Source organism: Haematospirillum sp. 15-248, assembly GCF_012102665.1.
GTDB lineage: Bacteria > Pseudomonadota > Alphaproteobacteria > Rhodospirillales > Rhodospirillaceae > Haematospirillum.
The window spans coordinates 57,547-109,253 of record NZ_JAAVTF010000008.1 but is presented as its reverse complement, the minus strand read 5'-3'; the positions used below and the strand labels follow the sequence as shown (position 1 = coordinate 109,253).

The 51,707-nt window shown below is 55.2% G+C and carries 56 protein-coding genes; 28 read left to right on the top strand and 28 right to left on the bottom strand.

Annotated elements, in window-relative coordinates; translation table 11 throughout:
- Positions 1–219: 219 nt before the first annotated feature.
- On the top strand, positions 220–1,404 hold the full coding sequence (nagA, locus tag HEQ72_RS08380) for an N-acetylglucosamine-6-phosphate deacetylase (protein WP_168023101.1): 1,185 nt from the start codon (positions 220–222) through the stop codon (positions 1,402–1,404).
- A 14-nt stretch (positions 1,405–1,418) separates the two neighbouring features.
- The gene (arsC, locus tag HEQ72_RS08375; RefSeq protein ID WP_168023100.1) at positions 1,419–1,766 is read left to right on the top strand and encodes an arsenate reductase (glutaredoxin); all 348 of its coding nucleotides are present in this window, start codon (positions 1,419–1,421) and stop codon (positions 1,764–1,766) included.
- A gap of 51 nt (positions 1,767–1,817) precedes the next feature.
- On the opposite strand, the gene rho is transcribed toward arsC, so the two are convergent.
- The 4 genes from rho to hemE all read right to left on the bottom strand — a co-directional run bounded on the left by rho (position 1,818) and on the right by hemE (position 5,941).
- Positions 1,818–3,074 (bottom strand): transcription termination factor Rho, encoded by a 1,257-nt coding sequence (gene rho / locus HEQ72_RS08370; protein ID WP_066133694.1) that lies wholly within the window; start codon positions 3,072–3,074, stop codon positions 1,818–1,820.
- 293 nt (positions 3,075–3,367) lie between these two features.
- Positions 3,368–3,820 (bottom strand): protoporphyrinogen oxidase HemJ, encoded by a 453-nt coding sequence (hemJ, locus tag HEQ72_RS08365; protein ID WP_245183215.1) that lies wholly within the window; start codon positions 3,818–3,820, stop codon positions 3,368–3,370.
- Positions 3,792–4,886 (bottom strand): ferrochelatase, encoded by a 1,095-nt coding sequence (hemH, locus tag HEQ72_RS08360; RefSeq protein ID WP_168020752.1) that lies wholly within the window; start codon positions 4,884–4,886, stop codon positions 3,792–3,794. The genes hemJ and hemH overlap by 29 nt, the downstream gene beginning before the upstream one ends.
- A complete protein-coding gene (gene hemE, locus HEQ72_RS08355; protein WP_209316222.1) occupies positions 4,883–5,941 on the bottom strand; it encodes a uroporphyrinogen decarboxylase in 1,059 nt (352 codons plus the stop codon). The genes hemH and hemE overlap by 4 nt, the downstream gene beginning before the upstream one ends.
- Before the next feature lie 421 nt (positions 5,942–6,362).
- Here hemE and HEQ72_RS08350 point away from each other — a divergent pair, with 421 nt between their 5' ends.
- The 5 genes from HEQ72_RS08350 to dnaQ are packed head-to-tail and all read left to right on the top strand — an operon-like array spanning position 6,363 to position 9,950.
- Positions 6,363–7,190 carry a pyruvate, water dikinase regulatory protein gene (locus tag HEQ72_RS08350; RefSeq protein WP_168023098.1) on the top strand — a complete coding sequence of 276 codons (828 nt, stop codon included), beginning with the start codon at positions 6,363–6,365 and terminating at the stop codon, positions 7,188–7,190.
- An 8-nt stretch (positions 7,191–7,198) separates the two neighbouring features.
- The gene (locus HEQ72_RS08345; protein WP_168023097.1) at positions 7,199–7,810 is read left to right on the top strand and encodes a Maf family protein; all 612 of its coding nucleotides are present in this window, start codon (positions 7,199–7,201) and stop codon (positions 7,808–7,810) included.
- Positions 7,807–8,655 carry a shikimate dehydrogenase gene (locus HEQ72_RS08340; RefSeq protein WP_168023096.1) on the top strand — a complete coding sequence of 283 codons (849 nt, stop codon included), beginning with the start codon at positions 7,807–7,809 and terminating at the stop codon, positions 8,653–8,655. The genes HEQ72_RS08345 and HEQ72_RS08340 overlap by 4 nt, the downstream gene beginning before the upstream one ends.
- Positions 8,652–9,251 (top strand): dephospho-CoA kinase, encoded by a 600-nt coding sequence (gene coaE / locus HEQ72_RS08335; RefSeq protein ID WP_168020757.1) that lies wholly within the window; start codon positions 8,652–8,654, stop codon positions 9,249–9,251. Before HEQ72_RS08340 ends, coaE begins: the two co-directional genes overlap by 4 nt.
- 6 nt (positions 9,252–9,257) lie before the next feature.
- Positions 9,258–9,950: a DNA polymerase III subunit epsilon gene (dnaQ, locus tag HEQ72_RS08330; RefSeq protein WP_168020759.1), complete on the top strand. Its 693-nt coding sequence runs from the start codon at positions 9,258–9,260 to the stop codon at positions 9,948–9,950.
- 33 nt (positions 9,951–9,983) lie between these two features.
- Here dnaQ and hslU read toward each other — a convergent pair whose 3' ends face one another.
- Entirely contained in the window at positions 9,984–11,294 is a 1,311-nt protein-coding gene (gene hslU, locus HEQ72_RS08325; RefSeq protein WP_168020761.1) for an ATP-dependent protease ATPase subunit HslU, read from the bottom strand.
- Positions 11,295–11,843, bottom strand: coding sequence for an ATP-dependent protease subunit HslV (gene hslV / locus HEQ72_RS08320; protein WP_168020763.1), 549 nt, complete (start codon positions 11,841–11,843; stop codon positions 11,295–11,297).
- A 226-nt stretch (positions 11,844–12,069) separates the two neighbouring features.
- On the opposite strand from hslV, the gene HEQ72_RS08315 reads away from it, so the two are divergent.
- Complete coding sequence (locus tag HEQ72_RS08315) at positions 12,070–12,282, top strand: hypothetical protein (RefSeq protein WP_168020765.1); 213 nt, start codon at positions 12,070–12,072, stop codon at positions 12,280–12,282.
- A gap of 37 nt (positions 12,283–12,319) precedes the next feature.
- Here HEQ72_RS08315 and HEQ72_RS08310 read toward each other — a convergent pair whose 3' ends face one another.
- Positions 12,320–12,838: a helix-turn-helix domain-containing protein gene (locus HEQ72_RS08310; protein WP_245184263.1), complete on the bottom strand. Its 519-nt coding sequence runs from the start codon at positions 12,836–12,838 to the stop codon at positions 12,320–12,322.
- A gap of 369 nt (positions 12,839–13,207) precedes the next feature.
- Here HEQ72_RS08310 and purH point away from each other — a divergent pair, with 369 nt between their 5' ends.
- Complete coding sequence (purH, locus tag HEQ72_RS08305) at positions 13,208–14,794, top strand: bifunctional phosphoribosylaminoimidazolecarboxamide formyltransferase/IMP cyclohydrolase (protein WP_168020766.1); 1,587 nt, start codon at positions 13,208–13,210, stop codon at positions 14,792–14,794.
- Between the two features lie 36 nt (positions 14,795–14,830).
- Here purH and HEQ72_RS08300 read toward each other — a convergent pair whose 3' ends face one another.
- Positions 14,831–16,234, bottom strand: coding sequence for a hypothetical protein (locus HEQ72_RS08300; RefSeq protein WP_168020767.1), 1,404 nt, complete (start codon positions 16,232–16,234; stop codon positions 14,831–14,833).
- Positions 16,235–16,362: 128 nt separating this feature from the next.
- Positions 16,363–16,536, bottom strand: coding sequence for a DUF1674 domain-containing protein (locus tag HEQ72_RS08295; RefSeq protein WP_168020768.1), 174 nt, complete (start codon positions 16,534–16,536; stop codon positions 16,363–16,365).
- 131 nt (positions 16,537–16,667) lie between these two features.
- Here HEQ72_RS08295 and htpX point away from each other — a divergent pair, with 131 nt between their 5' ends.
- Positions 16,668–17,627, top strand: coding sequence for a zinc metalloprotease HtpX (gene htpX, locus HEQ72_RS08290; protein WP_168023094.1), 960 nt, complete (start codon positions 16,668–16,670; stop codon positions 17,625–17,627).
- Positions 17,628–17,719: 92 nt separating this feature from the next.
- Here htpX and HEQ72_RS08285 read toward each other — a convergent pair whose 3' ends face one another.
- The 7 genes from HEQ72_RS08285 to HEQ72_RS08255 all read right to left on the bottom strand — a co-directional run bounded on the left by HEQ72_RS08285 (position 17,720) and on the right by HEQ72_RS08255 (position 24,413).
- Positions 17,720–18,853, bottom strand: coding sequence for a ParB/RepB/Spo0J family partition protein (locus tag HEQ72_RS08285; RefSeq protein ID WP_168023093.1), 1,134 nt, complete (start codon positions 18,851–18,853; stop codon positions 17,720–17,722).
- A complete protein-coding gene (locus HEQ72_RS08280) occupies positions 18,850–19,650 on the bottom strand; it encodes a ParA family protein (RefSeq protein ID WP_168020771.1) in 801 nt (266 codons plus the stop codon). Before HEQ72_RS08280 ends, HEQ72_RS08285 begins: the two co-directional genes overlap by 4 nt.
- On the bottom strand, positions 19,640–20,248 hold the full coding sequence (gene rsmG, locus HEQ72_RS08275; RefSeq protein ID WP_415877255.1) for a 16S rRNA (guanine(527)-N(7))-methyltransferase RsmG: 609 nt from the start codon (positions 20,246–20,248) through the stop codon (positions 19,640–19,642). The genes HEQ72_RS08280 and rsmG overlap by 11 nt, the downstream gene beginning before the upstream one ends.
- Positions 20,249–20,364: 116 nt before the next feature.
- Positions 20,365–22,239 (bottom strand): tRNA uridine-5-carboxymethylaminomethyl(34) synthesis enzyme MnmG, encoded by a 1,875-nt coding sequence (mnmG, locus tag HEQ72_RS08270; protein ID WP_168023092.1) that lies wholly within the window; start codon positions 22,237–22,239, stop codon positions 20,365–20,367.
- A gap of 162 nt (positions 22,240–22,401) precedes the next feature.
- A complete protein-coding gene (gene mnmE / locus HEQ72_RS08265) occupies positions 22,402–23,745 on the bottom strand; it encodes a tRNA uridine-5-carboxymethylaminomethyl(34) synthesis GTPase MnmE (RefSeq protein ID WP_168023108.1) in 1,344 nt (447 codons plus the stop codon).
- Positions 23,745–24,122 carry a (2Fe-2S) ferredoxin domain-containing protein gene (locus HEQ72_RS08260; protein ID WP_168020773.1) on the bottom strand — a complete coding sequence of 126 codons (378 nt, stop codon included), beginning with the start codon at positions 24,120–24,122 and terminating at the stop codon, positions 23,745–23,747. Before HEQ72_RS08260 ends, mnmE begins: the two co-directional genes overlap by 1 nt.
- A gap of 36 nt (positions 24,123–24,158) precedes the next feature.
- Complete coding sequence (locus HEQ72_RS08255; RefSeq protein WP_168020775.1) at positions 24,159–24,413, bottom strand: DUF6489 family protein; 255 nt, start codon at positions 24,411–24,413, stop codon at positions 24,159–24,161.
- A 181-nt stretch (positions 24,414–24,594) separates the two neighbouring features.
- Between HEQ72_RS08255 and HEQ72_RS08250 the strand changes: the two genes are divergently transcribed.
- Positions 24,595–25,059: a methylated-DNA--[protein]-cysteine S-methyltransferase gene (locus HEQ72_RS08250; protein WP_168020777.1), complete on the top strand. Its 465-nt coding sequence runs from the start codon at positions 24,595–24,597 to the stop codon at positions 25,057–25,059.
- Positions 25,060–25,097: 38 nt separating this feature from the next.
- Here HEQ72_RS08250 and HEQ72_RS08245 read toward each other — a convergent pair whose 3' ends face one another.
- The 3 genes from HEQ72_RS08245 to HEQ72_RS08235 all read right to left on the bottom strand — a co-directional run bounded on the left by HEQ72_RS08245 (position 25,098) and on the right by HEQ72_RS08235 (position 26,575).
- On the bottom strand, positions 25,098–25,487 hold the full coding sequence (locus HEQ72_RS08245) for a helix-turn-helix domain-containing protein (RefSeq protein WP_168020779.1): 390 nt from the start codon (positions 25,485–25,487) through the stop codon (positions 25,098–25,100).
- A gap of 13 nt (positions 25,488–25,500) precedes the next feature.
- Positions 25,501–26,013: a protein-export chaperone SecB gene (gene secB, locus HEQ72_RS08240; RefSeq protein ID WP_168020781.1), complete on the bottom strand. Its 513-nt coding sequence runs from the start codon at positions 26,011–26,013 to the stop codon at positions 25,501–25,503.
- An 85-nt stretch (positions 26,014–26,098) separates the two neighbouring features.
- Complete coding sequence (locus HEQ72_RS08235; protein WP_168023091.1) at positions 26,099–26,575, bottom strand: FxsA family protein; 477 nt, start codon at positions 26,573–26,575, stop codon at positions 26,099–26,101.
- Between the two features lie 126 nt (positions 26,576–26,701).
- On the opposite strand from HEQ72_RS08235, the gene HEQ72_RS08230 reads away from it, so the two are divergent.
- From HEQ72_RS08230 to hemW, 5 genes are read left to right on the top strand one after another with little or no spacing between them, the layout of a single operon-like run.
- Positions 26,702–27,361, top strand: a complete 660-nt coding sequence (locus HEQ72_RS08230; protein WP_066133626.1) for a Tim44/TimA family putative adaptor protein — start codon at positions 26,702–26,704, stop codon at positions 27,359–27,361.
- 14 nt (positions 27,362–27,375) lie between these two features.
- The gene (locus HEQ72_RS08225) at positions 27,376–28,527 is read left to right on the top strand and encodes a murein transglycosylase A (protein WP_168020785.1); all 1,152 of its coding nucleotides are present in this window, start codon (positions 27,376–27,378) and stop codon (positions 28,525–28,527) included.
- A 30-nt stretch (positions 28,528–28,557) separates the two neighbouring features.
- Complete coding sequence (rph, locus tag HEQ72_RS08220) at positions 28,558–29,280, top strand: ribonuclease PH (protein WP_168020788.1); 723 nt, start codon at positions 28,558–28,560, stop codon at positions 29,278–29,280.
- A gap of 3 nt (positions 29,281–29,283) precedes the next feature.
- Positions 29,284–29,880: an RdgB/HAM1 family non-canonical purine NTP pyrophosphatase gene (gene rdgB, locus HEQ72_RS08215; protein WP_168023090.1), complete on the top strand. Its 597-nt coding sequence runs from the start codon at positions 29,284–29,286 to the stop codon at positions 29,878–29,880.
- Positions 29,881–29,905: 25 nt separating this feature from the next.
- The gene (gene hemW / locus HEQ72_RS08210; RefSeq protein ID WP_322099236.1) at positions 29,906–31,042 is read left to right on the top strand and encodes a radical SAM family heme chaperone HemW; all 1,137 of its coding nucleotides are present in this window, start codon (positions 29,906–29,908) and stop codon (positions 31,040–31,042) included.
- 24 nt (positions 31,043–31,066) lie between these two features.
- Here hemW and HEQ72_RS08205 read toward each other — a convergent pair whose 3' ends face one another.
- On the bottom strand, positions 31,067–31,651 hold the full coding sequence (locus HEQ72_RS08205) for a Smr/MutS family protein (protein ID WP_168023089.1): 585 nt from the start codon (positions 31,649–31,651) through the stop codon (positions 31,067–31,069).
- A 71-nt stretch (positions 31,652–31,722) separates the two neighbouring features.
- The gene (locus tag HEQ72_RS08200) at positions 31,723–32,295 is read right to left on the bottom strand and encodes a hypothetical protein (protein ID WP_168023088.1); all 573 of its coding nucleotides are present in this window, start codon (positions 32,293–32,295) and stop codon (positions 31,723–31,725) included.
- 274 nt (positions 32,296–32,569) lie between these two features.
- Here HEQ72_RS08200 and hrcA point away from each other — a divergent pair, with 274 nt between their 5' ends.
- Together hrcA and grpE are read left to right on the top strand one after the other, a co-directional pair.
- Positions 32,570–33,610 (top strand): heat-inducible transcriptional repressor HrcA, encoded by a 1,041-nt coding sequence (hrcA, locus tag HEQ72_RS08195; RefSeq protein WP_168023107.1) that lies wholly within the window; start codon positions 32,570–32,572, stop codon positions 33,608–33,610.
- 54 nt (positions 33,611–33,664) lie between these two features.
- Positions 33,665–34,324, top strand: coding sequence for a nucleotide exchange factor GrpE (gene grpE / locus HEQ72_RS08190; RefSeq protein ID WP_168020796.1), 660 nt, complete (start codon positions 33,665–33,667; stop codon positions 34,322–34,324).
- Between the two features lie 59 nt (positions 34,325–34,383).
- On the opposite strand, the gene HEQ72_RS08185 is transcribed toward grpE, so the two are convergent.
- A complete protein-coding gene (locus tag HEQ72_RS08185; RefSeq protein WP_168023087.1) occupies positions 34,384–35,076 on the bottom strand; it encodes a YggS family pyridoxal phosphate-dependent enzyme in 693 nt (230 codons plus the stop codon).
- A 37-nt stretch (positions 35,077–35,113) separates the two neighbouring features.
- Here HEQ72_RS08185 and HEQ72_RS08180 point away from each other — a divergent pair, with 37 nt between their 5' ends.
- Complete coding sequence (locus HEQ72_RS08180) at positions 35,114–35,737, top strand: thiamine phosphate synthase (protein WP_168020800.1); 624 nt, start codon at positions 35,114–35,116, stop codon at positions 35,735–35,737.
- An 82-nt stretch (positions 35,738–35,819) separates the two neighbouring features.
- Here HEQ72_RS08180 and HEQ72_RS08175 read toward each other — a convergent pair whose 3' ends face one another.
- Both HEQ72_RS08175 and HEQ72_RS08170 read right to left on the bottom strand, forming a co-directional pair.
- On the bottom strand, positions 35,820–37,082 hold the full coding sequence (locus tag HEQ72_RS08175; protein WP_168023086.1) for a porin: 1,263 nt from the start codon (positions 37,080–37,082) through the stop codon (positions 35,820–35,822).
- 328 nt (positions 37,083–37,410) lie between these two features.
- Complete coding sequence (locus tag HEQ72_RS08170) at positions 37,411–38,670, bottom strand: porin (RefSeq protein ID WP_168023085.1); 1,260 nt, start codon at positions 38,668–38,670, stop codon at positions 37,411–37,413.
- Between the two features lie 416 nt (positions 38,671–39,086).
- On the opposite strand from HEQ72_RS08170, the gene HEQ72_RS08165 reads away from it, so the two are divergent.
- The 9 genes from HEQ72_RS08165 to ftsY all read left to right on the top strand — a co-directional run bounded on the left by HEQ72_RS08165 (position 39,087) and on the right by ftsY (position 48,690).
- Positions 39,087–39,680, top strand: coding sequence for a DUF3576 domain-containing protein (locus HEQ72_RS08165; protein WP_245184261.1), 594 nt, complete (start codon positions 39,087–39,089; stop codon positions 39,678–39,680).
- A gap of 153 nt (positions 39,681–39,833) precedes the next feature.
- Positions 39,834–42,413: a leucine--tRNA ligase gene (gene leuS / locus HEQ72_RS08160; RefSeq protein ID WP_168023084.1), complete on the top strand. Its 2,580-nt coding sequence runs from the start codon at positions 39,834–39,836 to the stop codon at positions 42,411–42,413.
- The gene (lptE, locus tag HEQ72_RS08155) at positions 42,400–42,987 is read left to right on the top strand and encodes an LPS assembly lipoprotein LptE (RefSeq protein WP_168020808.1); all 588 of its coding nucleotides are present in this window, start codon (positions 42,400–42,402) and stop codon (positions 42,985–42,987) included. Before leuS ends, lptE begins: the two co-directional genes overlap by 14 nt.
- Positions 42,984–44,018, top strand: a complete 1,035-nt coding sequence (holA, locus tag HEQ72_RS08150; protein WP_168023083.1) for a DNA polymerase III subunit delta — start codon at positions 42,984–42,986, stop codon at positions 44,016–44,018. The genes lptE and holA overlap by 4 nt, the downstream gene beginning before the upstream one ends.
- A gap of 62 nt (positions 44,019–44,080) precedes the next feature.
- Entirely contained in the window at positions 44,081–44,410 is a 330-nt protein-coding gene (gene fdxA, locus HEQ72_RS08145) for a ferredoxin FdxA (RefSeq protein WP_066136481.1), read from the top strand.
- Positions 44,411–44,824: 414 nt separating this feature from the next.
- The gene (locus HEQ72_RS08140) at positions 44,825–45,319 is read left to right on the top strand and encodes a CarD family transcriptional regulator (RefSeq protein ID WP_066133581.1); all 495 of its coding nucleotides are present in this window, start codon (positions 44,825–44,827) and stop codon (positions 45,317–45,319) included.
- Positions 45,320–45,437: 118 nt separating this feature from the next.
- The gene (dapF, locus tag HEQ72_RS08135; protein WP_168023082.1) at positions 45,438–46,283 is read left to right on the top strand and encodes a diaminopimelate epimerase; all 846 of its coding nucleotides are present in this window, start codon (positions 45,438–45,440) and stop codon (positions 46,281–46,283) included.
- Complete coding sequence (gene mtaB, locus HEQ72_RS08130; RefSeq protein WP_168020814.1) at positions 46,280–47,569, top strand: tRNA (N(6)-L-threonylcarbamoyladenosine(37)-C(2))-methylthiotransferase MtaB; 1,290 nt, start codon at positions 46,280–46,282, stop codon at positions 47,567–47,569. The genes dapF and mtaB overlap by 4 nt, the downstream gene beginning before the upstream one ends.
- Complete coding sequence (gene ftsY, locus HEQ72_RS08125; protein WP_168023081.1) at positions 47,569–48,690, top strand: signal recognition particle-docking protein FtsY; 1,122 nt, start codon at positions 47,569–47,571, stop codon at positions 48,688–48,690. The genes mtaB and ftsY overlap by 1 nt, the downstream gene beginning before the upstream one ends.
- A gap of 5 nt (positions 48,691–48,695) precedes the next feature.
- Here the strand turns inward: ftsY and HEQ72_RS08120 are convergent, their stop codons facing one another.
- From HEQ72_RS08120 to HEQ72_RS08105, 4 genes are read right to left on the bottom strand one after another with little or no spacing between them, the layout of a single operon-like run.
- Positions 48,696–49,391, bottom strand: coding sequence for a class I SAM-dependent methyltransferase (locus tag HEQ72_RS08120; RefSeq protein ID WP_168020816.1), 696 nt, complete (start codon positions 49,389–49,391; stop codon positions 48,696–48,698).
- Positions 49,388–49,966, bottom strand: coding sequence for a low molecular weight protein-tyrosine-phosphatase (locus tag HEQ72_RS08115; protein ID WP_322099231.1), 579 nt, complete (start codon positions 49,964–49,966; stop codon positions 49,388–49,390). Before HEQ72_RS08115 ends, HEQ72_RS08120 begins: the two co-directional genes overlap by 4 nt.
- A gap of 3 nt (positions 49,967–49,969) precedes the next feature.
- On the bottom strand, positions 49,970–50,734 hold the full coding sequence (locus HEQ72_RS08110; RefSeq protein ID WP_168023080.1) for a hypothetical protein: 765 nt from the start codon (positions 50,732–50,734) through the stop codon (positions 49,970–49,972).
- A 40-nt stretch (positions 50,735–50,774) separates the two neighbouring features.
- On the bottom strand, positions 50,775–51,704 hold the full coding sequence (locus tag HEQ72_RS08105) for an L-lactate dehydrogenase (RefSeq protein ID WP_168020818.1): 930 nt from the start codon (positions 51,702–51,704) through the stop codon (positions 50,775–50,777).
- Positions 51,705–51,707: the final 3 nt, after the last annotated feature.

The window sequence follows — 51,707 nt, the reverse complement described above, 5'->3', positions numbered from 1 at the left end:
CCTTCCGTCTCTTCACTCTGTAAAACAGCACCAGACACCAACAAAACCAGAAAAACCAGTCCCTCAGCGTCGGGACGCACCTTCTAAGCCCCAACGCAAAAATCGTCAACACAATTCCTTAAACAAATAACAAAAAAAATGCAGAATGCTCTCTCCGGGGCTGCCTGACGCATTCTTTTGATTTTAATTTTCAAGTAAATCTACTTTAAGGTGTGTTTCATGTTCCCTGATCAAACAACATTCCTTGCAGGACCGGCTATTTTTACCGGAATGGAGGTCCTGGTTGGTCATGGTATTCTGATACAGAATGGAATTGTCTCTGACGTACTGCCATCGGATAAAGCACCAAGGGGCACCTATCGCATTAACCTGCCTGATGACAGCTTCCTTGTTCCGGGCTTTTTTGATGCACAGGTCAATGGTGCCGGGGGCCTGCTTTTCAACGATGCGCCCAACGAAAAGACAGCCCGTCATATGGACCGTATCCTACGGACGTTTGGCGTAACGGGCTTTCTTCCAACCCTGATTACCGATAACCCTGAAAAAATGCGGCAAGCTGCCGACACTATTCTCCATTTGGTGGATGACAAAGAAAGCAGTATTTCAGGCCTTCATCTTGAGGGGCCTTTTATCAATCCGATAAAACGAGGATGCCACAACGACGACCTTGTTCGTTGTCCAGAGGAAGAAGACATCCGTTTTCTCGAAAGACTGGGCCTTGCTTTACAAGAAAAAGGCGCTCGTCTCTTGCTGACGGCTGCACCGGAGACAATGCCAGAGGTTTTTGCCCGGCATCTTGTCAGGTCAGGTGTTGTTCTGTCCATGGGGCATAGCGAGGCGACCTATGAACAAGCCTTGACCGCCTTACGGCATGGCTTTTCGGGTTTCACACACCTGGGCAATGCGATGAGCCCTGTCCGGGGGCAAGATCCCGGCCTTCTGGGGGCAGCTCTTTTATCAGCACCAAGGACTTGGGGTGGATTGATAGCTGATGGTATTCACGTCCATCCGGCTTTGGTTCGTCTTTTTTTGCGGGAGGCGCAAAACAAGGGGTGCAAGCCTTTCCTTGTCAGTGATGCTATGCCCCTGTTGGGAACCGGGGACAGTGTATTTTCACTGTATGGAACACCCGTGTTCAGACGGAACGGGCGGCTGGAAACAGAAAATGGAACGCTTGCCGGCGCTGATATCTCTATTCTCCATGGACTTAAATGGGTTCTGTCGATGACAGACATAAAGCGGGAAGAAGCATGGCGTATGGCATCCCTTTATCCATGTCAGTTTCTGGGACTGGACCAGAGCATGGGACATATAAGAAAGGGAATGCGCGCCAACCTTACCCTGCTAAGTCAGGATATGGATATATTGGCAACGTGGGTGAACGGTGTCAGCACCTCTCTATAACTAAAGGAAACTTTATGACCTTTACCATTTGGCATAATCCACACTGCTCAAAATCACGCCAGGCGCTTTCCCTTTTGCAAAGCAAAGGGGTAGAGCCTGATGTGGTTTTGTACCTGAAAACACCCCCAACGCCGGATGTCCTGAAATCTGTCCTCTCAAAACTTGGTATGAGACCCATCGAGCTGGTGCGACAGAAGGAAGCACGTGAGGAGGGAATGTCTCCGGAAACATTGTCAGACAATGATCTCATTGCCTTTATGTGCGCTCACCCCAAGGTGATTGAACGACCTGTCGTCATACATGAGGAAAAAGCCTGTCTCGCCCGTCCGCCAGAGAATGTTCTGGAACTTCTGCCCGCATGAAAAAAGGAGGGATTATCCCTCCTTTTTCGTCTTCAAGACCCCAAATAACAATCAGTTGTTCATGGCTTCAAAGAAGTCATTGTTATCTTTCGTTTCCTTCAACTTCCCAAGAAGGAAGTCCATACCATCCTGCGTACCCAGCGGGTTGAGAATACGGCGCAGAACCCACATTTTCTGTAAAGTCTGGCGATCAACCAAAAGCTCTTCCTTGCGGGTACCGGAACGATTGATGTCAATTGCCGGGAATGTCCGCCTGTCAGCAAGTTTACGGTCCAGAATCAGTTCGGAGTTACCGGTTCCCTTGAACTCTTCGAAGATCACTTCATCCATACGGGAACCCGTATCGATCAGGGCCGTTGCAATAATGGTCAGGGACCCGCCTTCTTCGATATTGCGTGCTGCACCGAAAAAGCGCTTGGGCCTTTGCAGGGCATTGGCGTCAACGCCACCGGTCAGAACTTTTCCTGAAGATGGAACAACCGTGTTGTAGGCCCGGGCAAGACGGGTAATGGAATCAAGGAGAATAATCACATCCCGTTTGTGCTCAACCAGCCGCTTGGCCTTCTCGATCACCATTTCCGCAACCTGAACATGGCGGTTGGCCGGTTCATCGAACGTTGAGGAAATCACCTCCCCCCGGACACTGCGGGCCATGTCGGTCACTTCTTCCGGGCGTTCGTCGATCAGAAGAACAATCAGATAGGCATCGGGATGATTGGCGGCAATTGAGGTCGCAATGTTCTGCAACATCACCGTTTTACCGGTTCGCGGTGGTGCGACAATCAGGCCACGTTGCCCGAAACCAAGCGGCGATACCATTTCAATAACACGGGGCATCATGTTCCGGTTGGTCGGATCATGCGTTTCCAGCTTGATCTTCCGCGAGGGATACAGAGGCGTCAGGTTATCAAAGTTAATGCGGTGCCGGACCGATTCCGGATCCTCGAAATTGATCGTGTCGATACGCAACAAGGCAAAGTACCGCTCCCCGTTATTGGGGGCACGGATCTGGCCTTCAACCGTGTCACCCGTCCTCAGGCCGAAATGACGAACCTGGGTCGGGCTGACATAGATATCATCCGGACCTGGAAGATAGTTGGCTTCGGGAGAGCGCAGAAAGCCGAAACCATCCTGCAAAACCTCCAGGACACCGGTTCCATAAATTGCCGTACCACGTCCGGCAAGCGACTTCAGAATCCCGAACAGGATATCCTGTTTCCGCAGACTGCTGGCATTCTCAACATCAAGTTCTTCGGCCAATTTCAGAAGATCGGCCGGTGTTTTCTTTTTCAGGTCCTTCAGATGCATACAGGTCTACCAGTCAGTATGCCCCGGTTCCGGTCTTCGCCTGTTCTGAACGATCAGGAGGCACGGTCGGAGACGATGGAGAAGCCGCCTGGACCTTTTCTGCACTGGATACAAAACCCCGTTCCGAACGGCATGAACCAATCTTGGGGAACAAGGACAGAAACGTGTCTGGAAAAGGTAGCGGATAAGGGAGGGAAGAAGCACGGACCAAATACATGACCGTAACTTCCATACCGGTACCGTTAAAATGAACCGTGTCCCGTGTCAACGTTTTCCGTATACGGCGCAATGTTTCAGAACGGTTTGATAATAACCAGAATAATAATTCCCAGCAGAAGAAGTGTGGGGATCTCGTTGGCAATGCGGTAAAAACGATGGGAACGCGTATTCTGCCCGGCTTCGAAATCCCTGCGCCAACGGGCATAAAAAGCGTGGCAAACCGCCATGCCAAGGGCCAGGACAATCTTCGCATGCAACCACCCCTGCCCTTTCAGCCAGTCTGGAGCCAAAAGAAGGCCGGTTGAGAATACAATCACCATTGAAGGATTCATGATTGCCCGCAACAAACGGCGTTCCATGACCTTGAAGGTTTCAGAAAGCGCTGAATTTCCTTCCCCTTCTGCGGCGTGATACACATAAAGCCGCGGCAGATAGAACAGGCCGGCCATCCAGGTGATAACCGCGGTCACATGCAGGGCCTTGATCCACAGGTATGGGTCAGACCCCACAGGCATCGATGCAAACATCCGCTTTATCCTTTGTCGTACGATCCGGTGCATGAGGGCACCGTGTTTTATCATCGCGGCACAGTTTCCGGTCATGGCAGGAACGAAGCTGACCGGGGACCAAGAGCGTTTTCCGGACCTGGTCAGCCAATCCCCTGATAAAATGCGGGTCACACTGGACCGTCATAATCCTGTTATAGGATGGCACGCCGCTTTCACGGGCAAGGGCCCCATATTCGATGTCCAGCTCCACCAAGGTCTCGGAATGTTCGGACACAAAAGCAACCGGCACCATCACAACCGCAACCCCGTCTTTTCCGGCCCGGATAATTTCATCATCCGTTGACGGGCCAATCCATTCCAGGGGACCAACACGGCTTTGATAGCAGACCGTCCAGTCCAGGTTTGTGGTATCCACCCCCAGAAACCCCAAACGACGGACCAAGGCATCACAGGTCTGCTCCACTTGATCCTGATAGGGATCTCCGGCTGCGATCACTTTTTTTGGCAAGCCGTGGGCCGAAAAAAGGACGCGTACCTTCGTAGGAAGGTTCGAAAGGGCATCTCGAATTTTCAGGGCCAGGGCATCGATCAAGCCAGGTTCATCGGGGTAACAACACAATGTGGACGTGGGCACATCAAGCTTCTGCTTCAAGGCTTCTTCGGCCCAGAGCTTGAGTGAGGATCCTGATGTTGTTGATGAATACTGCGGATAAAGGGGAAGAAGAACAATCCGGTCTGGGGAAAACTCTTTGACAGACTGGACCGTTTCCACCGTCATCGGATGCCAGTAGCGCATGGCAACAAAGACTTTTACCGTCTCGGCAACGCCAGACAGCTCCTTTTCCAAGCTTGTTGCCTGAGCTTTTGTTTGCTCAAGCAGTGGCGATTTTCCCCCCAGATGCTCGTAAATTTCACGGGCAACCGGCGCCCTCCGCGAGGAAATAAGCTTTGCCAGAAGCCAACGTACAGGCTTTGGTGCACCAATAATCGCCGGATCATTGAAAAGATTGAACAGAAAAGGTTTTACTGCTTCCGGGCGATCCGGTCCCCCCAGATTGAAGACGACAACAGCCAACCTTTTCACGCTACTCTCCCGGGGGTAAAAGAACGGACACGCTCGACAAGACGACTTACGTTTTCCGGTGGTGTTGCAGGCAAAATGCCGTGCCCCAGATTGAAGACAAAGGGACCATGCCCAAGGGAATGGAGAATGGCATCAACGGCTTGGTCAAGGTACTCTCCCCCTGCCAAAAGAGCAACCGGATCCAGGTTTCCTTGTACCGTCATGTGTGGCTGCAGTGTCCGGGCAGCCCATTCCAAGGGGACTGTGGTATCCAGACTGATCGCATGACAACCACTCTCGCGGACAAACTGCTCGTATAGAAGACCAGCCCCGCGCGGAAATCCTATAATCGGGATATCGGGATGACGATCCTTTATCGCACTGACAATGCGTTGCACAGGTTCCAAAGCCCATCGGTAAAATTCTTTTTCGGGCAGTACCCCCGCCCAACTGTCAAAAATTTGCAGCGCTTCAGCACCAGCTTCTATCTGCCCACACAGGTAGTCAACGGACGCATCTTCCAGAAGGGCAATCAATCGCGCGAAGTCTTTTGGCCTTGAATACGCCCAAGTTTTTGTTCTGGAAAAATCCTTTGAGGATTTTCCCTCTATCATGTACGTCGCAACAGTCCACGGTGCTCCACAAAAACCGATGAGGGTTGTGTGTTGTGGAAGTCGTGAAGCAAGACTGGATACCGTCCTGAACACCGGATCAAGGTGAGAACGAACTCTGTCGGAATTCAGGGCATCAAGGGACTGTGGTCCTTCCAGGGGTGGTAAGCATGGTCCCTCCCCTTCGCGGAAGGATACATTCTGCCCAAGTGCATCGGGAATAACCAGGATATCTGAAAACAGGATGGCTGCATCCATCCGGTAGCGGCTTATGGGTTGGAGTGTGACCTCTGTTGCCAGCTCTGGCGTATAACACAGGGACAGGAAGTCGCCTGCCTTTGCCCGTGTTTCCCTGTATTCCGGCAGGTAGCGTCCAGCCTGGCGCATCAGCCACAGGGGAATTTCTGCTGTTTTCTGTCCTGCAAGGGCTTTTAGCAAAGGTTTTGTAACAGGTGGCACGGTCAATCCTTTTCCTTGTTTTCCATCTGAATATAAAAGTTTCTTGTTAAAGGAAATGTAGTGACTTGTTGATCCCTGTGAATAAAGGGGATTACCGTTGTTCACGATCCTGTCCACATTATCACGGTGGATAATTATGTGGGCACTGATCCACGTGAAAAAACAGGGGAAAATGTGACGCTATGCCCCTGTGTAACAAGAGTCGCTCTTTTTGTCACAGGCTGTTGATGATGTGGGTTTCATCCGTTGTGGCAACTTGTACACGGTCTTCACATTCACTATCGGATTCTTATGAACAAGGGGATTGTCCCGTGACTGAAAGCAGGGAAAACAGGTATGAAAAATAACCTGTTTTTAGAATCTGGGTCTTATCCCCTGTTATCAACGGCGTTTGGGTTATCTTGTGGACAGAAGGGACAATGTGGTGATGGCGGATACACGGGTCCTGTCAATTCATCTGGTATCTGACTCCAGCGGAGAAACCATTTCCGGTATTGCCCGTGCCTGTCTGGCCCAGTTTGAACACCTTGCCTTGCGCCATCACGATTGGTTCCTGATTCGTACATCAGGGCAGACCCGCCGGTTGATACAAGGAATCAGGGATGATCCCGGACCTGTTTTGTATACAGTTGTTGATCCTGATATCCGTGCATCCCTGGAGCAGGAATTCATGGACCTGGATGTCCCGTGCATCCCGGTCCTGGACCCGGTTCTGAATGCCCTGTCCGCATATCTGGGAAGTCCGGTCTACGGCAAACCTGGACGGCAGCATGTCGTTGATGCCCATTATCTGCGCCGTATGGATGCGATCCAGTTCACGATTGACCATGATGACGGTCAGTTACTGGATGGTCTTTCCGAGGCGGATGTCATTGTGTTCGGGGTTTCAAGAACATCCAAGACACCGATGTGTATGTATCTTGCCAACCGTGGCCTGAAAGCGGCCAATATTCCTGTTGTTCCCGGTGTTATCCTGCCATCCGACTTATTTTCAATCCCCGGGCCGCTGATTGTGGGGTTGACCCGGGATCCCTCTGTTCTTGCCGATATCCGGCGTCATCGGCTCAAAATGATGGGGGGAGATATCGGTTCTGTGGATTATGCCGACGAAGATCGGGTTCGGGACGAAATGAACCAAGCCAGAAGGCTTTTTACCCGGCATGCCATTCCGGTTATTGATATGACCCGTAAATCAATTGAAGAAGCAGCTGTTACGGTTATGCAGCTTTATGCACAGAAACGGGGCAGTGTATAACAGGAGCTATGGAAACAGTGTCTCAACCCGGTGTTGTTCTTGCCTCTGGCAGTGTGACCCGTCGTCGTATCCTGAGTGATGCCGGTGTACCGTTCCATGTTGATATTCCACATGTTGGTGAAGGCGCCTTGAAACAGTCCTGCCGTGATAACGGCTTGACGGTGGAGCAGACTGCGCTGGAACTTGCTTGTGCCAAGGCGCTTCAGGTGTCAGAGCGTTATCCGGAAACCCTTGTCTTGGGGGCAGACCAAATTCTGGAGTGTGACGGGATATGGTTTGACAAACCCGGTGATTATGGACAGGCAAAAAAGCAGTTGATGATACTTTCCGGAAAAACGCATCGTTTGGTATCTGGCGTAGCCCTATGCATGAATGATCATGTTATGTGGAAAAAAACAGATAATGCTTTTATGACAATGCGTTCACTCTTTGAAAAACACATTGAAAAGTACCTTTATAAAGCTGGGGATAAAATCTTAGCATCCGTTGGATCTTATCAGGTGGAAGCTTTGGGTGTTCATCTTTTTGAACAGATGGAGGGGAGCTGGTTCACGATCCTTGGTCTCCCGCTTTTGCCGGTTCTGGATGTTTTGCGTCAGCATGGGATTGTGGATCCATGATAATAAGTGGACATGCAAAATTGGCGGGTATTCTGGGATGGCCGGTATCTCACTCAGCTAGTCCTTGTTTGCATGGGTTCTGGCTTGATGCCTATGGTGTTGATGGTGCCTTTGTTCCCTTGCCCGTTCACCCGGATGATCTTGAGTTGGTTGTGCGGGCCTTGCCGCGTATGGGGTTTTGTGGTGTCAACGTGACAATCCCGCACAAGGAGGCGGTATTGAACCTGTGTGACAGTCTTTCAGAAACAGCTCGTGCGGCAGGATCGGTCAATACCCTGACGTTTTCCACAGATGGATCAATATACGGCGATACGACGGATGGGGATGGCTTTATGCGCAATGTGCAGGACCAGGCTGGTCCTGTTGATTCTAAAGGTCCGGTATTGGTTCTTGGTGCGGGTGGTGCAGCCCGGTCAATCGTGCTCGCTCTGATCAGGGCCGGGTTTCAGGATGTTTTGATTGCCAACAGAACACCTGAAAAAGCAGAAGCCATTGCGCGTGACCTAGGGGCGGGAATTACAGTTGTTGAATGGGATAACCACAAGCGATTTTTTCCGTCACTTTCCCTTCTGGTCAATACAACAAGTCTGGGAATGACAGGTTGTCCGCCGTTATCGCTGTCCCTGGATACCCTGTCGAAACAGGCTGTTGTATGTGATATTGTGTATAAACCGCTGGAGACGACATTTCTCGCCACGGCACGCAGACGTGGCAACAGGGTGGTTGATGGCCTTGGAATGCTCTTGCACCAAGCATGCCCGGGGTTCCGGTCTTGGTTTGGTGTGATGCCAACTGTGGATAATGTGTTGCGTGATCACGTTATCAAGAGCCTGAATTTAGTATGAATATTCTGGGAATCACAGGTTCGGTCGGAATGGGGAAATCCACGGCCTGCCGTATGCTGCGTGTTCTTGGCGTTCCCGTTCATGATGCTGATGCGACGGTGCACGCCCTGCTTGGCCCGGCGGGTGCCGCTGTTCAGGCTGTTGCTGCGGCCTTTTCCGGTGTTGTCCGTAATGGCGTGATTGATCGGGCTGCCCTCGGTGCTTGTGTTTTTCAGGATCCGGAGGCCCTTTCCCGTCTGGAAAACATTGTTCATCCGTTGGTCCGTCAATCGGAGCAACGTTTCCTCAAACAGTATCAGCGTGCGGGCTTTCCCCTTGTTGCCCTGGATATCCCTCTGTTGTTTGAAACAGGGGGAGAGGATCGCTGTGATTATGTTGCCGTTGTCAGTGCACCGTTTTCCATCCAGAAAGCCCGGGTTTTGTCCCGTAAAGGAATGACGGAGGAGCGTCTGTGCGCTATTCTGGCACGGCAAATGCCGGATCATGAAAAACGCAGGCGTGCGGACTGGGTTGTGCCTACGGGGCTTGGGCGTGGGGTAACCTTTCGCAGCCTGCGCCGTATTGTCCGGTTGCTCTCTTCAAGATCAGCGAGTTGAAACAGGATGCGTGAGGTTGTCTTTGATACGGAAACAACGGGCTTTGATCCTGCAGAGGGTCACAGGCTTGTTGAAATCGGGTGTCTGGAATTGGTTCATCTTGTTCCGACAGGAAGAACCTTTCATACGTATCTGGACCCTCAACGGGATGTGCCGGCCGATGCGGCCCGTGTTCATGGGCTGACAACAGAGTTCCTGTCCGGGAAGCCGCTGTTTTCTGAGAAAGCACAGGACTTTCTTGATTTCATTGCGGACTCCCCGCTGGTTATCCACAATGCCGCTTTTGATATGAAGTTCATCAATGCGGAGCTGGTTGCCCATGGCTTTCCGCCCGTTCCGTTCGAGCGGGCTGTTGATACGCTCCTGATGGCACGCCGCCAGTTTCCCGGTGCACCAGCAAGCCTGGATGCCCTGTGCAAGCGATTCAATATTGATAACAGCCGCCGTGACAAGCACGGTGCTCTTCTGGACTCTGAACTTCTGGCTGAAGTTTATCTGGAATTACGTGGTGGCCGACAGCCCGGCTTGGTGCTGTCAAATGCCCCTTCTTCCGGCAAGGTTGGCGGGGAGAAAGCTTCCCCCCGTACCTACCGTGAACCCCGTCCGCATGCCCCCACCCCAGAAGAAGTGGAGGCACATCAGAACTTTGTTTGTAGCATGGTAAAAGAAGCGTTATGGCTTCAATACGATAAGAGCTGAGACAAAATTTTCTTGCCCGGCGCAAATCCTGATCTAAAGGATAAAGCGGGAAAGATCAGACTTGTTTGCCATGCCATCCAGCCTTTCGTGTACATCGTTTGCTGTCAGGGTAATGCTTTCGCCACTCCGATCGGTTGCCGAGAAGCTGATTTCCTCCAGAAGTTTTTCCAGAACGGTGTGTAAACGCCTAGCACCGATATTCTCGACAGCCGCATTGATCTCGGTCGCAAGTTTGGCCACAGCGTCAATGGCATCATCTGTAAAAGCCAGTGTCACGCCCTCGGTCCCGATCAGGGCCTTGTATTGTTCGATCAGGTTGGCTTCCGGCTCTGTCAGGATGCGGCGGAAATCATTCTGGCAAAGCGGCTGAAGCTCAACACGAATTGGAAGACGACCCTGCAATTCCGGAAGGAGATCGGATGGCTTGGCAACGTGGAATGCGCCGGATGCAATAAACAGGATATGGTCTGTCCGCACCGGGCCGTGCTTGGTCGTTACGATGGTTCCTTCGATCAGGGGCAGCAGATCTCTCTGAACTCCTTCCCGGGATACATCTGCCCCTCGGCTTTCTGACCGGACTGTGATTTTGTCCACTTCATCCAGAAAGACGATGCCATTGTTCTCAACAGAGAATATAGCCTCCTTGACGACCTGCTCTTCGTCCAGAAGCTTGTCGGCCTCCTCGCGCAGGAGAATATCGTAACTGTCCTGTACGGTCATCTTGCGTGTTTTGGTCATTCCGCCAAATGCCTTGCCGAACAGGTCATTCAGGTTAAGCATCCCCATCTGCGATCCGGGCATGCCGGGGATATCAATTGTTGGCATGGATGGATTGGCCGTATCGCGGAGCTGCAGTTCAATTTCCCGGTCGTTCAGGCTGCCCTCGCGCAACATCTTGCGGAATTTCTGACGTGTTTCCGTACTTGCCTTTTCCCCGACCAAGGCATCGAGAACCCGCTCTTCGGCGTTCACCTCTGCCTTGGCATTAACCTGTCGCCTCAGGCGGACACGTGTATCCTGAACAGCGGTTTCTGTCAGGTCGCGGATGATGCTTTCAACATCACGGCCGACATACCCCACTTCGGTGAATTTTGTTGCTTCAACCTTAATGAAAGGTGCTTCGGCCAGTTTTGCCAGACGGCGCGCAATCTCTGTCTTTCCGACCCCCGTTGGCCCGATCATAAGAATATTCTTGGGCAAGATTTCTTCACGCAAAGCTTCGGGCAATTGCTGGCGACGCCACCGGTTTCGCAGCGCTACGGCTACAGCCCGTTTGGCATCAGCCTGCCCGACAATATGGCGATCCAGTTCAGAGACAATTTCACGGGGGCTGAACGCTGTCATTTACAGGCTCTCCAGAACAATATTTCGGTTTGTGTATACGCAAATATCGGCAGCGATCTTCATGGAGCGTCGCGCGATCTCTTCTGCATCAAGGGCTTCGATATCAACCAGTGCCCGCGCGGCTGAAAGGGCAAAGCTTCCCCCAGAACCGATACCAATCAAGCCATCCTCGGGTTCAAGAACATCACCGGTTCCTGACAGAACAAGGGAAACATCGCGATCAACAACGGCCATCATGGCTTCAAGGCGGCGCAGATAACGATCGGTTCGCCAGTCCTTTGCCAGTTCAACACAGGCATGGGCCAACCTGCCGGGATGTTGACGGAGCTTTTCCTCAAGGCGTTCGAACAGAGTAAAGGCATCAGCAGTTGCCCCTGCAAATCCGACCAGCGCAGTGCCGTCACCAATGTAACGCACTTTTGTTGCATTGGATTTTATGACCGTGGAGCCGAGAGTGACCTGCCCGTCTCCAGCAACAACAACCCGACCGTTTTTTCGCACAGAAAGAATTGTAGTGCCGTGCCACACGGCAGGAGATGAATCAGACATGGGTCAGCGTTTCCAAAAAAGCACGTTGTACGGAAACACAGTGTTTCCGAAATCCCTAGATGGGCCATTGTAATAGACGGGTCAACACTCTATCGACAGCGAACAATCAAGAATTGTGTTTTTACGGAATAACCATTATAGTCCGTGCCTGTCAGGGTTTGGCTGTTTTGCGCAAGACTGTATAGGATCAACGGCTTGCGAGTTTCTGCCAAGAGAGGTATAGGGTGTGAATTCGGTTCTTCGCTCGGATTGTACAACTGATCAGTTTAGTACTCGTGAGGTGCTCCGTCTTTTGCGGGGCGTCCATGGTGCCTTGGAAGGTCTGAAGAAAGATCTTGAAGAAGGAAGGGTGATCGATCGCCGCTGTGGTGAAGTCATTCACTTCCTCGACGTTTCGCAGGCCATTGTAGAAGAAATTATGGCCGATCACGTGGTATGACCGGCCATGGCGCTGTGCTTTTTTTTGCGTTTCTGATTTAGTCGCGTCGGCTCATACTGTTCAGCAATTCCAGAATATTGCGACGCATTTCGGTGCTGGGGAGTTTCCAGAAAAGGCGGACCAGCTCCATGGTTTTGTTGCGCGAGAGAGGGTCTTGTTCATAGGCGGGCATGGGATTTTCGCCCAATCCTGCGTTTTGGAGCAAGTTCTGTGTTGGGCGATGTTCTGTGACGTCTTGTCCAATATCCTTGAAGAAAAAAGAAACATCGACGCCAAGGACACTTGCAATATCATACAGGCGGGATGCTGACACACGGTTATGCCCGCGCTCATATTTTTGTATTTGCTGGAATGTGACGCGGACAGCTTCTCCAAGTTGTTCTTGACTCAACTTCATGAGTCGCCTGCGCAGTTTCAGGCGTTTTCCAACGTGTATATCAACAGGGTCTGGTCCGTATTCTTTCGCCGTGATTGGTTGTCTGCTGCGGATCTTTATTCTGCTCTCACTATTCACCTTGGACACCATGATGTTTTCAGATTTTAGAAGTATCGTCATTCTTGATTGAACAATAGCGACCCTTTTTTCCTTATGCTAGTTGAAAGGCATGACAGGTAGCCCGTATTGAGTGCAATTGATATCTAAAATGTAGATCAAACACATATGGTTAAGGTGAGCGGGACACCTGCCTAAATTTCCCCTTAAGGTAATAAGTAAAATGTAATACAACCTTATTTTTTTAAGTATCACCATTGTTTATTTATAATAAATATTAATATACATGACCATTAAAGAAACAATATGTGCACTTTTTTGTGTGCAAGATGAAATGATGCGATGGTTCATGGCTCTCTGGGGATATACGCGGGTGACCGCTTTGTGCTATCAGCAGATCCAGCTCTCACAAGATTCAGGAAAGATCTGTCCATGTCTGCTTCTGGTGCTATTCTCCGTATTCGCAGGGCGCTGGTTTCCGTTTCTGACAAGAAAGGCCTTGTTGATTTCGCCCGCTTCCTTGTGGGTAAGGGTGTGGAAATCCTGTCTACTGGTGGGTCTGCCGCCCTTCTTGCCAAAAACGGGATCGCTGTGCGCGAGGTTTCTGACGTAACCGGTTTTCCTGAACTGCTGGATGGGCGTGTCAAAACCCTCCATCCCAAAATTCATGGTGGTCTCCTTGGTGTACGGGGTAACAGGCTTCATGAAGAACAAATGGAGCAATACGAGATCAAGCCAATAGATCTTGTGGTAGTCAACTTGTATCCGTTTGAGGAAACGGTTGCAGCGGGTTCAGATTTCCAGGACTGCGTAGAACAGATTGATATCGGTGGGCCGGCCATGATCCGCGCCGCGGCAAAGAACCATGATTCCGTGACGGTTGTTGTTGACCCATCTGACTATGCCCGTGTCATGGAAGATATGACCGTGCACGACGGGGCAACCAGCCATGATTTGCGTCGGCAATTGGCCGCTGCGGCTTATGGCCGGACGGCATGCTATGATGCCGCTATCTCAGATTGGTTCTCCCGGCAGGTTGGAAGCACCTTCCCGTCTTGTATGGTTCTTGCCGGTCGTTTGAAGCAAACCATGCGCTATGGTGAGAATCCTCACCAGAGCGGGGCTATTTATCTTACGGGAGAGCAGCGTCCCGGTGTTGCAACAGCAACGCAGATTCAAGGTAAGGAACTATCCTACAATAACTTTAACGATACCGATGCGGCTTTCGAGCTGGTTGCCGAGTTTCCTCAAACTGCCTGCGTTATTGTCAAGCATGCCAACCCGTGTGGGGTTGCTGTTGCCAATACAGTGCGCGAGGCATACCACAAGGCCCTCTCATGTGATAAAGAGAGCGCCTTCGGGGGTATTGTTGCTTTCAACCGCTCTCTGGATGCAGAGACAGCACGGGATCTCTGCGACCTGTTTCTTGAGGTTATTATTGCGCCTGGCATTGATCCTGAGGCCAGCCGTATTCTTTCTGCAAAAAAGAATGTCCGTGTTCTTGTAACGTCCTCTCTTCCGGATCCCCGTTCAGGTGGGCCGCAGGTCAAGGCGATTGCAGGCGGTCTTTTGATGCAGGATCGTGACACTTTGGTGGCAGGCGAGGATTTAAGGGTTGTCACCAAGCGTCAGCCATCGGAGCAGGAAATGCGAGATATGCTGTTTGCCTTTACGGTTGGCAAGCATGTCAAATCGAACGCGATTGTTTATGCACGGAATTTGATGACCGTTGGCATTGGTGCAGGGCAAATGAGTCGGGTTAATTCCTCCCGCATAGCTGCCTTCCGTGCGGCTCAGGCTGCAGAAGCCAACGGCGAGAGCCAGAGCTGGGCTGTGGGGTCCGTTGTATCCTCAGATGCATTTTTTCCCTTTGCAGATGGTCTCCTTGCTGCAGCAGAGGCCGGTGCAACAGCCGTGATACAGCCGGGTGGTTCCATTCGTGATGAAGAAGTGATCAAGGCCGCTGATGATGCAGGCCTTGCCATGGTCTTTACGGGCATGCGTCATTTCCGTCATTGAGATGGTGGAAGGGTGAGATGTTTCACGTGAAACATCTCACTCAGGCTTTTCTGCCTTCGGGGCAGAGGCCCCTGCTTCCTGTGATCCGATCACGCGTTCGACACGGGCTATGTTTTTCTGGGTGACGGTTACATTCTTGGTCATGCCTTCGGCGGCATAAACTTCCAGAGCCAGCGAGAAACGCTCCAGCGCTTCCCGCAATATAGCCATGTCATTGCTGCGCTTTCCTTCGGCAAAACGGCACGCGCCGATATTGTTTTGTATGTTGGCCCATTGTTTTGGCTTCTTTTCCCGGCTCCAGACTTCGGTGATGGACTCAAAAACGCGACTGGCACGTCCCAGTATTTCACTGTTTCCCGAGAATTCCCCTATCTGGGTCATGACGGACCCCATGTTGTTCTGAAGCTCTGCCCATGAATCCGGCCGCCATGCCTTGTTCCAGGATCGTGAGGCTTCAAAGTAGGCATCAACAGCAGAACGCATGAAAGGGATTTTACCCGTTGACTGTCCAAGGCGGGCCAGGACCCGGGCCATCTGGGTGTTCAGGAAGGCATTTTCATCCGGGAACAGTTCCAGTGGGTATGTTTCCGCCGCCATACGGAAGTGGCTGACAAACTCTTCTGTTTTCTGGAAGTCATCGTTGCGTAATGCCAGATCGGTGGATAAAACGGCAAAGCGCGCCCTAGCCGCACCAACCTGTGCTGCTGTCAGGCCTTCCTTGGCCTTGGCCAAGGCATCCTTGGTCAGGTCTAGAGCCTTTTCCAGCAATGCTTTCTGATCTGTACGAAAGCCAGAGGTTATCAGTGCCCCAGCATAGAAGAGTTGAATCGATGCTTCCCCTGCGGGGGACAGTCCACCCATGCTGCTAACAAGTTCGTCTATGCTTTGCGGAAGCTCTCTTAGCCGGTCTGAACGATTACGGCGTGTACCGTCTGTGTCACAGCATATGGTCGTCAGGGCCGCAACTCCTACAATCTCGTCTGTTCCATTCAGGGGGAGTGGAAATTCGACAAGATCACCGGAGAACAGAACGCAGCTTACAGCTTCCGTATCCAGCCTAGCGGGTATAAGGCGCAGGCGAAGGGTATTGTTGGCGGTTATATGTCCTCCCAGAATGCCGCCAACCTCTTCAGATGCCGCCATTATTCTGGCTTTTCTGACCATGGCCGCCAAAGAGCTTGGCAAAACCTCGTTGTCATCAACAGGCGCTGTGATTTCGGTGGTACGTACGATCGACAGGCCGGGTATCTTGGCCAAAGACTTTGCAATCGCCTCTGTTACCGAGCCGTTTGTGTCATTTTCGAATGTCAGTAGAAGAACGCGAAGCGCAGCTGACCCGCCAGAATCGTCTTCATCAACGTCCCCGGCCCCCCCTGGTTTTCCTGAAAGCGCTCCGAATATTGCCTTCAGGATATCCATCAAAACATCAAAAAACGACATGGATGTCCTGTAGCCTGGCTGATCTTTCCTGCAAGAACGGTACGGTTATCGCGCCTTTCCTTCAAGGCCGATGCCTCGATTCGTGCCGGGGATGCCACGAATCACGATCAGGAAATCGCTATGAATCCCTAGAAATCACTGCATCGACCGTTGCGTTCCCAGTCACCGAAGCGCGTTGGTTCCGCCCCTCTTGGGCCGCCAATTTCGGTCACAGAGGCTTCTTCTTGTTGTTTTTCTGGCTCTGGATCAGGGGACGGGGTTCCAGCAGGATTACCCGGGACAGGGTCTGGAGGAGCAGACATAATAAAATCCTTGCAGAACAGAATGTTAGTAATGAAGACTTGACGTATGGATATTGCGCCCCACGTCATAGCATAGACGGAACGCAGGCGTGTGTCTGCGTCAGAAGGTAACAGGCTAAGGATTTAAGGTTATGCATTTTGCCCGTACGGCTGTTCTTCTCGCTGCGATGACCGGGCTTTTTCTGGCCGTTGGCTATCTGGTTGGCGGAGCTGGTGGTGCGCTGATGGCCCTGTTTATGGCCGGGGCGATGAACATGTTTGCGTACTGGAACTCCGATCGTCTGGTTCTGTCCATGTATGGGGCCCGGCCCGTTGATCGTACGTCTGCACCCGGGCTTTATGGGGTTGTGGAGCATCTGGCACGCCGTGCTTCCATGCCGATGCCAAAGGTCTATGTCATAGACAACCCGCAACCCAATGCTTTTGCAACGGGCCGTAACCCCGAGAATGCAGCGGTTGCCGCAACAACAGGCCTGTTGGCTCTTCTGAATGAAGAAGAAATTGCCGGTGTGATGGCCCACGAACTGGCCCATGTGCGCAACCGCGATACCTTGACCATGACCATTACAGCGACATTGGCTGGTGCGATCTCCATGCTTGGTAACATGGTTCTTTTCATGGGAGCATCACGGGGTTCTGAAGAAAGCAACGGCAGCCCACTCGGGTTTGTTGGGTCCCTTCTGCTGATGATCTTGGCCCCCTTGGCGGCAATGTTGGTGCAGACCGGAATTTCCCGTAGCCGGGAGTATGAAGCTGATCGTATTGGTGCTGCCATTTGCGGCAACCCTCTGTGGCTTGCCAGTGCTCTTGCAAAGCTGGAACGCGGAGCTAGCCAGATTGACAATCATGCAGCAGAAGCCAACCCGGCAACGGCCCATATGTTCATCGTGAACCCCCTGCACGCACGGTCGATGGACAATCTTTTCTCAACACACCCCGCAACGGCTAACCGGATCAAGGCTCTTCAGAGTATGGCGCAGGAATACGGTATACATCCGCACGACCGTAAAATAAATTCATCTGAAAGAGACGGGCGGCAAACATCACCATGGGAAAAAGAGCCGGGGCACCGTACTGGCCCTTGGGGTTGAGAGCTGTTTGTCATAACCCAAAACGAAACGGGAGACTTTGTTTATAGTTTCCCGTTTTTTATATAAGTTCTGCGAAAATATTCCGGACGTATTTAGTCGAAAAGACCTGCCATTTCGTTTTCCTCGTTCTTCAGAGCATCGTCCCATGCGTCAATCAGCGCATCTTCAGGCAGAAGAAGGGATGGCTTCTTCACCTCTTCTTTTCGGGGAGGATGCTCCTGTTTCTTTGCAAAGCCCATGGCAAAGGCATAGTCGCCCTCTTCCTCGTTCCCTTCTGCGCGGCGTTGGTCCGAGCTTTTGTTTGTCGGGTTGTTCAGGCGGTAGAGGATATCATCAAGCTGCGCCAGACTTTCATAGTGAATAAGAATACGGCCGCCGCGCCCTTCAAACTCTATGTTGACTTTTAGGCCAAGGATACGGGCAAGATCTTTTTCCAGGGCCATGGTGTCAGAGTCTTTGCTTGCCCTGCCCTGTTCGGGCTTGGTTACCTTGTTTGCTGGGGCCTTGCGTTTGCGCACACCTCCCTTTTCTGTTGCCAAGCGTTCGGTTTGGCGAACATTCAGGCCTTTCTTGACCACAACATCTGCCAGTGAAACCGGGTCTTCCGCATTCAGCAGGGCGCGGGCATGTCCGGCAGAAAGGGACCCATTGCGCAGGAGAACTTTCACGGGATCGGGCAGCCCCAGAAGGCGCATCATGTTGGCAACATGACTGCGGCTTTTTCCCAGTGTTCGTGACAGGTCATCCTGATTGTGCTGGAACTCTTCCTGTAGACGGCGATATCCCTCTGCCTCCTCAAGGGCTGACAGGTCGCGACGCTGGAGGTTTTCGATCAGTGCAACCTCAGCGGCATCCCGATCGGAAAAATCACGAATGAGAACAGGGACTGTCTGTCTCCGGGCAATCTGTGCGGCCCGCCAGCGCCGCTCCCCGGCAATGATTTCGTAGCGCTTTGAATCCTCGGGAAGCCGGCGGACCAGAATAGGCTGGATGATGCCTTTTTCGCGTATGCTTTGGGCCAGGTCATCCAGGCCCTCTTCATCAAACTGTTGGCGCGGCTGGAACCGACCAGATTGCAGAAGTTCGACAGGAACATCAACGGAGGTTCGTGTTGTTGCGCGTGCGCTTCCGGCCTTCCCTGTTTCGGAGACAGCTTCATCGCTATCTTCCCCGAACAGGGCAGAGAGCCCTCTCCCCAGTCCCCGGCGTGGTTTTTCCTCGCTCATATCGCCATCTCCCGCTCGCGTTTGAACACTTCCCCGGCTAGGTGAACGTAAGCCTGTGCCCCGGAGCTGCGCAGGTCATACAGCAAAACAGGTTTTCCATGCGACGGTGCTTCGGATACCCGTACGTTACGCGGAATAACCGTATTGAAAACCTTGTCACCAAAATAGCCGCGTACGTCACTTTCGACCATACCCGACAGGTTATTGCGTTTGTCGAACATGGTCAGAACAATACCTTGAATACCAAGGTGTGGATTAAGGGTCCGTTTGACCCGGTCAATCGTCTTCATCAAATGGGAAATACCCTCCAGGGCAAAGAATTCACACTGAAGAGGAACCAGAACCTCATGCGCGGCAACAAGGGCATTCAAAGTCAGCAGACCCAGCGCAGGGGGACAGTCTATCAGGACGTAATCGTAGTCCTGTACCGCCGATGACAGGGCTTTCTTCAGTCGGAATTCCCGCTCTGTCATATCCACAAGTTCCAGCTCTGCCCCCGCAAGATCAACACCGGATGGGATAATGCTCAGTCCGGGGACGGATGTTCGGCACACAACTTCCGCCAGCGGGAGATCTTCGGTCAGAATTGCGTATGCATTGCGCTGACGTTGTGCGCGCTCGACACCAAGGCCGGTTGATGCATTCCCCTGTGGATCCATGTCGATGACAAGGACACGCTTCTTGACCGCAGCCATCGCGGTGCCAAGGTTTATGGTGGTTGTGGTTTTCCCTACCCCACCTTTTTGATTGGCCACGGCAATAATTTTTGGGCTTTTGGCCGGTAGATCATAGCTCACGGCGCACCTCGCTCAGTCGCAGAATGGTCGCGTTTGCATCGGTCAGGCTGGGGAACGTTTCGGTACGTAGTGTCCATGTTTGTTGGGCTCCGGTCAACTCGATATCGGCAGTCTGCCCTTTGGGGAACAGGCAAATTGTGTGCTCAGTCCTGAACCTGGATGAAAGATCCAGTAGCTTGTCCAGCGATGCCAATGCCCGCGATGTGACAACATCGGCCGGGCACACAGTGGCGGATTCAATACGGGTGGCATGAACGGTAACGGATGTACCTGTTTCCCTGGCGACCTCACGCAAGAATGCACACTTGCGTTGGTCTGATTCAATAAGATGAACGGTATCAAACCCCATTATCGCAAGGACCATGCCGGGAAACCCAGCACCGCTTCCCATATCTACCAAGGTCTTTGCCCCTTGTGGGAGCAGTGCCCACAGTTGTGCAGAGTCAAGGAAATGCCTGCGCCAGAGATCTTCCAGTGTAGATGAAGAAACAAGGTTGATGCTTTTCTGCCATTTGCAGAGCAGGTCTGCATAAAGGGAAAGACGCTCCATCGTTTCACGTGAAACGCGCGATGCGGCCTGAAATTCTTCGCATGTCAGCGGGACAGACAACGACGGGTGCTCCGTTATATCGGATAGGTGTTTCACGTGAAACAACGGGGAAGGGCTGAAAACCTTCCCTCTGTATACCCGGTCGTATCTTTATTGGAAAGCCTTCAGGCTGCAGTATCGCGTCGTTTCCGGACATGAACCAAGAGGGCTGTCAGGGCTGCAGGTGTGATACCCGGTATTCGCGCGGCAGCGCCCAGTGTTGTGGGCTTGGTCGCATCCAGCTTGAGTCGGACTTCAGCCGAAAGACTTCCAATGCTGTGGTAGTCGAGATCATCTGGCAGAAGAAGATCTTCATCACGCCGATAGGCCGCAATGTCGGCCATTTGACGTCCTATGTACCCGGCATAGCGCCCTTCGATTTCCAGCTGTGTTGCGATATCGGGAGCAATTACGCCAAGTTCTGGCCAGATCTGACGCAAGCGGTCAAACGTCACATTCGGATAGCTGAAAAGGGCGAGGGCGTTGCGACGAACCCCATCCTGGTTGATGCGGATGTCGTAAGGCTCCAGCTCTCTCGGGGTTGCGGAAAGACTTTCCATCAGCGCCCGACCTTCTGCCATGGCCTTTTCCTTTTTACGGAAAGCGACCGTGCGATCCGAACCCACGACACCGACAGCGATTCCCTTTCCGGTCAGGCGCAGGTCTGCGTTGTCAGCACGCAGTTGCAGCCGATATTCCGCGCGGCTTGTGAACATACGGTACGGTTCCTGTGTCCCCAGTGTGACCAGGTCGTCAATCATGACACCAAGATAGCCCTCGGCCCGATCGGGCACAAAAGCATCATCGGCGGCAGCACCACCCGCCAGAAGGGCTGCGTTGATCCCGGCGACAAGACCCTGTGCCCCTGCCTCTTCATAGCCCGTTGTTCCGTTGATCTGGCCGGCAAGAAACAGACCCTTTGCTTTCTTCAGTTCAAGCGATGGGCGCAATTCGCGTGGATCAACAAAATCATATTCTATGGCATAGCCCGGGCGCAGGATCGTGACAGCCTCCAGCCCCGGAATGGAGCGGATCAGAGCCGTCTGCACATCTTCCGGCAGGCTGGTTGATATGCCATTCGGGTAGACAGTCGGGTCGTTCAGGCCCTCTGGTTCCAGAAAGACTTGGTGGCGGTCCTTTTCCGAAAAGCGAACCACCTTGTCTTCAATGGAAGGGCAATAGCGTGGCCCCACACTCTGGATCTGGCCGGAGTACATCGGGGCACGATCAAGGTTGGCACGAATGATGGCGTGCGTTTCTTCGGTGGTCCAGGTCATGCCACAGGCGATTTGGGGCGTTGTAATATGCCCTGTCATGAAGGAGAAGGGTTCCGGCGGGTCGTCGCCGGGTTGCATCTCCAGCCCTTTCCAGTTGATTGTTCGCCCGTCAAGGCGTGCCGGAGTACCGGTTTTCAGGCGCCCGAGAACAAGCCCCAGGCGCTCCAGCGTATTGGACAAGCCGAGTGATGGCGGCTCATCAATCCGTCCGGCAGGCCATGTTTTTTCACCCAGGTGAATGACACCCCGCAGGAATGTGCCGGTCGTCAGAACAACAGCACCAGCCTTGTATGCACGCCCGCTTGCTGTCAGTACGCCCGACACACGTCCGGACCGGTCCAGGATCAGGTCTTCGGCCGATCCGGCTTCCATGGTCAGATTGGGGGTACCGGCCAAGATGTCCTGGACAGCCTTTCTGTACAGGGATCGGTCGGCCTGTGCTCTCGGTCCGCGTACCGCCGGGCCCTTGCTCCGGTTCAGCATGCGGAACTGGATACCGCCCTGGTCTATTGCCCGCCCCATGACGCCATCGAGCGCATCAATCTCGCGCACAAGGTGTCCCTTTGCCAAGCCGCCTATGGCGGGGTTGCAGGACATATCCCCTATGGTTTCTATGCGTTGGGTCAGCAGAAGTGTGCGAGCGCCCATACGGGCTGCTGCGGCTGCCGCTTCGGTGCCGGCGTGTCCGCCCCCGATTACGATAACGTCAAAGTGGCTTTTCATTGCATTAAACAATCAGTGGTGATCACTATCCTGTCGTGGCGACAAGCGGCCAAAACATGCACATGCATAGCATGAAACGCAAGCCGGTGGTATACGGCCAACCCTGTTGCAGGGGATAACACTACGACAGACTCATCAACTTCATGCTTTATCTTGATTTTTTTATTTACCAATACAGAAGTCGCTGAAAATAACATCCAGCAAATCATCAACCTCTACCCGGCCTGTAATACGGCCTAGGGCACGGGCTGCAAGACGAACGTCTTCCGCCATAAGCTCAAGCATTGGGGCGTGTATGGCGCGTAACAGGCTGTCGCGGCAATCCTCCAGGGCATCCCTGTGCCTTTGGCGTGTCAGCGCCGGGGGTGCACATGCCCCTGCGTTCAGACACTTCGCCACCATGGCTGTCAATGTTGACAGCAGTTCCGCCATGCCCTCCCCGCTGTGCGTTGACAGCAGCAAGGGGCGCGTGCCAGAAATTTTTATCATTCTGTCTGGATGCGTTGTTGCCACGTCGCTCTTGTTCAGTACCACCAGCGTGCTGGAGTCAACAAGAGACAGGGTTTCTTCATCCAGTTCAGGCCACTCTGTCAGGTCAAACACGGCAATCTTGAGATCAGCACTACTGGCACGTACCCGTGCCCGGCGTATCCCCTCTGCCTCTATGTCCTCATTGCTGCTGCGCAGGCCGGCTGTATCGGCAATGGTGACCGGGAATCCTCCCAGATCCAGATGGACTTCGATGATATCGCGTGTGGTGCCGGCCCGGTCGGAAACAATGGCGGCTTCCCGCTGTGCAAGCGCATTGACCAGGCTGGATTTTCCGGCATTGGGACGACCGAGGACAGCAATCTGGATGCCGTCACGGATGCGCTCACCGCGTCGGTTGTCCGAGAGATAGGTATCAATGGCTTGCACCAGTTCTTCCAGCCCGTTTCGTGCCGAACGATCCAGATCGGGCGGGATGTCTTCATCCGGAAAGTCTATGTGCGCTTCCATCCACGCCAGACGCCGAACCAGCTCCTCCCGCCAGATGTCATATAAGCGTGCCAAGGCACCGTCCATTTGCTGGAGTGCCTGGCGGCGTTGAGCATCCGTTTCGGCCTGTATCAGGTCTGCCAGGCCTTCGACCCGGGTCAGATCCAGTTTGCCATTCAGAAAGGCCCGGCGCGAGAACTCGCCGGGTTCGGCAATCCGCACCCCATCCAGACGACGAATGGCCTGCAGCAAGGCATCAGTTACGGCCTTTCCACCATGTCCCTGGAATTCAGCGGTATCTTCGCCCGTAAAGCTGGCCGGCCCCGGGAACCACAGGACAAGTCCGTCATCGATAACATCCCCTGTTCCGGGGTCACGAAACAGGAATCGTGTTGCCTTGCGTGCTTCTGGCAAGCGGCCACAGAGTGAGGTAATCACGTTGCGTGCCCGTGTGCCGGAAACGCGGGTTACGGCAACACCAGCCCGGCCCGGCGCTGTGGCTGTTGCAACAATGGTATCGTTGGTGATCATTGGGATGCCTGACGGGCTTCCAGGTCAGCGGGGATGCGATCCTGTGGATTCAGCATCAAGCGCTCCACACGTTTTCCGTCACGGATATGGTCAACCAGGATGGCATCAATATCCTCCCGTGTTCGTGGGGCGTACCACACACCTTCCGGGTAGATGACCAGCACTGGTCCCAGCTCGCACCGGTCCAGGCACCCTGCCTGCTGGGTGCGGATACGGTCTGTCAGCCCCAGCTCTTTTGCGCGTGCCTTCATGTAGTCACGTAGTTTTACGGCACCTGACCGGGCGCAGGAACCACGGCTGTGGCCTTCCGGGCGTTCGTTTGTGCAGATAAAAACATGGATGCGGTAATAAAGGTCGGGATCCGGGCAGGACACGGGGTATTCCTCGTACAGGATTCTCTGGCGCTCCTTTTATGGGCCCCTGTTGCCGCTTTTGTCATCCCCTGTGAAGTGCGACCAGAAAAATTTCTGCATCTGCTCCAGGCCCTGAACCTGGGCCGGTAACCAGCTTTTCATAAGGGTGTCCGGGTCAACTGCCTGCAACTGGTTCATCATTTGTTTATGTATTTCGGCCAGAAGCGCATCCTGCATGGGGCGGACGTCCGGTAATCCCAGAAAGGTGCGGGCTTCTTCAGGCGTACAGTCGATATCAATCTCGATTTTCATGCCAACCCTACGATCTGGTTGATACGGAAAGCGCTTTTCCGGAGAACCCCCCCGGTCTGCCGTGCCTGCACACTCTACCTGTGAATATCCCGGCTAAAATTTGTTTTGTGACAGACTTGCCTGCGTGGCAAGACCGCCGCTAATTTGGCTTTGGTTTTGTCTGTCTGGATGGATTTCTAGAGTGCCTCATGTTGTTTTGCACAGTCCCCTCGGGTGGATGACCCTGTTTGAGGCTGATAATTGCCTTGTTTCCCTGGATTGGGGGCGGGGTATGGAGGCGGGCTGTGAGGAGACCCCCCTTCTGAAAGAAGCCGGGAAGCAGCTGGAGGCATGGTTTGACCGTCGCCTGGAGCACTTTGACCTGCCCCTTGCCCCGGCCGGTACTACATTCTCTGCCCGTGTACGCGATGCCCTTTGCGCTATTCCTTTTGGCACAACACGAACCTATGGCGATCTGGCGCAGGCTGTATCATCGTCTCCACGTGCTGTGGGTATGGCGTGTGCGCGCAATCCCTTGCCTATACTTGTTCCCTGTCATCGGGTTTTAGCTTCGGGAGGGCGTCTTGGTGGGTATTCTGCGTTTGATGGCCTGCAGAGCAAGGCCTGGCTTTTGCGTTTTGAGCAAAGTGCGCCGGTTACATCCTGACAGGATGTTTCACGTGAAACATAAAGAGACGTAAGGTATCAGGAGCGTCTGCTGCGTTTTGCAGGCAGGGGGGGCTGTATGCGTACCAACAGGGCATCCAGAGTGGCAACAGCTTCATCGTCCAGGTATCGAATACAGGCCCCGAGGCGGTTGGCAAATGCTGTGGCCTGCGGCGACAGGCCAGAGGTATCAAGCGTTACTTTGGGTCTTGAAACCTCGGCCAGGTTTTTCAGGGCTTCGGCTTCATCCCAGATAAGTCCGAAATAACCGCATAACTCCAGAACAAGGCCGGGACCAGGTTTGCCCCGTTTGCCATGTTCCAGGGCAGACAGATAGGCTGCGGATACATTGAGATCAGCAGCCATCTGTTGCAGGGTTATGCCCCGCTGGCGTCTCAGGTCACGAATTCTGGCTCCAAACGGGGTCACGTGCTGTGTCCTGCTATACCTGCTCTGGAGTATTTTCCTGTTCAGGGCGCGCGGCTTCTGCCAGTCGATGCCGATAAAGAGCGGCAAAGTCGATCGGCTGCAGCATCAGCTGCGGGAAGCCGCCGTCGCGTGTCACATCGGCGATAATGTTCCGGACAAACGGGAACAGCATTCTTGGCGCCTCGATCAGCAGCAGGGGTTGCAGGTGATCTGCTTCAACCGGGTTTGCCTGAACAACGGCACCGTAGGCAAGCTCCAACATGAAGGCGGTCTCGGCCCCAACGTCAGCCTTGACTTCAACATGCAAAACAACTTCGAAGACATTGCCATCCAGGTGGCGTGCCTTGGCATCAGCCCCAAAGGATACGGCCGGAGCCTGTTCGCGCATTTTGTGGAAAATGACCGGCGTTTGCGGTGCTTCGAAAGACAGGTCCTTGATGTACTGGCTTTCAATGGCCAACATCAGTGGTGGCGTGTCTGACGTATTGTCTTCCGGTGTCGTTGTATGATTCTGTGCGTCGGTCATAAGGGGCTCCCCGTTTCAGATTGGTTGGCATACCCCTAGCATGGAATGCATAACCACGGAACCCTGCGTTATCCACCTTGTTCATTCAGCAGGATCGGGTCTGGCCATTCCGGTCATATCCGGCAGAAATATCGCGGTATTCACCGTCTATTTCAGGACCTGATGTTGCATGGCTTTCTCCTGCATCATCCGATGGGGTAGGTTGGTCTTCGTGTTTCTTGCGCCTTTGGGCCAGAAGGGCTGCCGTGGTGCGACGCATGGACGGGATCAGCAGGAAAAGCCCCAAGGCATCCGTGAGGAAACCCGGTGTGACCAGAAGCAACCCGGATACGACCATAAGGGTTGCCTCAACCATGTCTTGTAGAGAGATAGTATTCTTTGCCCAGGTCCGGCTGTCCAGAGGTGCTAGCCCGGCCCTGTTCAGGACAAGAATCCCGCTCACCCCCGTTACGACAACCAGAAAGACGGTTGGCCACAGGCCGATCGCAAGATCAACAAGGCGAAACATGGTTATCTCGGCCACGGGAAAGATAACAAATAAAATAAGAAGAACCTGTGTCATGCTTGCCCTATACTGCTACAACCCTTATCTAGACCTTCAGAGCTGGTCCGGGATTCCCGATGCCAGTGTGTGTGGTCTGTGGCGGTGGTGTTACAGACCCAGTGTTTACCGACAGTCAGGACTGCCATGAACCAGGGAATCGCGTTCATCGACATCATCTTTTTGGCCCTTGTCGCCGGGTTTCTGATCCTGCGGCTGCGCAGTGTTCTGGGCCAGAAAAACGGCAATGAGAGGCCGCGCGATCTGCACGGTCGTACGCTGGACCAGGATACCGGGGACAACGTGATCCCCCTGCCCGGTCGTTACGACAGCGACATCTCAGATGAAAGTCTGTCTGTTCCGGGGCTGGTGGATGTGATGAAGGCTGATCCTTCCTTTGTGCCCGAGGAGTTTCTTGGTGGCGCCCGGCGTGCCTTCGAAATGGTGATCGAAGCCTTTGCCCGCGGCGACAGGGAGACTCTGCGCTTCCTTCTGGCTGAGGACGTATACCGCAGCTTCGAGGGGGAAATCCAGACCCGGGAGAGCAAAAACCTGTTCCTGGAGACGGGACTTGAGTTTATCCGTTCAATTTCCTTCATAAAAGCTGAACTCGCCAAGGATGTTGTCTTGGTGTCTGTTCGCTTTGTAAGCGAGCAGATATCGGTTACCCGTGATTCGGAAGGCCGAATCGTCGAGGGGGATCCCAATGAGACGGTCGTGATTACCGATGATTGGACATTCATGAGGGATCCACGTTCTGATGACCCCAACTGGAAGCTGGTTTCAACAGCAGCTCCATCTGCCTGAATGGGTTTCTTTCTATGACTGTATCTGTTCGTACCGTTCTACCCCGGCTGTTGGCCGGGGTTTGTCTGTTGGCCTTGGCTTCCTGCGGTGGTCGTGGGCCGGGTGAACCGCCTCCCATTCCCTCTGAACAGCAGCTGAAGCCGGTGTCTTTTTCGGCTCTTCCCGGTTGGGATCAGGATATGCAGGTAGAGGCCCTGCCCGCTCTCAGGCGTTCCTGCGATTCCTTCCAGCGTCGTCCTGATGCAAGCCGATGGGTTGGCCCCGGTTCCTTGGGCGGGACCGTAGAGGATTGGCAGCGTTTCTGTTCCGACCTGCATCGTGAATTCCCGCCCTCACGCTCCGCGTCTTCTGCTTCTGTCAGGGAATTTCTTGAGGCGCGTATGCAGCCTTGGTCTGTCAGTTCTTCCGGTCGTCCTTCCGGCACATTTACCGGGTATTATGAGGCGGAGCTGAAAGGATGCCTGAAGAAAACGCCGCGCTGTCAGGTGCCTCTTTATGGGCCTCCGCCGGGTGTTGTCACGGATACCAGGAAGGTTCCTCCCCTGCCCTCGCGCGCGGCAATTGAAAATGGTGCCCTGAACGGGCGTGCGCCTGTCCTGATGTATGCCGAAGATCCCGTTGATGTGCATATCATGCAGATACAGGGGTCGGGTCGCGTTATTCTGCCTGATGGCAAGGTGCAGCGGCTTGGTTTTGCCGGCAGCAACGGCCATGCGTTCAAGGGACTGGGTCGCATCTTGCTGGATCATGGCATTCTGGGGCCCGGGCAAGCTACCATGCCGTTCATTCGTGCGTGGCTGAAGGAAAACCCGGATCGGGCGGGTGCCTTGATGCGTGAGAACCCGCGCTATACGTTCTTTCGCGTTATTCGCGGGGATGGGCCTGTAGGGGCTCTGTCGGTTCCCTTGACAGCCCGGCGTTCCATTGCAGTCGATCCGCGGTATGTTCCGCTTGGGGTGCCGCTGTGGCTCAATTCGGTAGATCCAGATCATAAACCCCTGCGCCGGCTTATGGTGGCACAGGACACGGGATCGGCCATCAAGGGCGTGGTTCGTGGTGATTTCTTCTGGGGTCCCGGTGAGCAGGCCCTAGCCAAGGCCGGGCGCATGAAAAGTGCGGGAACCTGGTATTTGCTTTTACCCCGGCACAGTGCGCCGACCCATTAATTTTTCCAGCCTGACAGAGAGATATATTCCATGAGACCTTCCGGCCGCCTTGCTGACCAACTTCGCCCAGTGACCCTTGAGACCGGCTTTATCAAGCATGCAGAGGGGTCGTGTCTGGTGAAGTTCGGAGATACCCACGTTATTTGCACGGCCTCTGTCGATACCCGTGTTCCCCCTTGGTTGCGGGGACAGGGCAAGGGATGGATTACGGCAGAATATGGTATGTTGCCCCGTTCAACAGGAACACGCACCGACCGGGAAGCCGCCCGGGGCAAGCAATCCGGGCGCACACAGGAAATACAACGTCTGATCGGACGATCCTTGAGGGCCGTAACAGACCTGTCAAAGATGGGTGAGATGCAGGTCCGGATCGACTGTGACGTACTTCAGGCGGATGGAGGAACCCGGACAGCCTCCATTACCGGGGCCTATGTGGCCCTGGCCCAAGCATTCCGTCATGCCTTGTCTGCCGGGCTTGTGTCTGCATTTCCCCTGACAGACAGTGTTGCAGCCGTATCGTGTGGTCTTGTGAATGGTGTGCCGGTTCTGGACCTGGACTATGAAGAGGATTCATCAGCCCAAGCCGATGCCAATTTTGTTCTGACCGGTACCGGGAAGGTGATTGAAGTGCAGGGAACAGCCGAAGAGGCGCCCTTTTCCCGTGCAGAACTGGATGCCCTCATGGATCTGGCGGAAAAAGGTGTGCGCGAGCTTGTTGCCTTGCAGAACCGGGCCTTGCTGGTGGAGGCATAAGGCATGGCACGCCGGTTTGATGGTTCCCGACTGGTTGTTGCCAGCCATAATGCGGGGAAGGTGCGGGAAATCCGTGACCTTTTTCGTGCATTTCAGGTTGATGTCGTGTCCTCTGCTGATCTGGATTTGCCGGAACCCGAAGAGACGGCAGCAACATTTTCGGGTAACGCAGCTATCAAAGCCCTTGCTGCTGCAAAGGCTTCCGGGCTTCCTGCCCTGTCCGATGATTCTGGTCTGTCAGTTTCTGCGCTTGGCGGCGAGCCGGGGATTTACTCGGCCCGCTGGGCTGGCCCGGAGAAAGATTTTGCCGGTGCCATGCGTACTGTTCATGACCGTCTGAGTGATCATCCCGACCGGTCGGCTTGCTTTGTGTGCGCATTGTGCCTGGCTTGGCCGGACGGGCACACGGAAACGTTTGTCGGACAGGTCGATGGGTCCATCTGCTGGCCACCGCGTGGTGATCGTGGTTTTGGCTATGACCCGTTTTTTGTTCCGGACGGGGACAGCCGTACCTTTGCCGAGTTTGTTCCGGAAGAGAAACATGCCATCAGCCACCGTGCCCGTGCATTCCAACAGCTTGTGAAGGCGTGTTTTGACTAACGTACCCTCGCTGTTTGGTTTGTATGTGCATTGGCCTTTTTGTGTGTCGAAGTGCCCGTACTGTGATTTCAACAGTCATGTTGCCAATCATGTTGACCATGATCGTTGGTGTCAGGCGCTGCTGCGTGAACTGGATTACTACGCGGCCCTTACTCCCGGGCGTGTGCTTGGCAGTATTTTCTTTGGCGGTGGTACGCCTTCGCTGATGGCGCCGCGTACGGTTGAGGCTGTTCTGGAGCGTGCTGCTGCCCACTGGACGTGGGCTGCGGACATTGAACTGACGCTGGAGGCGAATCCCGGTGCCATAGACCGCGAGCGTTTTCAGGCCTTTCGGTATGCCGGAATCAATCGTGTTTCGCTGGGAGTCCAGTCCCTCGTGCCTGAAAGTCTTGGCTTTCTGGAACGGCGGCATGGTGTCCGTGAGGCACTGGAGGCGATCGAGACCGCAGCCCGGCTGTTTCCCCGCTTCTCCTTTGACTTGATCTATGCCCGTCCCGGACAGACCCCCGCACAGTGGGAGGCAGAGCTGTCGCAGGCTCTTGATCTGGCGACGGGTGGTCATATTTCTCTGTATCAACTGACCATCGAGCAAGGAACCCGTTTCCAGCAGGATCTGGCCCGGGGTGTCTTTACCCTTCCCGAAGATGATCTTGCGCTGGAATTGTGGGCTGTTACCCATGCCCTGACCGCAGCCAGCGGTATGCCCTATTACGAGGTTTCAAACCATGCAGTTCCCGGGCAGGAAAGCCGCCATAATCTCCTGTATTGGCTTGGTGGTGAATATGTTGGCATTGGACCCGGCGCGCATGGCCGGATCTGTGTCGATGGGATGTTTCACGCAACACGCCAGCATCGTGCGCCAGATGTGTGGCTGAAAACGGTGCTGCGTGACGGTCATGCAACGCGGCAAAACGAACCGCTGACGGCACGCGCGCGGGCCGAAGAGAACATCATGATGGGGTTGAGGTTGCGTCGTGGTATTGACCCGGATGAGTTCCGCTTGGCCTGTCATGGCTTTGACCTGTCTGATCTTCTGGACTGGCCAATGCTGGCCATGTTGCGTGCCGAGGGACTTGTCGCAGAGGGCTGGCCACTGCGGGTCACGGATCGCGGCATGCCGGTGTTGAATGCGATTATCGGGGCCCTGGTGCAATCATCGTGATGTGCCGTCGTTTCACGTGAAACATCAGTCCCTGTTGCGGCGGAGAAGGATGTAAAAGGCCCCTTCTCCGCCATGTTCCGGCCTGGCGGCGCTGAATGACAGGATATGCGGCCGGATGCGGGCATCATTCAGCCAGCCGGGGAGAGCCCGTCGCAAAACCCCCTCGCCCCGCGTTCCCTTGCCGGTGATGACAAGAAGGCACCGGTAGCCGCTGCGTATTGCCCTGTTCATAAAATTCAGGAGATTGGCGTGGGCTGTATCCTTGCCCATACCATGCAGGTCGATACGGGCATCCACATGCATTTTGCCCCGTTTGAATTTCAGGGCTGTTCTATGGTCAACGCCCGGGCTTTTTCCGGGCTCCAGGGGTAGGAACGGTTTGTTCCTCGGCGTGGCTGTCCTCAACAAGGCAGGTGACTGGATCGGTTTGCCGGAAGGTGGTGTGTTTAAAGGTAATTCTGTTTCCGGAGTATCTGTTTCCGGGGCATCGGTCCTGACAAAGGGCAAGCGACCGGATATGGGATTGACCGTGCGGGCAATCTCCTCCCAAAGCCGGGCTTCGTCCTGTGTCAGGGTACGTCGGTAATGCCGCCGTTTATTCGTGTCCATTGCCTCGGGCCGCTCTCTTCCTGCGGCGAGCTGTAACACGCATCGTTCACCGGGTCTATGTGCCGGATGGATTATGTCGGTCTGATCCTGCGTCCGGGCGCGGGTTGCTCATCGCCTGTGACGGCCTGTGACCGGACCGGCGGCACAAAATCCCCACTTCCTGACAAGGATGCCCTGAACGGGGCCCCCACGTCTTCACCCGGTGCGGGTTTGGGAAGATTGCGACGGACAAAGGAGCGCCAGTCACCCTGTGGTGCCTCCACCATTGTTGTCGGGCGGTCCGTGATGTAGAGAGCGAACCCCCCGAATTCCCACAGAGTTTCAAATGCGCCGAAACTGTGCCCGATAACACGGCGGGCGCGATCGTGAATCTTGCGCTGGGTCCATGGGCGAAGCAGCACGCCGTAAAGCAGCATGGTAAACAGAAGTGCCATGGTTCCCGCAACAACACCCCCAAAGATGAGAACCAGAAGCGATACGATGACAGGAACCAAGAGTGGACCAATAGCCTCCCACGGATTGAAAATCGGGGAGGAAACGCCATTCAGCTTCCGGTAGTTGACCAGAAGCCCAATCATGTTGCGTTCGTGGGCGGCAACAATCCTGTTGTACAATTCTCTGTCTTCAGCGGTGTGGCGAACCATCTTTCCCCCGGCTTTTCCGGCATTCTGTCATGCAACGGATAAGAGCAATGTTTCACTGTTCACACCCCTACGCCAAGCTTTTTGTTTGTCGTGCAGCCGCTTCCCGGATCTGTTTATGTTACCTGAGTACTGCATGTTATATTGAAAGAGGGCGCATCTCCTGCCGGTACATTGACGTCGGGGGAGTGGCTGACTACATTCCAACACGTATGGGACCATTGTGTGGTACGGTTCCGGATTCGATGCAAAAGGTTCGGGCAAGGCCGTGAAAACCATGCTGCCAATAGCAGAGCTGAACGAGCGTAGCCGCGAGGTTTTGCGGCTGGTCGTTGAGTCGTGGGTCCATGATGGGGAGCCGGTTGGTTCCCGTACCGTGTCCCGTCGCCTGTCGGTTGGCTTGTCGCCGGCCAGCATTCGCTCTGTTATGGCTGACCTGGAAGATCTTGGGCTTCTGTATGCGCCTCATGTTTCGGCGGGTCGTCTGCCGACTGAACATGGTTTGCGTATGTTTGTCTCTGGCCTTCTGGAAGTTGGGCGCCTGAGTGATGACGAGCGCAGCCGTATTGACAGCCATTGTCAGTCAACAGGCCGCAGTATGGAGCAAATGCTGTCCGAGGCAACGACGGCTTTGTCCGGCTTGTCGCGTTGTGCCAGCTTGGTTCTGGCTCCCAAGACAGACAGCACGTTGCGTCATATCGAGTTTGTCAGCCTGGGCCCCGGGCGTGCCTTGGTGGTTATGGTGACCAGCGATGGTCTGGTCGAGAATCGCCTGATCGAGGTGCCGGCCGGTCTTCCTCCCAGTGTTTTGCAGCAGGCATCAAATTTCCTGTCGGTTCGTCTGGGCGGGCAGACCTTGGCTGATGTGCGCCGCCTTGTTTCTGCCGATCTTGACAGCCGGCGTGCCGAGCTTGACGAACTGACTGCCCGGGTTGTAGAGGCTGGTCTTGCGATATGGGGTGGTGACGAGGATCAGGGTGCGCTGATTATACGGGGGCAGTCCAACCTGTTGCAGGATGTGCATGCCATCGAAGATCTTGAACGTATCCGCTTCCTTTTTGAAACCCTGGAGGCGCGTCAGCAAATGTTGCGCCTCCTGGATCTTGTGCAAACGGGTGAAGGTGTCCAGATCTTTATTGGTTCGGACAATGACCTGTTCGGGGCTGCAGGATGTTCCCTGATCGTGGCCCCCTATCAGAACAGCCGCGAACAGATTGTCGGGGCGATTGGGGTGATTGGGCCGACACGGCTGAATTATGCCCGTATTATCCCGATGGTGGATTATACTGCGCGGGTTATCGGGCAGCTTATTGGATAAAAAAGGCTGTGGTCTGCTGTGCGTGGGCCTGCCGGAGTATTGTATGGAAGAGACATGACCGAAGAGACTGACAAGATCATTCCAACCCCGGACACGGCACCTGATGCAGTTGTTCAGGAGACTGAAGCCACAGAGCTTCCGGAAGTAGAGGGTGCCGCAGAAGCAACACCCGAGGCCCGCATTGCCGAACTGGAAGCCGAGGTGGAACGCCTGAGGACCGAATATCTGCGTGCCCTTGCGGATTCCCAGAATACGCGGCGTATGGCCCAGAAACAGATCGAGGACAACAATCGCTACGCGGTGACCAATTTTGCCCGTGATGTGCTGGCTGTTGCCGACAATCTTGGGCGTGCCCTTCTGGCTGCTCCGGCAGAGTCACGGCTGTCCAATGCAGAGCTTGGAACCTTGGCGGTAGGTGTCGAGATGACAGAGAAGGAACTGTTGTCCGTCTTGTCCCGTCATGGCGTAACCCGGATTGAAAGTCTGAATTGTCCCTTTGACCCGCATCACCATCAGGCCATGCAGGAGGTCGAACGTACAGACGTCCCGACAGGAACCGTTGTCCAGGTTTATCAGGATGCGTGGACCCTGCATGATCGTCTGTTGCGTCCGGCCATGGTTGTTGTTTCCAAGGGCGGGCCAAAGCGGGATGATGCACCTGCAGGCGGAGACGATGCGCCAGCGCCGGTTGGGCACATTGACCAGTCTGTCTGATCAAGGCTGAAAATCCCAAGATCCCCTGTTTGAAACCCCTGGCTTTGGTCAGGGGTTTTCTATGGAGTCCGGTACCCGAAGATCGCCGATCCAACCCGGACGTGGGTGGCCCCATACCGGATGGCTTCAGTGTAATCGGCGCTCATGCCCATGCTCAAGGTATGAAGCTGGTAACGTTGTGCCAAGGCCTGCATGGTTTCAAAGAAAGGTCCGGGCGGATGATTGACAGGGGGAATGCACATCAAACCAGCTATTGCCAAACCCTGCTCACGGCAATCCTGGATGAAGCCGTCGGCCTGATCAGGCGCTATGCCGGCTTTCTGTGGTTCATTCCCGATATTGACCTGTACCAGACAGGGAAGAAAACGGTTCTGGCGCTTCATTTCTGTGGCAAGCGCCGTGGCAATCTTCGGGCGGTCCACTGTTTCAATAACGTCGAACAGGGCAACCGCTTCCCGGACCTTGTTCGACTGCAGAGGGCCGATCAGGTGGAGTTCAATGTCAGGGAAGCGGTTTTTCAATGCCGGCCATTTTGAAGAAGCCTCCTGAACCCTGTTCTCACCGAAAAGGCGTTGTCCGGCATCAAGAACCGGGGTAATGGCCGACGCGGAAAATGTTTTGGACACGGCAATCAGGTTGACTGATGCAGGGTCCCGCCCCGCTTCCAGCGCTTTGTGCGCGATCTGTTCCCGTACGGTGTGCCAGTGCTGTACCGTGTCCGGATGTCCCGGTAAAAGATCAGGGGAAGCCATGCGTGTTCTATCCTGATTCAAAGGAGTGTGTCGGCAGATGTCCTTTCGGACCCTAGCGATACAGGCTGCGAAACTCAATGCTTCTGCACGTGGAAACTGGCCTGCGGCATGTCCCGTGCCATGGCTTGTCTTCATGACAGATCCACGTGTGGGGGATCCAGTCGCGATTGTACGCCGGCTTCCACCCGGCAGTGCGGTGATCCTGCGCCATTATGATGACCGGTTTCGCTCTGATCTGGCCTTGCGCCTGCGTGATGCTACCCAGAAGCGGGACATCCGTTTGCTGGTTGCAGCAGACCATGCCCTTGCCGTGGCCTGTGCTGCCGATGGTGTGCATCTGCCAGAGGGCCTTTTGCGTCGTGCCCTGTGTTCGGAGCTTGTTGATTGGCGTCGAGCTGGTGGGCTGGTGACAGCCGCTGTTCATTCGCACCAAGCCTTGGTTATGGCGGGCAGTTTTGGTGTGGATGCGGCGCTGGTTTCACCGGTTTTTCCGACAGTCAGCCATCCGGGTGCTGCTGCGCTGGGGGTTTTTCGCTTCCGGGCCTTGGTCCAGAGATCCCGGGTGCCGGTTCTTGCCCTAGGGGGGATTTCGGCATCCACCCTGCCCCGTTTGTACGGAAGCGGTGCCTGGGGTGTTGCTGCGGTGTCTGCGCTGGCCTGAGTCTGATACCCATAAGAAAAGGGCAGCCGAAGCTGCCCTTTCCCCGTACCTGAAACCGTTGCCGGCTATCAGGTGTCACGCATCAGAATGCCAGGGACAGACCGGTAACGGCCACCCAGCCCTTGTTGCGATCGCTGGCTTTCTTGGAGTCCTTGTCTTCGAACTTCGTGTAGCCAACGCCACCAACCAGCATGACGCCCGGGCCCATGGTGTATTCCGAGGTCAGCTGGACAGCGCGCGAACGACGGCCCTTCTGGCTTTTGTCCTTCAGGTCACCCTTCAGGCCAAGGTCAGCCTGCTTGAGGTCGAGGTAGGACACCGCAATACCAAACGGACCGGTCTTGTAGCCAATACCGGCTTCCCAAGCGGAATGGTCAAAGGATCCCTTGACTTCCTTGTTGGCACCTGTATCGACACCCAGCTTTTCCTTGATCATGTGGTAACCACCACCGACTGTTACGCCGGAGTAGGACAGGCTCAGGCCGGCCTGGTATTCGTTGCGGCCCTTGCTCTTTGCTGTGATAGCATTCATGGTCAGTTCTTCGGCTTTGAGCTTGCTGCCGCCATTCAGCCAGCCGATATCAGCCTGCACGCCGACGCCACCAAAGGTGTTGGCATAGCCAAGACCAACGCCATAGGCGCGGGCGATTTTTTTACCGGTTGGCTGCTTCTCGTCGTGCTTCTTCTGGTTGGTGTCCGGTATGTAGCTGGCACCAAGGGTGAAGCCGGCGATGGAAGGCGACAGGTAGCTGATGCTTTCTGTGCCATTGCCGGTGGTGATGTAGCTGGCGTCGATGAAGTCAGTCTGGCGCAGCAGCTGTTGGGTCTTCTCGTCGCTTGTTATGGCAGCAGTGTCAGCAATGGTGACATTGCTCTTCGGCTTCAGAACCCAGTCGCCGCCGATCAGGCTGCCTTCGGAAATGCCACCGCCGAACAGGCGGTTGCCCATGTGCGGGGAACGGGCAGCCAAGGCGGTCATGGCGTTGTCGTCCACGCCGGCGATCACGGTACCGAATGCACCACCCATGGAGATGGCGTACTTGGAGACATGGTCGTCGTTGGTGTTGTTGGTGCCACCGGCTTCCAGCTCGTACTTCACGGCAATGGTCAGGCCATTGTCCAGGGTGGTCTTGCCCTTGAAGTGGATTTCGTTGTCGCCCTTGACGTCAACCTTGCTGGCTTCTTTATCGACAGCCTTCAGGTAGGTGTTGCTCTGGGACGCATAGCCAACGAACACGGAGCCAAAGCCGCCAACGGACAGCTGGAGCGGTTCAGCAGCAATGGCGGAACCGGCAATGGCAGAAGCAGCGACAAGGGCGCTGGTGCCAACAAGAATTTTTTTCATAACAGTTCTGATCCCTGTCTATCTGGTGATGCATACACACCACACAACTGCCCTTCCAGACCGGAAAAGAGTGCATGCATGTAATGCAGTGACAGCTATCTAGGGGATCGGTGCGTGTACCGTCAATCGTGTAACAACGACATTACACACGTATTTTTATAAGTGTTGCAGATATAACACATGCAAAAAACCAGCGATATACACTCAAATGCATAATGCTGACGTCTGATTGTTTGTTGTGGCGAAAACAAGGCAACAAAAAGGGAGCTGACAAGCAGCCCCCTTTCTGTTTTTCAGCCCGGTCCCGCCGTGGCAGGGCCAGATTTTATCAGAACGCCAGCGACAGACCGGTCACCGCAACCCAGCCGCTGTTCTTGCCGAGTTTCCGCTGATCCGCCGTCAGGCCGGCGGCGTTACCGCTGATGGTCTTGTCATCGTACTTGGCATAGCCCAAGCCACCGACCAGCATGACGCCCGGACCCATGGTGTATTCCGAGGTCAACTGGACAATACGGGTCTTGTCCTTGCCCGAGGAGTTTGTTGATGCAATCACCGGAGCCGTAGCTGTAATGTTTCTGTTCTTGTCAATCGAGGTTTCTGTGTACCCAAGCGCGATCCCATATGGGCCGCTCTTGTAGCCAACGCCTACTTCCCAAGCGTCAGCGTCGCTTGTGACAACGCTGTTTGTGCTTGGCAGTTTCTTTGCGGTGCTATACTTTTGGTCAATCAGGCGATACCCACCGCCAATCATGAACCCGCCATAGGACAGGGCCAAGCCAGCCTGGTATTCATTGTGGCTGTCTGCATCGGGATGGTCACCGGTCAACCAGCCGATATCAGCATTCACGCCCAGATCACCGAACTTGCCGGCATAAGCCAAGCCAACGCCGTAGGCATCCAAGGTGTTTTTGCCAAAGGGTTGATCTGCTTTGTTGCGCCCTTGGGCGGCGTCCGGCACATAGGTGGCGCCAAGCGTGAACCCAGCGATGGCCGGGGTCAGGTAGCTGATCGATTCGCTGTCACCATTGGTGTCAACGTACGTGGCATATCCGCCTTTTGCACCGTCAATCGTTGTAGCAGTTGTGTTTGTTATAGAAAGTGACTTTGGCTTGACAATCCACAGACCTTCGACCATGTCACCGTCCGACAGGCCGGCGCCAAGCAGGCGGCCACCCATGTGCGGGGCGCGGTTGGCAATGGCTGCCAGGGCATTGTCGTCAGCCCCGGCGATGATGGTCCCGAAGGCCCCGCCCAGGCTGATGTGGTATTCATCCACAACCTTGCCGGAAGGATCCTTGCCGCCAGCTTCCATTTCCACCTTGAAGCCAACGGTCAGGCCGTTGTCGAGCGTGCTCTTGGCCTTGAAGTGTAGTTCGTTGTCGCCCTTGACATCGACAGCGGTTACTTCCGTGCTGCTGTCTCCGAAGGTGCGCAGGGCCTTCAGGTATTTGTCTTCCTGGGAGGCATAACCGACGAAGACAGAACCAAAGCCGCCGACAGACAGCTTCAACGGCTCTGCCGCATTGGCCACGCCGGCCAGGGCAGAGGCCGCAACAAGGGCACTGGTGCCGATAAGAAGTTTTTTCATTGTTTCAACATCCCTGAATCTGGTTGGCCGGAACCCCGGCATTGCGCACACGCGCGTCCCATACAGGAGAACATTTCAGGCCCTTTTTTCCGGGTGGCAGCCCAAACGAAAGCAGGGCGCAGGACGGAAACCTTCCCCCGAAGGTGGGATTATCAATACATCCATGCCGTGTTGCGTCAACATATTGCACGCGAAATTGTGCTTATTTACCCACACTGTGGCCTTTGTGCAACGCTTTCTGTCGCCCCCGCAATATGAACAGGATGGGCGCTGTGAAGCCTTGATCGTGAAGTTCTGTCCGTGCAGACAGTTTTTCCGTTCCCCCTTTCTTGCAAGGACTGGTATAAGGGCGGGTATCACCGTCTGCGGCCCTGTGGCCCGGGCCCTGACCCGACAGCAAGAGTTTACGGATCGCTATGAAACGTATCGATAACATCCTTACCGGTTCTTCCGTTCGCGCCTGCCGTGGCCGGCAGTCCATGGTCACGGTGCTCCGCGCCGGGCTGGTTGCGTTTGCTGCATTGACCTTGACCGCCTGTCAGGGAACCGATGTTGACAGCCGCCCCTATGAAAAGCGTGCCGATGGCAGCTGGGGCCGTGGCGAGGAAGAGCGCGACACCATCTTTGGCAAGGGTGGCATCAACTTGCTGGGCGGAAAGTCCAAGGATGAAGATGCCGGTGGTGCCGGTGTTGCCGTCAACGCATTCCTGTGGCGTGCGTCTCTGGACACGGTTTCATTCATGCCCCTGTCTTCGGCGGATCCGTTTGGTGGTGTCATCATCACAGACTGGTACACGCCTCCGGAAACGCCGAATGAGCGTTTCAAGGTCAATGTCTACATTCTTGGGCGTGCACTTCGCTCTGATGGCCTGAAGGTTTCGGTCTTCCGTCAGGAGCGTGGGCGTTCCGGGCAGTGGGTTGATGCCGCTGTTGCCCCCGCTGTGACGACCGAATTCGAGAATGCGGTCCTGACCCGGGCCCGCCAGCTGCGCAGCGCGGCTGGTTCCTGAGATCTTTTTGTTTTTGCCTGTTGAACGGGGGATGGGCCGGTCGTCGTGGTGCGGCGTTGCCCTCCCCGTTTTCCGTTTTTCCTGTTTCCCCGGCTGTAGTGTTCTGCTTTGCCCGGCGGTATGCAGGACAGAAATACTGCAAGGCTGATAGGTATGACACGTCCGGATCGCTATAATATCAAGGAAACGGAACAGAAGTGGCAGAAACGCTGGGAAGACCGGCGTTGTTTTGAAGCCCGCCCGGACCCGTCGCGCCCGAAGTACTACGTCCTGGAAATGTTTCCCTACCCTTCGGGGCGTATCCACATGGGGCACGTCCGGAATTATACCCTTGGCGATGTTGTCAGCCGCTTCAAGCGGGCGCGGGGATACAATGTGCTTCATCCCATGGGGTGGGATGCCTTTGGTTTGCCTGCAGAAAACGCGGCTATCGAGCGTGGTGCGCATCCCGGTGCCTGGACCATGCAGAACATTGACGCCATGCGCGCCCAGATGAAGCCAATGGGTCTTTCTGTGGACTGGCAGCGCGAATTCGCGACCTGCTCGCCGGATTACTACCGCCATGAACAGAAGATGTTCCTGGATTTCTTGAAGGCTGGTCTGGCCTATCGCAAGGAATCCTGGGTCAACTGGGATCCGGTGGATAATACGGTGTTGGCCAACGAGCAGGTGGTGGACGGTCGGGGCTGGCGTACCGGTGCCCTTGTGGAGCGGCGCAAGCTCAGCCAGTGGTTTCTGAAAATCACCCATTTTGCCGACGAACTTCTGGACAGCCTGAAAACGCTGGACCGCTGGCCGGACAAGGTCCGCACCATGCAGGCAAACTGGATCGGGCGGTCCGAGGGCGCGCGAGTGCGTTGGGCCGTACAGGGCCGGGATGATGTGATTGATGTTTTCACAACCCGTCCGGATACTCTGTTCGGGGCCTCTTTTGTCGCTCTTTCTGCGCATCATCCTTTCACGACATCTTTGGCTGAAAGCAATGCGGACCTGAAAGCATTCATTGCTGAATGTGATCGCTTGGGAACGTCGGAGGAAGCTGTTGAGACAGCCGAGAAGAAGGGCTTCGATACAGGGTTATGCGTTGTGCATCCCCTTGATCCGTCATTGAGCATCCCGTTGTATGTGGCCAACTTCGTGCTGATGGATTATGGCACTGGTGCTGTATTCGGCTGCCCGGCCCATGATCAGCGCGATATGGATTTTGCCCGCAAGTATGGCCTGTCGGTTCGGACTGTTGTAGCCCCCGCCGATGGTGATGCTGTTGCCTTTATCGCGCGTCAGGACCAAGTATCCGAGGCATGGACCGGTGACGGGGTTATGGTCAATTCATCGTTTCTGGATGGCCTGGATACAGCTGCTGCCCGCAGAGCTGTCATTGCGCGGCTTGAAGAATCGGGAGCCGGCGAAGGGACCATCCAGTATCGTCTTCGCGACTGGGGTGTCTCGCGTCAGCGGTACTGGGGCTGCCCGATACCGGTGATCCATTGTCCGGCGTGTGGTGCCGTACCGGTGCCTGATGCTGATCTTCCGGTGCGTTTGCCCGATGACGTTTCTTTTGACAAGCCCGGCAATCCACTGGAACATCACCCGACATGGAAGCATGTCGCCTGCCCTTCATGCGGAACGGCCGCGCAGAGGGAAACGGATACCTTCGATACGTTCTTCGAATCATCTTGGTATTTTGCCCGTTTCTGTGATCCCAAGAACAGCACGGAAGCCTTTGCCCGCGAGCTGGTCCGTTACTGGTTGCCGGTTGACCAGTATATCGGTGGTGTGGAGCATGCTGTGCTCCACCTTCTGTATGCCCGTTTCTTTACCCGGGCCCTTAAGGCTTGTGGGTATCTGGATCTTGATGAACCCTTTGACGGCTTGTTTACCCAAGGCATGGTTTGCATGGAGACCTACCGATCCTCTGATGGCCGTTGGCTTGAGAAGGGTGAGATAGACAAGGCGCCGGATGGGTCTTGGATGTGTGTGGCCGATGGCAAGCCCGTTGTGGTCGGTCGGTCCGAAAAGATGTCCAAGTCAAAGAAGAACGGTGTTGATCCGGACAGCATTCTTGAAGCTTATGGGGCGGATGCTGCCCGTTTGTTCATGCTCTCGGATTGTCCGCCAGAACGGGATTTTGACTGGAGTGATGCCGGTATCGAAGGAGCCTGGCGCTTTGTCAACCGGCTATGGCGCATGGCTGGAGAAGCTATGGCTGTGGACGCGGTCCCTGCCCTTCCCATTGATACATCCGCTGCCGGGGCTCTGGTACGTTTTACGCACAAGACGATAGCCCAAGTCACTGAAGATCTTGAACGGCTGCGCTTCAATACAGCGGTTGCTCGTGTCCGTGAGCTGGTCAATGCTGCTGCCGCTTTAGACAAGGCGGATGGCCAGGCCTGTGCCGCTTTCCGGTTTGCCGTGCAGACGGCTGTACGCTTGCTGGCGCCGATGACCCCTCATATTGCTGAGGAACTTTGGGAAGAGTTCGGGCATACTGCCATACTGGCTGAAACGTCATGGCCTGTTTTTGATCCAGCGCTCCTGGAAGATGAGACGGTAACCATGGCGGTGCAGGTTCGGGGCAAGTTGCGGGGCACGATTGAAGTTGCCCGTTCGGCCTCCGAGGAAGAAATCCAGTCTATAGCCCTGGCACTGGACACGGTTCAGGCCCAGATTGCCGGGCATCCTGTGCGGAGGGTTATCATTGTTCCGGGCAAGATTGTCAATGTGGTGGCCTGATCGAACCAAAGCGGTGCGGGCGGGTGTTCTGGCCTGTACGCTGTTGCTGGCTGGTTGTGGCTTTTCGCCCTTGTATTCGGCGGGTGAGACCCAGGATGCGGGAGTAGCCAGGCAGTTGGCCGCTGTGGATGTTGGTATTATCAATGACCGGAGCGGGCAGATTCTGCGCAATGCCTTGGAGCGGAAGCTGGAACGTGCGGGCGGTTCTGTTCGTAAGCGTTACAAGCTTGACGTCACGGTAACAGAAAGTCGTGCGGATCAGGCCTTCCAAAAGGGAGGATTTGGTACCCGGGCGTCTCTTCGTACTGTTGCGAAGGCTGTGCTGGTCGAGATTCCCGGGGTAGGCCAAGATCAGGCTGCCCCGGAAGACCGGACGGGAAAGTCAAAAGTTCTGTGGCGGGGCCATTCCCAGGCGCTGGTAGCCTGGAATCTGTTGCCCGAGAACTATGCTGCTGTGGTGTCCGAGCGCGATGCCAGGACACGGGCCATGGAGCAACTGGCCGATGATATTGCGCGGTCTTTGGCCGTGTACTTCTCTTCCGGGGTTTCCGGCGAGCGGGACCAGATGCCGTGAAAATCAGCGCAGAGCGTGCGGATGCCTTCTGCCAGCGGCCTGACTCGTGTGTCCGGATAGTCTTGCTCTATGGTCCGGATGAAGGGTTGGTGCGCGAGCGTGCCCAGACACTGGTGGCGTCTGTCGCTGGTGATCCGGGTGATCCCTTCCGGGTTTCCGAGTTATCCTGTTCGGGTGTTGCAAAAGACCTTGCCCGGTTGGGTGAGGAGATCTCTGCCCTTTCATTGACCGGGGGGCGGCGTGTTATCCGTATACGTGATGCCGGTGATTCACTGTCCAAGGGATTGGCTGATCTGGTAGAAGACTGGAGGGGAGATTCCCTTGTCGTTCTTCAGGCTGGTGTCTGCGATGCCAAGTCATCCCTGCGCCGCTTCTGCGAGTCCCATGCACTGGCTGCTGCCGTGCCTTGCTATCTGGATGAAGGAGTTGCACTGGAGGCTGTGATACGGTCGCATATTGTGCGTTCGGGTTTCGAGGTATCCCGCGATGCCATGGCCTGCCTTCTGGCTTGTTTGGGTGGCGATCGCTCGGTGACCCGGCAGGAGCTTGAGAAGCTGATCCTGTATGTTGGTGCCGGTGGTGGTACGATAATACAGGCAGATGATGTTCTGGCCTGCATTGGTGACGCTTCGGCCTTGGCCATTGATGATTTTCTGTTTGCTGTGGCCGATGGAGATATTGCAGGCTCGCAACGTCTCCTGGACCGGCTTTCGGGGGAGGGCGTTGTGGGAGTATCCTTGTTACGGGCTGCCGTGCGTCATTTCCAGCGCCTGCATCTGGTTGGTGGGGCTTTGGCTTCTGGATATGACCGCGACCGGGCTTTGGGCTTGTTGAAGCCACCTGTGTTCTGGAAGCTGAGGGCACGTTTTCTCGCCCAGCTCGCCCGGTGGTCGCCGACTCGAACTGTCCGTGCCTTGGACCTTTTGTTAGAGGCAGAGATGAACTGCAAAAGGACCGGCATGCCAGAGGTTGAAATTGTAGCGCGGGTTTTCCTGCAATTGTCCCGGGCCGCAAGGGTCAGGGGCGCGTAGTCTTCCCGGCCTGTTCTTGTAGCCGGGAGTTGATTGTCCACAAAGCGGAGATAAAGCCGCAGATGACGTACGTTGTTACTGAAAACTGTGTAAAGTGTAAGTACACCGACTGTGTGGAGGTGTGCCCTGTTGATTGTTTTTACGAGGGTGAGAATATTCTGGTTATCAATCCGGACGAATGCATAGACTGTGGCGTTTGCGAACCGGAATGTCCGGCTGAAGCTATTTTCCCTGATTCTGAACCAAGAGCAGCCGAGTGGGCTGAGTTCAACCGGGAGCAGTCCAAGCTCTGGCCTAACCTTACCCGAAAGAAAGATCCTCTGCCTGACGCGGATCAGTGGCAGAACAAGCCGGGAAAGAAAGATATGGTCAGCTTGAAGCCGGGGGGATGAATATCCCCCTCTTTCTTGCGCATCGGCCTGCCTCTGCGTTGGATGCATGCCACCTATGCATAATTGAAAGCCATTGATTTATATGGATTTATGTTGGGCCGTATTATTCCCCTACAGAATCTATTGTATTTTCGTCTGACGTTGCAGGGCCGTTCGTGGTATAAACGCTGTTGTTAGCCCGGGTTGTGGCCGGGTCTTTGTTTCTCGCCTTTGAATTTTACGTTCTTGGCCCGGAATGTTCCGGGTTCTTCTGGTTTTGGGCTTTTGACGGCCATGATTGACGGCTTTCTCCGCTTTTGGTGGAAGCCGGGTGGGTGTGGTTTTTCCGGGCCCCGTCTGTTTTTGGGAAGCGACTTCAAGCACTGGTCATGCGGCTGGTTTTGAACGTTTGTATTTGAGAAAGAGAGAACAAGAATGTCCAACCTGACCTTTGCTGCTGGTGATTACGTCGTGTACCCTGCCCATGGCGTGGGCAAGGTTCTGGAAATCGAGAAGCGGGTTATTGGTGGTCAAGAGCTGGAGCTGTTTGTCATCAGCTTCGAGCGTGACCGGATGATTCTTCGGGTTCCGCTTGCGAAAGCCAAGGCATCGGGTTTGCGGCGTCTTTCAACCCGTAAAACCATGGATACAGCTTTGACCACGTTGACCGGGCGTGCCCGGATTCGGCGTGCGATGTGGAGTCGTCGGGCTCAGGAGTACGAGCAGAAGATCAATTCGGGTGATCCGGTTGCGATTGCCGAGGTTGTGCGTGATCTGTACCGGAATGCCAACCAGCCGGAGCAGTCGTACTCCGAGCGCCAGATCTATGAACAGGCGCTGGAGCGGCTTTCCTGCGAACTTGCTGCTCTGGAACAGATTGAAACCGATGCAGCGGCGGCCAAGCTGGAAAAGCTTCTTTTGGCAGCCTGATTGGTTCTATCCTGCTGTTTTTTTGATCTGGTGCGCCCGCTGTATTCAAGCGGGCGCTTCCGTTTTTGGGGAAGGCGGGGCATAGTCCGCGAGCTTGGGCAAAGAGTGAGGGTACGCGATGACCGGGGCGATTCCGTTCCGAAAGATGCATGGTCTGGGGAATGACTTTGTTGTCATTGATGCCCGAAAGAATCTGGTGGCTCTTGCCCCTGGCATGATTGCCCGCCTTGGTGACCGTCGGTGTGGTGTGGGGTTTGACCAGCTTGTGGTTCTGGAGCCTCCGCAGCATCAGTCGGCGGCTGTTTTTATGCGTATTTTCAATCCGGATGGGTCCGAAGCCGGGGCTTGTGGTAATGCTACACGGTGTGTTGCAAGCCTGCTTCTGGGGGACAAGTCTGATTTATCCGCCATCCGGATCCAGACCCATGCCGGATTGCTGGAGGCTTTTCGTGACGTATCCATGGGCGGTGTTGTTGTCGATATGGGAGCCCCATCCCTGGACTGGCAGTCTATTCCTGTATCCGAGGCGGTTGACACGCTGGAGGTTGCCCTGTCCGTCGGCGATCTTTCCCGGCCATCCCTGGTGTCGATGGGAAATCCCCACGCTGTTTTCTTTGTCTCCCGTCTTGATGATGTGCCCCTTGCTGTTCTGGGGCCACGCATCGAGAGCTATCCGCTGTTCCCGGATCGTACCAATGTTGAAATTGTCGAGGTCTGCTCCCGTGATCATCTGAAGATGAGGGTTTGGGAACGTGGCGCCGGCCTGACGCCTGCATGTGGATCAGGGGCTTGTGCTGTGCTGGTGGCCGCTGTGCTGCGGGGGCTTGCCGACCGCCGGGCCCGTGTTGTTTGCGATGGGGGGGAATTAACCATTGAGTGGCGTGAATCCGATGGCCACGTTCTGATGGGCGGGCCGGTTGCTTCCGTGTATACCGGTCTTCTTGATGAGGCCTTTACAAGATGACAGAATCCCTTGCCGTTGATGTATCCCGTGCTGTTGATGTACAGGATGAGCCGCACCTTGTAACGTTCGGGTGCCGGATGAATACCTATGAGTCCGAGGTGATGCGCGAGCATGCGCGCGCTGCAGGGCTTGGCAATACCGTTATCGTCAATACCTGTGCCGTCACGCGGGAGGCGGAGCGCCAGGCCCGGCAGGCCATTCGCAGGCTGCGCCGGGAGAACCCCGGGGCCCGGATTGTGGTGACGGGTTGTGCCGCCCAGCTGGATCCCGACAGCTTTGCCAAGATGCCCGAGGTTGACCGCGTTCTGGGGAATGCAGAAAAATTGAAGGCGGAGAATTGGCGCTTTGGTGCTAACCAGCCGGTTCTGGTTGATGACATCATGACGGTGAGGGAAACCGCCGGTCATCTTCTGGGGGGATTTGAAGGGCGTGACCGTGCCTTCATCCAGGTTCAGCAGGGCTGTGATCATCGTTGTACGTTCTGCATTATCCCCTTTGCCCGTGGCCCCAATCGTTCGGTTGCCCTTGGCCCTATTGTCGAGCAGGTGCAGCAGCTTGTTGACAAGGGATACCGGGAGGTCGTGCTGACCGGTGTGGATATCACTGCCTATGGTCAGGATTTGCCGGGCAAGCCGCCCCTTGGGCAGATGGTGCGTCGCTTGCTTCAGCTGGTGCCGGATCTGCCGCGTCTGCGTCTGACATCCCTTGATCCTGTCGAGATCGATCCTGACCTGGTTGATCTCTTTGGCTCCGAGCCTCGCTTGCTGCCCCATGTTCATCTGTCAGTTCAGGCTGGTGATGACATGATCCTGAAGCGGATGAAGCGCCGGCATCTTCGTCAGGATGTGCTGGATGTATGCGCGCTGCTGCGTAGCCGGCGACCGGATGTCGTGTTCGGAGCTGATCTGATCGCGGGCTTCCCGACCGAAACAGAGCCCATGTTCGACAACACCCTGCGTTTGGTGGAAGAGGCAGGGCTGACCTATCTGCACGTTTTCCCCTATTCTGTTCGTCCGGGGACACCTGCTGCAAGGATGCCGGCTGTGCCCGGTGATGTGATCCGCGCCCGTGCATCCCGCCTTCGTGAAGTGGGAGCCTTTGCTCTGTCGTCCTTCCTGGAGAAGCAGGTGGGGCGCACCCTCTCGGTTCTTTTCGAAACCGAAACAAGTGGTCATTCGGCCGAGTATGCGCAGGTGCGTGTTGCAACGCCGGTCCAGCCCGGGGTTATCCATGCGGTCCGGATTATGTCTTCGTTCGGGGTTGGTCTTGAAGGAACGGTTGTCTGATGAGTGAACATGACGTGTCGGTGCAGCGCAAAGGCTGGTTTGGGCGGCTTTTGGGTCGCGGTGACAGCAAGGTGTCTTCCTCGGAGCTTGATCAGAGCGTCGAGGCTGATCAGGCGTCTGTCCAGCCCTCTCAGCCAACCGATACGGAAGCACCGGCTGTTCCTGCTGATGATCCTGTGTCTCCGGTTCCGTCCGGAAAGGGCTGGTTGCAGAGGCTGCGTGACGGGTTGTCCCGTTCTTCGGAGCGTCTTTCTTCTGGAATTGGGGATCTTTTCCTGCGCCGGCGTCTGGATGATCAGGCTCTGGAGGACTTGCAGGATTTGTTGATTACCTCTGATATCGGCGTTGCTACAGCGACCCGCCTGACTGAGGTTTTGGCACGGGAACGATTTGGCAAGGATGTGACATCGGAAGAGGTCCGTTCCGTTCTGGCCGGTGAAATGATCCGCATCCTTGAACCCGTTGCTGTTTCCTTGGTTCCGGATTCTGCGTGTCGGCCTTTTGTGATCTTGGTTGCCGGGGTCAACGGAGCCGGGAAGACGACCACAATTGGAAAGTTGGCCCGTCAGTTCCGGGATCAGGGTTTGTCTGTGACCCTGGCGGCAGGCGATACCTTCCGGGCTGCGGCCGTGGAACAGCTGAAGGTGTGGGGAGAGCGTACAGGCTGTCCTGTTGTGGCCCGCGATTCCGGTGCTGACGCTGCTGGTCTTGTTTTTGATGCCCTGCAGGAAGCGCGCGCTCGTCAGGATGACGTGCTTTTGGTTGATACGGCAGGCCGTTTGCATAACAAGGTTGGCTTGATGGAGGAGCTGGCAAAAATTCGCCGTGTCCTGTCCCGTATTGACTCACAGGCCCCACACAGCACGCTTCTGGTTCTGGATGCAACGGTTGGCCAGAATGCCCATCAGCAGGTTGAAGCGTTCCGCCGGATGGTGGATGTCAGCGGGCTTGTCCTGACCAAGCTGGACGGAACAGCCAAGGGCGGCGTTGTGGTGTCCTTGGCGGCAACATATGGGTTGCCGGTGCACTACATCGGGGTTGGAGAGACAGCAGAGGATCTGCGACCGTTTTCTGCGACTGATTTTGCCCGCAGCCTGATGGGGCTTCCAGATCACGGCTGAGACTTTTATACCTGAATATGTTCCGGATCTGTTTTGGTATCAAAATGAACCAGGATCGTGAAGTCATCGGGCAGGTAGTCTTCTTCCAGCCGTACTGATCCTTGTCCCCCTCTGTCCTTGATCCATGTGTGTGCTCTGTCCAACCATAGGGCTGGATCTGCGTAGAACATCGGGCGCTTTGTTCTTGCCCTGTGGTGCAGAAGATTGAAGGCAAGCCCTTTTTTGCATGTTTTAGAAAAGCGGTCCAGGGTGTTCCTTACATAGTCTTCCCAGACCTGGGGGGGCGTATTGTCATGAAAATTAAAGGTTCCGGACACAAATCCATAGTCAACGCTTTCTGTGTTTCCCCTCGCAAGAACAAAATGTGCCCGCGTATCGTGGCCCGTACGCTGCCGGGCGAGGGTTATCATTTCTGTTGAGATATCGTAGCCGACATAGCGGGCAACAGGTGGTGTCTTGTGATCCTTGATCCTGTCCCACAGGGCACCCCACCCGCACCCCAGATCGCTGACGGAGACGGGGATATCCGGGGCGGCGGGATCCAGAAGGGAGAGGAGGACATCAAACCGCCGGTGCTGAACCTCTTCGGTAGACCAGCCTACCCCAAGAGGCGTATCTCCCTGAACCCGTACAACCCGCCCGTACCGGGTGGCGATGGCACGTACAAAGGGGGGCAGGCTGGGGAATGCAGCCTCTGTCATGAGGTTGGAATGCCTGTTTTCGCAAGGCGTTGCCGGATGTACTCAAGCAACCCGCTGCAGCCGTCTTCTATCATCTCGAACACTTTTTCAAAACCGTCCGGCCCGCCGTAGTAGGGATCGGGAACATCATCAAGTGACCGATTGCGGGCAAATTCCAGAAGCCGCCGTATCTTATCCGGCCCCACGTCCCTGGGTCTGATCGTATGGAGCATTTTCTCGTGGCTGCGATCCATGGCAATGATCAGGTCAAAAGCCCGGAAATCGTCAGGCTTGACCTTGCGTGACCGTATTGTTGACAGATCAACGCCACGTTGAGCCGCTGTTTCGCGGGATCGTGCATCGGTATATTCACCGACATGGGCTGCTGTTGTTCCCGCTGAGTCTGTCCGGATATACTGGCTCAGCCCTTCTCGTTCCACCAGTGTGCGGAAAACCCCCTCGGCTGTTGGTGAACGGCAGATGTTCCCTGTGCATACAAACAGAACGCAAATATCTTTACTGGATGTTTCCTTGTCCTGAAGGGGCATTTGTGTTCGTCTCTCTTCTTGCGTTGCCTGCGCTATGGATCGCGCCACAGGTTAGGACCCATCTGTTTGCCCCTTCACAGGGCATACCCCGTCTGATGCTCCTTCCACCCATCGGGCGATAACGCTGCGCAGGGCACCATCATCCCATGGCATGGCTGTTTCCTGATTGTTCGGGAAACCCGGAACCGGATCTGCCGTCAGGCTGAGCACGGAGGCAAAGCGTTGTCCGTTGGTTTCGTTGACAAAGATTTCCAGACGGGGAAATGGATCGCCGCCGTTTGCAAACGTATTTGTCCCGTATGTGATGGCAAACCCGCGCGTGCCGAACAGGCTTGGAGCCCGGTGAGCAATGCGACCCTTGCGGCAGAATGTTGATTTCTCGAGAAGGGATACCGCTACCTCTGATTCTGTTGGCAGACCAACAGCATCGTCCAGTCCCGCAACACCGGATATCACATCAGGAACGGGCGCTGTTCCTTGATGTGCATCTGCCGGCTGGGGCGGGGCTGACATGGTTGCCGTGCCGTGTGCCGCCTTGGCATCTTTTGGCGGTGAGGCTTTCTCCGACTTGGCCGGTTTTTGGTCCTTCATCTCGGCGGGTTGTTCTGCGGCCTGTGTTTCAGGTTCTGCATTGGCCGATGTTGCCTCGGGCGGTGGCGGCGGCGGTGACAAGGCCGAGACCATGGACGGAATCGCCGGTTCCTCTTTCTGGGGTCCCAGATCGATAAAGAATACAGCCAGACCGGCCACTACCGCTGTCAAAACAAACGCGGCGAGCCAACCAAGCAATCCGGATGATGTACGCTCTTCTTCCATAGAGCCGATATTTCACGATGTTATGGCGCTTGTCACGTCTTCAGGGTGTGCGTCCCGAAGCTTGGACAAGTACGGCAGCGGAATTCCGCAATTCCGCCCGTTCCACGTCATCCAGTTTTGGCATCAGGGTGCCGGCAATACCCTTGGCGCCGACAAGCCGGGGCAGGGAAAGGGCCACGGGTCCGATGCCTTCCACGCTGTCCTCGACGCGGGATACCGTCAGGATGGCATCCTCGTCAGCGCGGATGGCCTGGATGATACGTGCAAGCCCGCCACCGATGCCAAACCACGTTGCTCCCTTGCCTTCAATAATCCGGTACGCAGCACGCCGTACGCCGGCATCAATGCGTTGACGGACATCCTTGCTCAGCGGGCGTCCGACCTGTTGCGCGACATCAGCCAGTGGCACACTGCCTGCCGATGCGGATGACCAGCACAGGACTTCTGAGTCACCGTGCTCCCCCAGAACCCATGCATGGATGGAGCGCGAGCAGATCCCCAGATGCTCCCCCAGCAGCGCACGGAAACGGGCACTGTCAAGAATTGTACCTGATCCAATGACCCGGTCACGGGGAAGTCCGGACAGGCGCCATGCCACCTCGGTCATGACATCAACCGGATTTGTGGCAATCAAGAGTACCGGATCGGGGACGACATTCAGGATTGCTGGAATAATATCGGCAAAGACGGCTGTGTTGCGTTCCAGAAGTTCCAACCGTGTTTCGGTTGGTTTCTGGGTCACGCCGGCGGTAATGATGACAACACCGGCACCAGCCAGGTCTGACCAGCTTCCCGCCCGCACGCGTGCGGCGTGGGCAAAGGGCGTTGCATGAAGAATGTCCTGGGCCTGGGCTTCGGCCATCCGTGCATTGTGATCCACCAGCACGATTTCACTGGCATCCCCCCGCATCACAAGGGCATAGGCCGCTGCGCTGCCGACCATCCCGGCGCCGATGATTCCGACCTTCATCAC

Bases quoted from the DNA above. Each gene is read 5' to 3' on its own strand.
- dapF (WP_168023082.1), top strand. From the start codon at position 45,438: ATGACCGGGGCGATTCCGTTCCGAAAGATGCATGGTCTGGGGAATGAC.
- HEQ72_RS08235 (WP_168023091.1), bottom strand. From the start codon at position 26,575: ATGACACAGGTTCTTCTTATTTTATTTGTTATCTTTCCCGTGGCCGAG.
- mnmG (WP_168023092.1), bottom strand. From the start codon at position 22,239: ATGAAAAGCCACTTTGACGTTATCGTAATCGGGGGCGGACACGCCGGC.
- secB (WP_168020781.1), bottom strand. From the start codon at position 26,013: ATGACCGACGCACAGAATCATACAACGACACCGGAAGACAATACGTCA.
- hrcA (WP_168023107.1), top strand. From the start codon at position 32,570: ATGCTGCCAATAGCAGAGCTGAACGAGCGTAGCCGCGAGGTTTTGCGG.
- HEQ72_RS08165 (WP_245184261.1), top strand. From the start codon at position 39,087: ATGAAACGTATCGATAACATCCTTACCGGTTCTTCCGTTCGCGCCTGC.
- HEQ72_RS08255 (WP_168020775.1), bottom strand. From the start codon at position 24,413: ATGAAAATCGAGATTGATATCGACTGTACGCCTGAAGAAGCCCGCACC.
- coaE (WP_168020757.1), top strand. From the start codon at position 8,652: ATGAATATTCTGGGAATCACAGGTTCGGTCGGAATGGGGAAATCCACG.
- HEQ72_RS08120 (WP_168020816.1), bottom strand. From the start codon at position 49,391: ATGACAGAGGCTGCATTCCCCAGCCTGCCCCCCTTTGTACGTGCCATC.
- HEQ72_RS08185 (WP_168023087.1), bottom strand. From the start codon at position 35,076: ATGGCTTCCCCTGATCTTTTACCGGGACATCCGGACACGGTACAGCAC.
- nagA (WP_168023101.1), top strand. From the start codon at position 220: ATGTTCCCTGATCAAACAACATTCCTTGCAGGACCGGCTATTTTTACC.
- HEQ72_RS08180 (WP_168020800.1), top strand. From the start codon at position 35,114: ATGTCCTTTCGGACCCTAGCGATACAGGCTGCGAAACTCAATGCTTCT.
- HEQ72_RS08300 (WP_168020767.1), bottom strand. From the start codon at position 16,234: ATGTCGTTTTTTGATGTTTTGATGGATATCCTGAAGGCAATATTCGGA.
- HEQ72_RS08200 (WP_168023088.1), bottom strand. From the start codon at position 32,295: ATGGTTCGCCACACCGCTGAAGACAGAGAATTGTACAACAGGATTGTT.
- purH (WP_168020766.1), top strand. From the start codon at position 13,208: ATGTCTGCTTCTGGTGCTATTCTCCGTATTCGCAGGGCGCTGGTTTCC.
- hslV (WP_168020763.1), bottom strand. From the start codon at position 11,843: ATGTCTGATTCATCTCCTGCCGTGTGGCACGGCACTACAATTCTTTCT.
- htpX (WP_168023094.1), top strand. From the start codon at position 16,668: ATGCATTTTGCCCGTACGGCTGTTCTTCTCGCTGCGATGACCGGGCTT.
- HEQ72_RS08350 (WP_168023098.1), top strand. From the start codon at position 6,363: ATGGCGGATACACGGGTCCTGTCAATTCATCTGGTATCTGACTCCAGC.
- HEQ72_RS08105 (WP_168020818.1), bottom strand. From the start codon at position 51,704: ATGAAGGTCGGAATCATCGGCGCCGGGATGGTCGGCAGCGCAGCGGCC.
- rdgB (WP_168023090.1), top strand. From the start codon at position 29,284: ATGGCACGCCGGTTTGATGGTTCCCGACTGGTTGTTGCCAGCCATAAT.
- arsC (WP_168023100.1), top strand. From the start codon at position 1,419: ATGACCTTTACCATTTGGCATAATCCACACTGCTCAAAATCACGCCAG.
- grpE (WP_168020796.1), top strand. From the start codon at position 33,665: ATGACCGAAGAGACTGACAAGATCATTCCAACCCCGGACACGGCACCT.
- HEQ72_RS08295 (WP_168020768.1), bottom strand. From the start codon at position 16,536: ATGTCTGCTCCTCCAGACCCTGTCCCGGGTAATCCTGCTGGAACCCCG.
- HEQ72_RS08230 (WP_066133626.1), top strand. From the start codon at position 26,702: ATGAACCAGGGAATCGCGTTCATCGACATCATCTTTTTGGCCCTTGTC.
- HEQ72_RS08345 (WP_168023097.1), top strand. From the start codon at position 7,199: ATGGAAACAGTGTCTCAACCCGGTGTTGTTCTTGCCTCTGGCAGTGTG.
- hslU (WP_168020761.1), bottom strand. From the start codon at position 11,294: ATGACAGCGTTCAGCCCCCGTGAAATTGTCTCTGAACTGGATCGCCAT.
- HEQ72_RS08310 (WP_245184263.1), bottom strand. From the start codon at position 12,838: ATGACGATACTTCTAAAATCTGAAAACATCATGGTGTCCAAGGTGAAT.
- leuS (WP_168023084.1), top strand. From the start codon at position 39,834: ATGACACGTCCGGATCGCTATAATATCAAGGAAACGGAACAGAAGTGG.
- HEQ72_RS08175 (WP_168023086.1), bottom strand. From the start codon at position 37,082: ATGAAAAAAATTCTTGTTGGCACCAGCGCCCTTGTCGCTGCTTCTGCC.
- HEQ72_RS08225 (WP_168020785.1), top strand. From the start codon at position 27,376: ATGACTGTATCTGTTCGTACCGTTCTACCCCGGCTGTTGGCCGGGGTT.
- mtaB (WP_168020814.1), top strand. From the start codon at position 46,280: ATGACAGAATCCCTTGCCGTTGATGTATCCCGTGCTGTTGATGTACAG.
- HEQ72_RS08170 (WP_168023085.1), bottom strand. From the start codon at position 38,670: ATGAAAAAACTTCTTATCGGCACCAGTGCCCTTGTTGCGGCCTCTGCC.
- rph (WP_168020788.1), top strand. From the start codon at position 28,558: ATGAGACCTTCCGGCCGCCTTGCTGACCAACTTCGCCCAGTGACCCTT.
- fdxA (WP_066136481.1), top strand. From the start codon at position 44,081: ATGACGTACGTTGTTACTGAAAACTGTGTAAAGTGTAAGTACACCGAC.
- HEQ72_RS08110 (WP_168023080.1), bottom strand. From the start codon at position 50,734: ATGGAAGAAGAGCGTACATCATCCGGATTGCTTGGTTGGCTCGCCGCG.
- HEQ72_RS08140 (WP_066133581.1), top strand. From the start codon at position 44,825: ATGTCCAACCTGACCTTTGCTGCTGGTGATTACGTCGTGTACCCTGCC.
- rho (WP_066133694.1), bottom strand. From the start codon at position 3,074: ATGCATCTGAAGGACCTGAAAAAGAAAACACCGGCCGATCTTCTGAAA.
- HEQ72_RS08285 (WP_168023093.1), bottom strand. From the start codon at position 18,853: ATGAGCGAGGAAAAACCACGCCGGGGACTGGGGAGAGGGCTCTCTGCC.
- hemJ (WP_245183215.1), bottom strand. From the start codon at position 3,820: ATGTTTGCATCGATGCCTGTGGGGTCTGACCCATACCTGTGGATCAAG.
- HEQ72_RS08340 (WP_168023096.1), top strand. From the start codon at position 7,807: ATGATAATAAGTGGACATGCAAAATTGGCGGGTATTCTGGGATGGCCG.
- lptE (WP_168020808.1), top strand. From the start codon at position 42,400: ATGTGGTGGCCTGATCGAACCAAAGCGGTGCGGGCGGGTGTTCTGGCC.
- HEQ72_RS08205 (WP_168023089.1), bottom strand. From the start codon at position 31,651: ATGGACACGAATAAACGGCGGCATTACCGACGTACCCTGACACAGGAC.
- ftsY (WP_168023081.1), top strand. From the start codon at position 47,569: ATGAGTGAACATGACGTGTCGGTGCAGCGCAAAGGCTGGTTTGGGCGG.
- dnaQ (WP_168020759.1), top strand. From the start codon at position 9,258: ATGCGTGAGGTTGTCTTTGATACGGAAACAACGGGCTTTGATCCTGCA.